A 56033-nucleotide genomic window follows, 5' to 3' on the forward strand; every position below is an offset into this window, starting at 1 on the left:
ACTGCGGACTGGCCGGGCACCCGCGCCCTCGGTGTGTGGGGAGGCGACGGCACGGTGGGCGCAGCGGCCGCGGCCGCCGTCGAACGTTCCATCCCCCTCCTGGTCCTCCCGGGCGGGACGCTCAACCATTTTGCCCGCGACGCAGGAACAGGAAGCCTCGAGGAAGCCGTTGCGGCCGCCTCCAGGGGCGAGGCCGCGTTGGCGGACATCGGCATTGTCGCCGTGGAGCGCGGGCTCGCGGGACAGCCTGAAGTCGCGGAGCTGATCATGTTGAACACGTCCAGCATCGGCCTCTACCCGGACCTGGTGCGGCGGCGCGAGCAGTTGCAGTCAGCGCTCGGGAAACCACTCGCCGGCGTTGTGGCGATGATCAGGACCTTCGCCGCGGGGACGCCCGTCACTCTCACGGTGGACGGTGTCCTGCACAAGGTGTGGATCGCCTACCTGGGGCGGGGCCGCTACTATCCCCGGGACCACGCGCCGCTGCTCCGCCCGGTCCTGGACGACGGGGTCCTGGACGTCAGGCTGATCACGGCCGATGAATCGTTTGCGCGGCTGCGGCTCCTGTGGTCGGTGCTGACCGGAACGGTGGCAGGTTCGCGGATCACCCACCTGAGGGAGGCAACTGAGGTCCGCATCGACGCCGGCGGGGCACCCATGGCGTTGGCGGTGGACGGCGAGGCCTTGGCCGGTGTGCGCAGCGTGAAGTACAGCGTGGTTCCCCGGGCCCTCGCCTACTACACGCCCCACTCCTAGGAGAGCGGGCCGCCTGTTGGGCTGACGGTCATCCACGGGGACTACCCTGAGTTGCCCCTGAATCATCCCTGAGACAGGCGAAATGGGGCATCGGCATCGGTAGCGTAAGGGGTACACCGCGTACCTGAACCCATCCGCAGCCCTGCGCTGCCGTCCGAAGGAACATATCCATGATTGAGGCAAAAGACCTGGCCAAGGTCTATGGCGCGAAAACCGCCGTGGCCGGAGTCAGTTTCACTGTCAGGGCAGGGCAAGTCACCGGCTTCCTGGGCCCCAACGGCGCCGGTAAATCCACCACCATGCGCATGATCATGGGACTGGACCGGCCGACGTCGGGATCCGTCACGGTGAATGGGTTGCCCTACGCGCACCACAAGGCGCCGCTCCACGAGGTGGGTGCCCTGCTGGACGCCAAGGCCGTGCACACGGGCCGCAGCGCATACAACCACCTCCTGGCCATGGCTGCCACGCACGGCATCCCCAAGGCGAGGGTCCATGAGGTTATTGAGATGACCGGCCTGGATGCCGTGGCAAAGAAGAAAGCCGGCGGCTTTTCGCTGGGCATGGGCCAGCGGCTGGGCATCGCCGCCGCCCTCCTTGGCGACCCGCAAACGCTCATCCTGGATGAGCCGGTCAACGGCCTGGATCCCGAAGGCGTCCTCTGGGTGCGGAACCTGGTCCGCTACCTGGCGAACCAGGGCAAAACCGTCTTCCTCTCCTCGCACCTCATGAGCGAAATGGCCCAGACCGCAGACCACCTGATCGTCATCGGCCGCGGCCGCATCATCGCCGACGCCCCTGTCCAGGAAATCATCGCCGGCACCCGCCAGTCCAGGACGCTGGTCCGCACGGATTCCGCCCCGCAGCTTTCTTCACTGCTGGCAGGAGACGGCGTCACCGTGGACCAGAGCGAACCGGAAACCCTGACGGTGACCGGCATCGGGCCGCGCGAAATCGCGGAGGTGGCGCTCCGCAACGGTGTCCTGGTGTACGAACTCACGCCGCAGGTTTCGAGCCTGGAAGACGCCTACTTCGACCTCACCAAGGACGAAGTTGAATACCACTCGCACCTGACCGGAGGACCTGCCCTGGCCTCCCCGGCGACGGCAGGAAAGTAAGGACCATGAGCACCCAAACATCAACCGCTGCCGCCCCCGCCCGTTCCTCGGTAGGGTCCCACGGCGTCACTTTCAGCGGCGTACTCCGCTCCGAATGGATCAAACTCTGGTCCCTGATGTCCACCCGCATCCTGCTGCTGCTCACACTGGTGGCCATCGTGGGCGTGGGAGCCCTGGCCGTCCTGATCCGCTACACATTCCTGGACGAGATGATCCGCAATGCCAGGGACCAGGGCCAGACCCTGACCCCTGAAATGATGGAACAGACGTTCCCGCCGGGATCCGGATTCGACCTTTACAACCTGCCCAACGCCGGCCTGCAGATCGGCATCCTGGTCCTCGGATCCCTGGCGGTGCTGTTCATGTCCTCCGAATACGCCACCGGCATGATCCGTTCCACCATGAATGCCGTTCCGCGCCGCACACCGGCCTTCGTTGCCAAGGCCATCATTCTTGCCGTGATCTCGTACGTCATCACCACCATCGCGGGCGTGGCCACGTTCCTGATCGCCATGCCGGTGTTCCAGGGCATCGGCTTCGACCTGGACTGGTCCACCGACGGTGTGCTGTACAGCATCTTCACCGGCGGCCTCTATGTGGCGGGCGTTGCCCTGATCGGACTCTCGCTGGGAACCCTGCTGCGGAACTCGGCCGGCGGCATCACCGTCCTGGTGGGCATCTTCTTCGTCCTGTCCATTGCCGCGAGTTTCCTCACGCTCATCCCCGGCGACTTCTGGAAGTACGTCCCGCAGTACATCCCCAGCGACGCCGGCGGACGGTTCCTGTCCATTGGCCACACGGACGGCGTGATCGATCCATGGCAGGGCGGCCTGATCTTCCTGGGTTACGTGCTGCTGTTCCTCATTCCGGCCATGATCGTGCTGAAGAAACGCGACGTCTGACCCGTATGAACCAGGGGGGACCAGCAATGGACGCGGCAGCCGGGCAGGCTGACGCGTCCTTTGCCGAGCTCACGGCCCGCCGCCGGGGACTTGTCCGGCGGTATCTCTACCAGCACCCGCGCGTCATGGATGCGGTGGTGGCGCTGGGCTATGCACTGCTGGTGACGCCGACAGTGGTTGATGCCGTCATCTCCGGCAACTGGCCCGCGGCAGCCCTGCTGGCGGCGGTGGCGGCGGCGATGTTCCTTCGCCGGGCCCACCCGGTAGGCCTGGTGGCCTTCGTGGCGGTGGTGGAGGTGGCCGTTACGCTGCTGCATCCCTGGGGCTCCAACGTCTCCGCCGGGCTGTGGTTCTCGCTTTATGCCGTGGCCGTGGTCCACACCCGCCGGTTCGCGCTGATCACCATGGCGGTGGCCACCGCGCCGCTGGCTCTCCTCTACCTGCTGGCCGCCGTGGGTACCCACACCCACCCCATGGAAAGCTCCTTCGTCCACGACGTGGGGGCCAACCCGGGCGACTTCAACCTCCTGACCAGCATTGCCACCGGTGCCAGCATCGCGCTGTCCAACGTCATCGCCACCGGCATCGGCATCGGCGTGAAGCAGCGGCGGGAACATGAGCAGGAGGTGGCGGCCTGGGCGGCACGGACAGCCCGCCTGGCTTCGGTCAACGAACGGAACCGGATCGCCCGGGAAATGCACGACGTCGTTGCCCACTCGCTGACGGTGATGATCAGCCTGTCGGACGGCGCCGCCGTCGTGGTCCGGAAAGACCCGGGACGCGCCGGTGACGTGCTGGGCGAGCTGTCCCGAACGGGCCGCACCGCCCTTGCCGATATGCGGCGTGTACTGGGCGTCCTCCGGGATGATGCCGGCGCAACCGCCCCCAGGCTGCCGATCGCCGCCGGGAACAGCCTGGCCAAGCTGCTGGAAGGGTTCCGCACGGCCGGGCTGCCGCTGCACTACTCCCACAGCGGCCCGGCGTTGCCCGATGACGCCGCCTTCCAGCTCACCGTCTACCGGATCGTCCAGGAGTCGCTCACCAACGTGCTCCGCTACGCCAGGTCACTGGGCCGGGTGGACGTCAGCATCGTCCGGTCCGGTTCCACGGTCACCATTGAAGTGCTCGACGACGGCGCGGGGGTTCCGGGGCAGCAGCCCAGTGAGGGAGGCGTCCAGGGCGGCTCCTACGGAACCGGCCAGGGGCTGGCGGGGATGGCGGAGCGTGCGCGCATATACGCCGGCACGGTGGAGGCCGGTCCAACCGGCCGCGGCTGGCGCCTCCACGCCGTGCTGTGCTGGCCGGGCGATGACCAGCCGGAACTCAGTCCCTATCCGCACGAACTGCAAGGCAAGATATGACCGAAAACGCCCCGATCACCGTCCTGCTGGTTGATGACCAGCCCCTGCTGCGGATGGGTTTCCGCCTGATCCTGGAAGGCGAGGAGGACCTGCGGATTGTGGGTGAGGCGTCCGACGGCGCCGAGGCCATCCGGCTGGTGGGCGAGCTGAACCCGGATGTGCTGCTGATGGACGTCCGGATGCCTGTCCTGGACGGTATCGAGGCAACCCGGGCCATTACCGCCACCGGCTCCTGCGCCCGGATCATCATCCTGACCACGTTCGATGTGGACGAGTATGCCTTCGCCGGTCTCCAGGCAGGTGCGTCGGCCTTCCTCCTGAAGGATGCGGCGCCGTCGGACCTGATCAATGCCGTCCGCGTGGTGGCCAGCGGCGACGCCGTGGTGGCGCCCCGGATCACCCAGCGCCTGCTCGAAACGTACGTCCGCGGCTCGGCCCGGCCGGCACCTGCCGCGCCCGCACCGGACCCCCTGCTGGCAGACCTCACGCCGCGGGAGACGGAGATGCTGGAGGCGATGGCTGAAGGTCTTTCCAATGCTGAAATTGCCCACCGCTACTTCCTGTCCGAGGCCACCGTCAAGACGCATGTCCGCCGGATCCTCACAAAGCTGCACCTCCGCGACCGCGTTCAGGCAGTGGTCTACGCGTATGAGACCGGCCTGGTGGTCCCCAGCAACCCGGACTACTGATACGGATTAGTGCACGGCTGATACGGACCTATGCAAGGCACGCGTGGTGGCCTTTGATGGAGTCATGACCACTTTCCGCACGCCCGAAGATCCCGGCGCGGACGCCAGGCAGCCGCATCCGAACCATGACCGGGGACTCGACTTCGACCTGTCAACGATGATGAGCCGCCGTTTCCTTGGGAGGTTCCTTGGCGCGGGCGGCGCCGTGGCAGCCCTGGCTGCCTGCACGCCCGGGCAAGGCACACCAGCCGGCCCGTCGCCGTCGTCCGTTTCCCTCTCCCCGGCACCTGGCGGGATATCTTCCGCCCCGGCCAGCCCCACGGTGACCCGCGCAATCACCGAGTGCGGCGTTGACATCCCAAAGGAAACGGCAGGGCCCTTCCCGGCAGATGGCTCCAACGGGCCGGATGCCCTGACAGCCTCCGGAGTTGTCCGCCGCGACATCACGTCAAGTTTCGGTGCCTTTTCCGGCAAGGCGGAGGGCGTCCCGCTGACCTTCACCCTGACACTCCTGGACAACGCGAACGGATGCCGGCCGCTGGCCGGGGCGGCCGTTTATGCCTGGCACTGCGACCGGGACGGGAAGTACTCCATGTACGACTCCGGCCTGGCCAATGAAAACTACCTCCGCGGTGTCCAGGAAGCGGACGCCAACGGTCAGGTGACCTTCACATCGATCTTCCCCGGCGCCTATCCGGGCCGCTGGCCGCACATCCACTTTGAGGTGTTCGAGTCCATGAGCAATGCCACCACGGCGGGGCAGGTGCTGGCCGTTTCCCAGATTGCCCTCACGCAGGCGGCCTGTGACGACGTTTACGCCACGTCGGGGTACGAGGACAGCGTGGCCGCAATGCGCCGCACCACCCTGCAGTCGGACAGCGTCTTCCGGAACGACGGCGGCATCTACCAGCTCGCCACGATGACCGGATCGGCGGCGCAGGGGTACACGGCGGGGCTTAACGTGACCATCTAGACTCGGGAGCATGCCTTTCGATTCCTCCGCCGCAGACCACATCCGGGACCTTGGCGCCTATGTCAGCGCATCGCCGTCGAGCTTTCACGCCGTCCACGAGGCGGGCCGGCGGCTGGAGGACGCGGGGTTTACGCGGCTTGATGAGCTGGAGCCGTGGGAGGGCGGGCCCGGCTCGTTCTTCATCATCCGCGACGGCGCCCTGATCGCGTGGGTGGTTCCCGGGGGCGCAGGACCCACCACCGGATTCAACATCCTGGGTGCCCACACCGATTCGCCGTCCTTCAAGCTCAAACCCAAGCCGACCACCGGCGCCCACGGCTGGCTCCAGGCCGGTGTGGAGGTGTACGGCGGGCCGCTCCTCAACTCCTGGCTTGACCGGGAACTGCAGCTTGCGGGCCGGCTGGTGATGCTGGACGGCACCGAGCACCTGACGGAAACCGGTCCCCTGCTCCGGTTTCCGCAGCTGGCCATCCACCTGGACCGGGCCGTCAACGAGGGGCTCACCCTTGATAAGCAGCGGCACATGCACCCGGTGTGGGGGCTGGGCAACCCGGCTGATTTTGACCTGCTGGACGTTTTGGCTTCTTCTGTGCCTGATGCTTCCGTGGATCCTGCACGCATTGGCGGGTACGACGTCGTTGTTGCGGACACGCAGGCCCCTGCGGTTTTCGGGGGCTCAGGTGAGTTCTTCGCATCCGGGCGGCTGGACAACCTTTCGTCCACCCATGCGGGGCTTGCTGCGTTGATTTCGCACGCCTCCGGTGGGGTTGCTTCCGGGCCCATCGCCGTCCTTGCCGCCTTTGACCACGAGGAGATCGGCTCCAACTCCCGCTCCGGCGCCTGCGGGCCCATTCTGGAGGATGTTCTGGTACGCATCTCCGACGGCCTGGGGGCCTCGGTGAGCCAGCGGCGGCAGGCGATGTCGGCGTCGTTCTGCGTCTCGGCAGACGCCGGGCATGCGGTACACCCGAATTATGCGGAACGGCACGACCCCGCCAACCACCCGGTGCTCAATGGCGGGCCGCTGCTGAAGATCAATGCGAACCAGCGGTATGCGACGGACGCGCCTGGCGCCGCGTTCTGGGCCCGGCTCTGTGGTGAGGCCGGCGTGCCGTTCCAGGAATTCGTCTCCAACAACGCGATTCCCTGCGGTTCCACCATCGGTCCGTTGACGGCCACACGGCTGGGAATCCGTACGGTGGACGTTGGGGTTCCGCTGTTGTCCATGCACTCCGCCCGGGAGCTGTGCGGCGTGGAGGATCCGCGGCGGCTGGCGGCCGTGACGGAGCTGTTTTTCCGGACGGCAGCCTAGGGCTCGGCCTGCGGCTCCCCGAAAGCGGGCGTGACACGCCAGAGCTGTCACATGAATGCCGGACGCGGCCTGGACGGACAGCCCGGCCGCCCGTTCTGGAATTTGCGGGTCAGGCCCGATCCCTCTCTGCTGAGCACGAGCCGATTCACAAGTTCCCCGGCCCCGGTGAGCAGCTTGGCGTCCTTTTATTGCAGACACCACCCGGTTGAGTGCGGATAGCCACATAAAGCACCATCCAATCAAATGCGGCTGCGTGCCAGTTGACCGCACCCCTCGTTCTGCCGCGCCCGCATCTGCGGGCTGTCGTACCCGCGATGTTGGCAGAAGATTCTGCAGCCGGCAGGACGAGGCCATGCCAGCTATCTACGGCCCATCAGCCGTGTTCTTGTAATGCCCGATACCGCAGTTTCCGCAGGTTCCACATCGAACCAGCCATATGCCCGCACCGGTGTCCACTCGCGAGGCCAAATAGCGTCCCACCCTGCCTAGCTTGAAGGCAGTACGACGCCTCGGCAGCATTTTCGAGCTCAGGACAACGGTGAATATGACTACTCCTTCCCTTCAGGACACGCACTTTGCCCCCGCCGCGTCGCCGGTGGGGTTCGGCCGACGCTCGGGAAAAATAACCGTCAGTCCAATGGTCGGCCGGATGTCCAGGTTCGCAGCCGTGGGGGCATTCGGCACAGTGCTCAACCTCGGGATCATGTCAGTCATGCTCGGCTTGGGAACGCACTACCTTGCAGCGGCGTTCGTGGCCACGGAGCTGACCATCCTGAGCAACTTCCTCATGCAGGAGCGGCTGGTGTTCCACGATATGCGTGAGCGCAGGCCCTTCTGGCAGCGCTTCGCAGCCAACTTCGGCTTCAACAACATCGAGACAGTCGTCCGCATGCCAGTGCTTGTGCTCCTGGTGCACCTGCTGCTCATCCCCGGCCTTGTCGCCCAGGCCGTGACCCTGGCGGCCGCGTTCCTGGTCCGCTTCGCCTTCACGTCCCGCGTCATCTACCGGGTGCGCCCCTCGGCCAGCGTTCCCGCGCTGGTCCCTGCCACCGCCATCACTCCGGTCGGAGTGGAATCGGCATGAACCGTCGCGCCCGCCCCCGCTTCGCAACCCTCATGGCTGCGGTCAGCCTGGCTGCGACAGGGCTTATTGCCCTGTCCCCTCCCGCTCAGGCAGCCTTGCCTACGGGCATTCTGGTGGCCCCGGCCAACAACAGCACCCACGTTGCCGGTGCCACCATGCAGCTGAGCGCCACCGTTGAGGACACCTCAGGTCCCACCGGCCCCACAGCCGGTGTCCGCCAAGTCGAGTGGTGGCTGTATGCCGACAAGAACCATGGCGCCCCAACAGATTTCTCCGACCAATACCCCAATAACGTCGAGGACAAGATCAACCTCGGTGTGGCTGCGGCGCCCGCCTCGGGCACTGCAGCGAATGGCACCTTCGAGGCCAGCTTCACGGTGCCCTCGGGCGGGACCATCGCTGTGGGCTGGGACGGCGACCACACCACCCCGATCCCAGGCGGGCAGACCCGTCAGTACACGCTGCCTTCGGGCACGTACCGTGTACAAGCCCACCTGCAGGACGACGAGTGGCTGGCCAACCCAGGAACACCCGGCCTGACGCAGGTCCACACGATTACCCTCGACACCGGTACCGCGCCCCCTCCTCCTCCGCCGCCGGGGGATGCCACCAATCTGGTGTCCAATGCTAACTACGCCACGGGCACGGGCATCCCGACCTGCTGGATGGAGGGGTCCTGGGGTACGCACAGCCGCTCCGGCGTGCTGTCGGCCACGGATGTCCCGGCCGGGTTCCCGGCTGGCACGCGCAGCTTTGCCTACACGGTGAGTGGCTACCAGAGCGGTGACGCAAAGATCATGGCATCGGACGCGGCAGGTTGCGCCCCGACTGTCAGCCCTGGCACGAGCTACACCCTTGGCGTGCAGTACAAGTCGACGGCGGCAACCAATGCCATCCCGCTCTTCACTGCCACTTCCACTGGTGGCTGGCAGTACTGGACAACTCTGCGCACCCTGCCCGCAGCTGGTGGTTGGACGCAGGTCACAGCACCAGTGCCTGCCATCCCGGCAGGCACCACGCGGTTATCGTTCGGTGTGTCGGCGGTCGGCAATGGCACCATCACGTCGACGGGCTGGACCTTGACGGCGGCGGGGAGCACCACCACGCCACCGCCGCCCACCCCTCCACCAGGCACGGACGCGCGGGCCACCATCGGCGAGTGGGAGATCGCCTCCGTCACCCTGCCCAATCGGGGCATTCACCAGACGCTGCTGCGCGACGGGCGGGTACTGGTGATCGCCGGATCGGGCAACGACGAGGGCAACTTCCGGGCGGGTCGATTCACGTCACATGTCTGGAACCCCACTACCGGCGCGATGACGCAGATCTCCACACCGGAGGACATGTTCTGTGCCGGACACGTCACACTGTCTGACGGCCGCGTCCTGATTCAGGGCGGGACCAAAGAATGGTGGACGCCGGCCAGCGGCTTCAAAGGGCTGCGATCGTCGTACATCTTCGACCCATCCACGAACCAATTCATTCGGACCAATGATGCCAACGAGGGTCGCTGGTACCCGACGCTGACCAAGCTGGAGAACGGCAACATCTGGATGGGCGGCGGACTCACCGACCGGGCAAACCAGCATGGTGCGCACACCACGGAGATGTTTAATACAACCACCAACTCCTGGCTGCCCATCGCGCAGGTGCCGCAGACCTGGAGCTACTGGGGCGAGTACCCGCACATGTTCCTGCTGGGCGATGGACGAATGTTTTACACCGGAGCACACACCTTCGGTGACCAGCGGCCGGGAAGCGGGTCTTCGCTCTACAACTGGCGCACAGCCCAGGTGGCCGACGTACCGGGTCTGCGGGACAAGGACCTGCGTGACCACGCAGGTTCAGTGCTGCTGCCGCCGGCGCAGAACCAGCGCTTCATGATCGCTGGCGGTGGCTACATCGACCGGGGTGCGGCTCCCACCAACACGGTGGATCTCATCAACATGAACGAGACCAATCCCACCTGGCGCCCGGGCCCGGCCATGCCCGGCCCCGGCCGTCAGTACGTCAACCTCACCAATATGTTCGACCGGACGGTTCTGGCCTCCAACGGGGCAACCGGCAACCGCACGGGCGACATCAGCGCGGCTTCAATTTTCAACCCGGCGACCAACGCCTGGACTACCGTCCCGGCTGATCCGGTGGGTCGTAACTACCACTCGATGAACCTGCTCCTGCCTGACGGGAGGGTCATGATTCTTGGCTCCAACCCGGTCGATGGATCGGTCGAAACACGAGTTTCAATATACAACCCGCCGTACTTGTTCCGGGGAACTCGGCCTACGGTGACCGCCCCGGCGAATGCGACGTACGGCCAGGCAATCAGCCTTGAGGTCACCGGGAACGTCTCCAGCGCCTCGCTGACCAGCCCGATGTCCTCCACTCACCAAATGGACGCCAACTCCCGCCTGGTGGACCTGCCGATTACTGGCACAGGCACCACCAAGAACGCAGTTGTCCCCAGCAACGCAGCTTTGCTGCCGCCCGGGCCATACATGCTCACCGTCATGGACGACAAGGGAGCCGTTTCAGTGGCCCGCTGGATCACAATCGGAAGTCGAGGATGAAGACGATGATGCCTAAGAAGCGCAGCATGCTTATTGCCCCGGTGGTGGCGCTGGCGGCGAGTCTCGGGGTCAGCGGAGTGATAGGTGCGAGCGTAGCGGCCCCCGGGAATCTCTCGGTGGCAGGTTACTCGCAGCACGCGGCCCACGCGAAAACAGGAAGTCAAAGCGTTGCTTCGTCCGGCCGAGAACTCCGTGTCGCGCCACTGCCCGACGTAGCCCCGATCAGCACTCGGCCAGGCAACCGCAAGCCGCAGAGCTTGAGTGAGGCCTTGGCCCAACCACACGGCGTGGCCGCAGCCGACGCTCCGCCGGGCATCGGTAAGCCGCAGAGCCTGAGCGAGGCCTTGGCCCAGCCTCACGGCGTGGCCGCAGCAGGCGTGACTCCCGAGGGTGCGGGGGTCAATGACGGCACCACGAAACAGGCCCCCGGCCACACGCTGCGCACCCTTACCCGCGGGGAACAGGACGCCGGAGTTAACGACGCCGCACGCACGGGCGGTTGTGCTCCCGGCTACGGCGACGGCCGCTCATGCCTGCCGGTTGCCCCGCCCAGCGCCGCCCAACACGCCGGTCACACCGTCAAGGTGGCCTGGACCTGCACGGAGCTGCTGACGCTCTTCCCGCAGGGCATCCCCCTCCAAGTCCGAGGCACCGACCCCCTGGGCCTGGACGAGGACGGCAACGGCATCGCCTGCGCCTGAGGACCATTTCCGAGCCATGCCGGGTCACTGAACCAAAGTGACCCAGCCTGGTGCCCACGCCTTCCCCGTCTGGAGTGACATGACATCGCTCGCCATCCGCACCGTACCGCCAGAGCCCACGGTTGTGGCACCGCCGAATGACCAGGAGAAGTACGCCTACATCAAAGGATCCCAGCACCGCTGGTTCTTCTGGGCGCACGCTTTGGCGTTCCTGGGCATCGCCATCAGCTTCTACGGTTTCTCCCGCATGGAACACTGGACGCTGGTCTTCCTCATCCCGCTTGTGTTCTACGCCGCGGAGACGCTGCTGGGCCTGCGCACATCGACCTACAGGCGCAACGTGACTCTGCCGGACCACCTGTTCATGGTCGAGACGTGGGCCCCCGTGAAGTACCCCTCGGTCGATGTCTTTTTGCCCACCGCTGGTGAGCCGCTGGATATTCTCAAGAACACCTACTCTTACGTGTCCAAGCTCGACTACCAGGGAACGGTCAAAATCTACGTCCTGGATGACATGGGCCGTGAGGAGGTCCGGGCTGCCGCCACGGCGCACGGCTTCGAGTATGTCGCGCGTCCCGGCAGCGAGTTCAAGAAGGCCGGCAACTTGCGCTACGCCTTCGATCGCAGTTCCGGCGACGTAATCGCGATCTTCGACGCCGACTTTGTGCCGCGCACGGACTTCCTTTCCGAGCTTTTGCCCTACATGGACGACACCTCTATCGGCATCGTACAGAGCCCACAGTTATTCTCTACCCCCAAATCGATGCACTGGCTGGAGCGGGCCGCTGGTGCAACACAGGAGATCTTCTACCGCCTCATCCAGGTCAGCCGCGACTCAGTCAATGCGGCGATCTGCTGCGGCACATCGGCTCTGTATCGCCGGGTCGCGCTGGAGAAGATCGGGGGGTTCCCCCCGATTGCGCACTCTGAGGACGTGTTCACCGGCATTGAGATGGGCAAGGCCGGCTACCGGCTCCAATACGTCCCGGTGAACCTGTCCCAGGGGATCTGCCCGGACACCATCGAATCGTTCATCAGCCAGCAGTACCGGTGGTGCGAGGGCTCGATGGAGCTCGTCAGAAGTGAAGAGTTCCATACCAGCTCGGGTCTGGACGCGCGCCAGCGACTCTCATATTGGTCTGGCTTTTTGTACTACGCCACCACGGCGATGAACGCGTTCTTCGCCCCGCTGCCCATCCTCATCATGATCCTGGTCTTTCCCCAGTACATGGCAGCCGCGAACTTCCTTCCCCTCTTGCCGCTGCTGGCGCTGTGGCTCGTGGTTTACCCCCTGCTGCTTTCGTCGCGCTGGCGGCTCGATGTGCTGCGGGCTCAGCTCATCTACTCCTTCGCCCACGCTGTGGCAATCTTTGACGTCTTCTTCGGGCGGCCGTCGGAATGGGTTCCCAGCCACGGCAGTACCAAGCCGGCCCCGTTGGCGGTCCAGGTCAAACGCGTCATCGTCGGGTACGTCGGTATCACGTTCGGCGCTGTGATTGCAGGGCTCGCCTGGCGGCTGTCCCAGCCGGAGTACGCTATGGCCGACTGGTGGGCGGCCGTGGTTTTCGTGGGGGTAAATGCGTACGTCTTCGTGCCGGTGTTCCTGCTGGCGCTGGGTATCGACCTGCCACGGGTCAAGCTGCCCTCCCGCAAGCTGCGCAAGGAGGCTGGCGTCAACGGACAGCTGCGCAACCCTATTGATATCTTCCGGGGCATCAGCGGGGACAAGAAGGGTACGCGCGCATGACCACCATCGCTCCCAGCCGCCCCGAGGCGAGGGTCCCCGTGTGGGGGCTGGCGATCGCCTCTTTCCTGCCCGCGAAAGTACGACCCGCCGCCCGCTCCTGGATGAGGCACCTGCCACTGAGCCTGATCCTGCTTGTCCAGGCAATTGCGAGCCTGCGGCTGAGCAATACCATCCATCGGGATGAGGGCCTGTACATCTGGACCGGCTACCGGATCGTCGAGAACTGGCTTCATGGTACGCCGCTGTTTGACGAGCCCGCCCACTACTTCTCTGGAGCCCCGGTGCTCTACCCGGTCATCGCCTCGGTCCTGGACCGGGTTGGCGGCCTCGAGCTGGTGCGTATCTTCAGTCTGTTGTGGATGCTCGTCGCGACAGCCGCGCTCTACGCTGTGGCCAAGCGCCTCTTCCACGCCAAGGCGGCGTTTTGGACGGCCGCCGCGTTTGGCGTGGCGAGTCCGACCTCGTTTCTCGGGCACTTCGCAACCTTCGATGCCATGGCCCTGTCGCTGCTTGCCTTGGCCATGGCTGCCGGGGTCCGTGGGGTCCAAACCCGCCGGTTCGCCTGGGCGCCGGCGGTGGGCCTGCTGCTCACGGTCGCCGTTGTTTCCAAGTACGCGGCCCTTATGTTCGTTCCGGTGGTGCTGGCGGTGATTTTGCTGTCCTCGCACCAACGCTGGCGCAGCATCCGGTTCACCGCCGGGGCTGGCATGGTCACCGCCGCGACCCTCGCCGCACTGGCGTTCACCGTCGGCAGCCCCGCCATGGAGGGGCTGATGACCACAACGACTGACCGGAACGTGATCAACAGCACGCCCTGGCAGGATATAGCGATGATGACCGCGAAGAGCATCTGGCCGTACTTGGTGGTCGGCCCGGTAGCGGCCGGGTATGTCGCAGTGAAGCTGCGCAGGCCGCTCCTGGCCGTGACGTTGCTCGGGGCCATGCTCGCGCCGGCCATTTATCAGGGATACATCGGCGAGAGCGTTTCGCTGGAGAAGCATTTGGGTTTCGGGCTGATGTTCGTCTCCCTGGCAATCGGCGCCCTGCTATCCGCCCGCATCATCCACCCGGCCCGCAGACTGGTGTCGGTGGCCCTCGTGGGGGTCTTGGCCATCGCCGGTCTGGCCGAAAGCCACCGCCTGTACGGCGGGTGGTCCAACACAGAGAAGCTCTCCGACATCATGGCTTACTCCTGGGAGGCGACGCCCTATATGCGGACCCTGGGCGACGTCGTGGAGCCCATGCGTTACCGGTTCATGCACGATACGGAGGTCTGGCAGTTCACCACGACGGACTGGATCTACTATGACGGTCAGCATGGCATGCAGGCAGCCGAAAACGGACTTCGTGACCGCTACTGGCAGTACGTCTACTTCAACGGAGCCACACCGGCGAGCCGCGATCTCATGCCAAGGATGGAGTCATTCGGCTATGAGCTCGCGAATACGATCGCCCTCCACAACGATTACGGCACGGACACCTACTACGTCTGGGAAAACTACGAGCCTCCCCGGGGGGCAGCAGCAACCGAGCGATGACGGCGAGCCAACACGCCGCCAGCCAGAGTTGTGCGCGGCCGGCGACGCTGCATTCTGGCTGCTTTGATGCGATGCTCACAAGGCAAAATGCCCTGATCCCGCCACCCAGCCGAACCCGTCAATCCTGTGTCCTAGAGAACCGGCAAGACGTACTGTTGCCGGGACGGGGTCTCCTTGCTGGCCGCCAAGGCGGTCAACTGTGCCCGCGATTCCACTCCCAGCTTTCGGTAGATGGCAGTAAGGCGCACCTCCACGGTCCGGACGGAGACGAACAGCTTGGCGGCGATTTCCTTATTGCGCATGCCGCGGGCCACCATGTGTGCAAGGGCACGTTCATGGTCTGCGAGCATCAGCAACGCCGGGTTGCCGGCACTGCGGGACGGCTCCACCCGTTCGTCCAGAAGGAGGGCGTCAATAAGGTGGGTCCAGGCATGCGCTCCGGCTTCGTCAAACAGCACCTTTGCGCACAACAGCCGGTCCCTGGCCTCCCGCAGCTGGCCCAAGGCGCCCAGCCGCTCGGCGTAGCACAGCAAAGTCCGGGCCCGTTCCAGGAGCGAATCGTGGCCGGTTCTGCTCTCCAGGGCCTGGTTGAACAGCTGAAGGGACTGCTCCCCGTCGGCCAGCATGGCGCGACTGCGGGCAACAGTAGTGAACAGCCAGGGTGACCGCAGTCCAACGGAACGGCTTTCCAGGCGCTGCAGGGCCTGCGTTGCCTCACGGTGCCGGCCCAGCCGGATGAGGACCTCCACGAGGTCCGGCTCACACCGCAGCAGCGTTGGATTGCCAAAACCCATGCCGATCTCCGTCGCGCGGGACAACTGGGCAAAGGATTCCGCGAGGTCTCCCCGCAGGAGGGCAAAGTGGCCCTGGCAGGCAGCCAGCTGGGCGCTGATGGCCGGGTGGCTTTCCGCGCCCGAGTAGCGCTGCGCCTCAAGGGCGTACCCCTGCGCCAGCGCCTCGTCGCCCAGGGCATGGGCACGCCAGAGCCGGAAGACATGACGCATGCCACGGTGGTACTTCATTTCAGGTTCATGGCGTTCGAGGTCATCAATGAGTTTGACTGCCGCACGCACGTTTCCCGCCCGGATCTCATTGTCCACCGCCAGGAACAGTGCGGTTTCCCGCCAGATGGTGTTGCTTGCCCCCACATCGCTCCGCACCATGGCGAGTGCTTCCTGCGCATGATCGTAGCGCTCTGCGTAGCTGAGGGAACGCCCCTGAACGAGGAGGCTGGGCATGCGGGCGCTTCCCGCCGGCTCGTGCCTCCTGCTGACGTTGCCGGTGTCTCCGCCCACGGCAGCTGTCAGCAGTTTGGCCCGGTCAGCAATGGCCAGGCTCTCAGCCGATGCTGAGCCGTGGAAATCCGCCCCTAAGCGGAGAAGTTCTGCGGCGTCCTTCGGCTCCCAGCGTTCGGCGTAGTAGAGGGCTGCGCCGGCCAGCAGGCTGGCCGCATAAGCCGGGTCATGCTGGCCACATTCCTTCACCAGGCGCTGCACCATGCTCGAACGGACCGTCCCGCCCTGGACGAACTCGATCTCGAATGACAGGCCGGTCAGCCGGAGGATCAAGGCGGGGTTGTGCGTAACCCGCTGTGCCCAGTCCAGGTAACGCCGGGCGTAGACGAACTCGCCCCGGTGGAACAGAAGCTCCGCCAGGGTGGTGAGGCGGGCCGCGGTTTCGGCTTCCCACGGATTGATGGTGAGGGCCCGTTCGATGTACTCCACCGCGAACGGCACTTCCCCTCCCCGGATCAGGCCCACCGCGCTGCGGAGCAGCCCAAAGGGGGTCTGCCGTTCGAGGGTGGTGAAGCTCAGGTGCCAGCGGCGCGCGTAGGGGTCGGTGGCTTCGGAGGCCTGCGCCAGGGCCCGGTGGCCGGCTGTGCGGACGGCCGGCGTCATGCCGGCGAAGACATAACCGCGGAGCAGTTGGTCCCGGATCGACAGGTGTGGCCCGGACCTGCTGACCATACCGGTGGCCAGCAGTTCGTCCACCCCGGCCCAGGCATCCGGGCTGACTTTCTCCAGGGTGGCGATGTCGCTGCGGCAGGACAGCGAGAGCAGGTCCAGGACGTGGCGCGCGCCCGGCGTCAGCGTGCCCACGGCGGACGCGTACTCGGCTTCAAAGCTGCCCTTGCAGGGCAAGGGGACGGGCAGGGCATATTTGCCCTCCGCCTGCCGTTCCAGCAGCCGGTGGTAAAGCTCGACGGCGGCGAGCGGGTTTCCCAGGGTGGCTGCGGCAACCGCGTGGGCCGCCGCCGTCGTGGTGTGCCGCCCGGGCATTGCCTCCAGCATCCGCACACTGTCGCAATAGCTCAGGGCAGCAAGCTGCAGGGTCGGCAGCCCGCTGAAGGGGCTGTCCTGGATGTCTTCGCGGACACTGAGAAACAGTGCGATGTCCGTTCCGGCAAGCCGCCGGGCCAGGAAACCGATGACGGCCTGGCTGCCGGGATCCAGCTGGTCTGCATCATCGATCACGATGACGGTCCGGGACGATGAGCGCTGGCACAGGGCGTTGAGGAGCATGCTCGACACCACTGGCACGGTCATGGTTCCGGCGGCGTCGCGCAGGAGCTCATCGCTGATCCGGTTCAGGACGGGCTCGTCCATGCCGTTGAGGAGGGCCGTGAGCCCCGAGAGCGGCCAGTCCGACTCTGCAGCACTGGCGCCCAGGAAGACCGTTCGGTAATCGCCCAGGGTGGGAATCTCGGACAGCAGGGCCGACTTTCCCGCCCCGCGTCCACCCACCACCGTGAGGGCGGACTCCTTGGGGCCCCGGATGACCGAAAGGATCCGGTCCAGTTCGTTGCTTCGGCCAATTAAGGACATGCGGTCTCCCCATCAGAAGGAGACCGTTATCCAGCGCTACCAGTTCCAATACGAAGCCGCGCCGTCCGGTCACTTCCGTGACCGGGGGTTCGGCAAGCTGTCGACTCATCGCCTCCAGCACGGTACCCAGCCGTTAGAAGTGAATATAGCGCCGCGCAAGGACGGGCTGGCAGTTGAATAACTGCTGGATTCCATCAAGATTCGCGCATTCGTTTCCTCGACGTTTTGCAGTTGCCTCCCGGTAATCTTTTGGTTCACGGAACTGCCTGCGCCTGTGGGAAGATCTGATTTGGCCTCCCGCCGTCTGTGCCGATGCACATGAGCTCCCCGCCTCCCCCGCGTCTAGGGTGGGAGAAACATGTGACCCGCAGCACTGGACGCCGCCTTGCCCGGAGGCCCCCCAGCCTGCTGCCCCCGGCGCAGGTTCCCATCCATTCGCAATGACCCAAAGGACGGCGCACCCATGCCCGCTGACCAACAGTTAGCAAAGTCGCTCAAGCCGCGGCACCTTTCCATGATCGCGATAGCCGGAGTCATCGGAGCCGGCCTCTTCGTGGGCTCCGGCGCGGCCATCCAGCAGGCTGGTCCCGGAATCCTGGTGGCTTACATGGCCGCCGGCATCGTGGTGATCCTGGTGATGCGCATGCTGGGCGAAATGGCCGCAGCGAACCCCGAAACCGGCTCGTTTTCCACCTACGCGGACAAGGCGCTGGGCCGTTGGGCGGGATTCAGCATCGGCTGGCTCTACGCGTGGTTCTGGATCATCGTGCTGGGCATCGAGGCTACGGCCGGCGCAGCGATCATGCACCGGTGGGTGCCCGGCATTGACCAGTGGATCTGGGCCCTGATCCTGATGGTCCTGCTCACGCTGACCAACCTCGGCTCGGTGAAGTCCTACGGCGAGTTCGAGTTCTGGTTTGCCTCCATCAAAGTTGCGGCCATCGTGCTGTTCCTGCTGTTCGGTGCCGCGGCCATCCTTGGCCTGGTGCCCGGCGTCCCGGCGCCCGGCCTGACCAACCTGCTCGATAACGGCGGGTTCATGCCGAACGGTCCCGGCGCGGTCCTGGCCGGCATCCTGGTTGTGGTCTTCTCCTTCTTCGGCGCGGAAATCGCCACCATCGCAGCCGGCGAATCCGAGAACCCGGTGGACGCCGTCAAGAAGGCCGTGAAGTCCACGGTCTGGCGCATCCTGGTCTTCTACATCGGTTCCATTGCCATCGTTGTCACCCTGCTGCCGTGGAACGATGCGAGTGTCGCCAAGAGCCCCTACGTTGCCGTCATCGAACTCTTCGGCATCCCCGGTGCCGGCACCATCATGGACGTCGTGGTCCTCACCTCCGTCCTGTCCTGCCTGAACTCGGGCCTTTACACGGCCAGCCGGATGCTCTTCTCGCTGTCCAAGCGCGGAGATGCGCCGGCCTCCTGGACCAAAATCTCCCGGCGGGGCGTGCCGGCTTCGGCAGTCCTGGCCTCCACGGTGGTCGGTTTCGTGACAGTCGGCCTGAACTACATTGCACCGGACACTGTCTTCCTGTTCCTGGTGAACACCTCAGGTGCCATCGCCCTGTTCGTCTGGCTGGTCATCGCCTCATCCCAGCTGGTCCTCCGCAAGCGCATGGGCAGTGCCGCCAAGGACCTCGCACTGAAAATGTGGCTGTTCCCCTACCTGACGTGGCTGGCGATCGGCAGCATCGTGGCTCTGCTCATCGGTATGGTCATCCTGGAGTCCACCCGGGAATCGCTGCTGCTGTCCGTCGCCCTGGCCGCGGTTGTGGTGGCCATCGGGGTATGGCGCTACCGCAGGTCCGGTCCGGCCGCTGCCGCCGGCGACGCCGGCGAACCGCAGGACGTGCCCGTGAAGGCGGGCCCGGCGTCGTAATTCCCGCCCACCTTGCCTGACCCTGACTGAAAACCGCCCGCCCGGAGCCGCCCTCGGCCCCGGGCGGACGGTTTTCCACATACGGGCTGCCCCTGCTGCCGTTCGGCAAGCGTCCGCCCTAGGCTCGTGTCAAGCGCGAATCGCCTATCCGGTCCAAATGCACTAAGATATTGAAGTCTGTGCTGCGTCCTGCCTCCGTTCCGGCGGCGGGGCATCGCACGGCATCGCAAATGAACCTCCTGTTACGGAAATGCCGTAACCGCTTAGCCCAAAGGAGGTGGGTTCACATATGCGTCCTTACGAATTGATGGTAATCATCGACCCCGAGGTCGAAGAGCGTACCGTTGAGCCGTCGCTTCAGAAGTTCCTGAACGTCATCACCAACGATGGTGGAACCATCGAAAAGGTTGACATCTGGGGCCGTCGCCGGCTGGCTTACGACATCAAGAAGAAGTCCGAAGGTATCTACGCCGTGGTGAACTTCACCGCCAAGCCGGAAACCGCCAAGGAACTTGACCGCCAGCTGTCTCTTAACGAGACCATCATGCGCACCAAGATCACCCGCCCCGAAGAGCAGAAGGTTGTTGCTGAGTAATTTCAGCACCGATTTTCATTCTTTACCCCGCAGGAAACGCACTCTTCACCCAGGATCGAACAAGGAGGCAGTAGATGGCAGGCGAGACCACCATTACGGTCATCGGTAATCTCACCAATGACCCGGAATTGCGGTTCACACCGTCCGGTTCGGCAGTAGCGAACTTCACCATCGCTTCCACCCCGCGTACCTTTGACCGCCAGTCCAACGAGTGGAAGGACGGGGAAACCCTGTTCCTCCGCGCCGCCGTCTGGCGTGAAGCAGCCGAGAACGTCGCCGAGTCCCTCACCAAGGGCATGCGCGTGATTGTTACCGGCCGCCTGAAGAGCCGTTCCTACGAAACAAAAGAAGGCGAAAAGCGCACCGTTATCGAGCTTGAGGTCGACGAAATCGGCCCCAGCCTGCGCTACGCCAATGCCAAGGTCAACCGCACCCAGCGCTCCGGCGGCCAGGGTGGACAGGGCGGCTTCGGCGGCGGCAACAGCGGCGGTGGCTTCGGAGGCGGCAACTCTGGTGGAAACCAGGGCGGCAACTCCGGTGGCGGCTGGGGCGGCGGCAACCAGCAGGCTGCACAGGACGATCCCTGGGCGACGCCCGGTGTCTCCAACGCAGGCGGCTGGGGCAACGGCCCCGACTCCGAACCTCCCTTCTAAACAAACCAATAAAGGCCCGACGCCGGGACCGCACCAAGTGCCTCACGGCACCTGAGCGGCTGCCGCCGTCGGACCACCACCATCCCGTGGATCAACATCCACGGGCTCCCTAGATTAGGAGCTCCACGATGGCTAAGGCTGAACTCCGTAAGCCCAAACCAAAGTCCAACCCCTTGAAGGCCGCTGACATCACTGTCATCGACTACAAGGACGTAGCATTGCTGCGCAAGTTCATCTCCGACCGCGGAAAGATCCGCGCCCGTCGCGTCACCGGCGTTACGGTCCAGGAACAGCGCAAGATCGCACAGGCAATCAAGAACGCCCGCGAAGTTGCTCTGCTGCCTTACTCCGGCGCTGGCCGCGGCTAAGGAAGGGATTAACTAACATGGCAAAGCTCATTCTGACCCACGAAGTAACCGGTCTCGGTGCTGCTGGCGACGTTGTCGAGGTCAAGGACGGTTACGCACGTAACTACCTGCTGCCCCGCAACTTCGCCCTGACCTGGTCGAAGGGTGGCGAAAAGCAGGTTGAGTCCATCAAGGCTGCCCGCGCCGCCCGCGAGCACGCTTCCCTGGAAGACGCTCAGAAGCAGGCCGCTGCACTCTCCGCCAAGCCGGTCAAGCTGGTCGTCAAGGCCGGCGAGACCGGACGCCTGTTCGGTACGGTCAAGCAGGCCGACGTTGCCGACGCTGTTGAGGCCGCAGGCCTTGGCCGCATCGACAAGCGCAAGGTTGAACTGCCCGCACACATCAAGTCGGTAGGTTCCTACCAGGCCAACGTCCGTCTGCACGACGACGTTGCTGCTGTGATCGACCTTGAGGTCGTAGCTGGCAAGTAGTCTCTGACTGCAGGAAAGACCCCCGTCGCCGTAACCCGGCGGCGGGGGTTTTCTCTTGCTGTTTCACGGGGTATGAAGTTCAGCCATCACATGCTGGTACCCGCTCCGGATCAGCCCGGCGAGGACGTCACGGTCAACGTCGTCCAGCCTGTTGACGTAGAGGCACGCCGCCCCCGTCTTATGCTTGCCGAGCACCGGGAGCAGCCTGTCCGCGTCCGGGCCGTAGGTGAGGCCGTAGAGGGCGAGGTTCGCCTTGCGCGGTGAAAATCCGACCGCGGCGGAATCGCCCTCCCGTCCGCTGCCGTACCGGTAGTGGTACCTGCCGAAGCCGACGATGCTGGGACCCCACATGACGGGGTCCTGCCCGGTAACGGACTTCATCAACTCCAGCAGTTCAAACCCGTCAGCGCGCCGGACCGGGTGTTCCACGGACGCCAGGAACTCCTCCACGGGCACTTCTGTGGGCCCGGTCTTGTTCTCATTCATCCAGGTAGTCTGGCAGACGCGCGGCAGCACAGGGAACGTTCCCCGCGGGAATACTTGCGGGGCAGCATCAGTTCACCGTATAAATGCAAATGCATGTATGGTGAAGTGAACGAGCAACAGGAGAATGCCATGGAAACCCGCCGCATCACAGTTCTTTCCGCAGGACTTGGCGTACCGTCGTCGAGCCGCCTGCTGGCTGACCAGCTGGCCGCGTCGGCTGAGCGGCAACTGGCCGCGGCCGGATACGACGTGACAGTGGACGTCGTGGAGCTCCGGGACCTGGCCGTGGACATCGCCAACAACTTCGTGACCGGCTACGCGGCTCCCCGCCTCGCCGACGTGATAGCCGGCGTGGAGGCGTCAGACGGAATTATCGCCGTGACCCCCGTATTCAGCGCATCCTTCAGCGGATTGTTCAAGTCATTCATCGACGTCCTGGACCCCAAATCCCTGGACGGCAAGGCGGTCCTGCTGGGCGCGACCGGCGGTACGGACCGCCACCAGATGGTCCTGGACTACGCCATGCGCCCGCTGTTCAGCTACCTCCGCGCGCGAATGGTGGCAACCGGTGTCTTTGCCGGTCCCCAGGACTGGGGCAGCGTGGACGGCGGCGGATCGTCCCTCGGGGAGCGGATCAACCGTGCGGCCGGCGAGTTCACCCGGCTATTGGAAGGACCTCAGCCAGGCCGTAAGGCGGCTCCGATGGAGTCCCTGCCCTTCGAGCAGCTATTGGCCGGCATTTCCGGAAATCGCTAACGCTTGGCGGTGGCGAACTTTCGGGAGGCGCCGGTCGTTGTGCGGGACATGAAATGCCCAGTGGATTCCGTAGACCTTCTGATGACCGAGCGCAGCGGGGTGGAGATCGATTACTGCCCGCAGTGCCGCGGCGTCTGGTTGGACCGTGGCGAGCTCGACAAGATCCTTGACCGGGCCGCGGGCATGCCTGCTGCATCTCCGGCAATGCCGGCGCGTCCGGCACCCGGGCCCACGCCGCCACCGCTCTACCCCAACTTCGAGCCCCGGCGGGAGCAGCCCCGCTACGACGACCGCAAGTACGGGAAACAGGGGCACGACCGTGACTATGACCGCCGGCACCAGCAAAAGAAGAAGGAAGGCTGGCTGGGCGAGCTGTTCGACTTCTAGGCACGGCGTCCCGGCCCCTCCGGGCGCCGGCCTTAGTCGTCCAGCAGTTCGATGAACTCCCGGGCCTGCTTCATGGAAATGTCCGAGTGCCGGGTGAGTGCCGTGGCCGCGGCCTCCGTGTCGCCGTTGCGTGCCAGGGTGCGGATCCTGCCGTAGATCTCGTCATTGAGCATGTTGCTGCTCACCTCGCGGGTCACGTCGCCTTTGCTGGCGATGGCCCGGTACCGGTACGGGAACCTTTGGGGCTCATCGTCCTCGTCATCGTCCTGCTCCGGGCCGGCCACCTCGGGGCTTCGGTAAGGCTGCGGGTGGGCTGCCAGTGCGCCCACCGCATCGCGGGAAGCCCGCAGGCCATCGCCGGTGGCTTCGTAGTACAGCTTGATGGCGGCCATGGCCTGCCCCTGCGCTATCAGCGCATAGAGCCGCCGGTGTTCGTCCTCTGACAGCTTTGCGGCGGCAGTGCGCGCCAACTCTGCGGACGTCGCCGCCGGCTGTGCCGGTTCGGCCGTGCGTGTTGCCTTCCGCCTGCCCATGGCGCGGACTGCCAGTGCAACTCCGGCGATAACAGCCAGGAGGATGAGGACAGGGACCACAAGCGATTCCATTGTTCTAGAGCCGTTCTATGTATTTTTTGGCGGTGGCCAGATCTGATTGCGTTGCTTGGCGGAGCAGTTTGATGGCCTGCACCTTTTGGCCGCTCCGGACCATGGCCTGCAGTTGCATGGCCAGCTGATGGTTCAGCTGGGCACCCCCGGCAGGCATTACTCCGTTATGGCCCGAACCCGCGGTGGCACCCTGGTTCAGCATGTCCATCCGGGCATGGTCCTGCTGCTGGGTGTGCTGCTGCGTGTTCTGGCTGGGGCGGGTCTTGGCCTCCAGCCTTGCACGCGCTGCAGTGGCGGCCTCGACCTGGGCTGCATAGTGCCGGGCTGAGCGCTCCGCGAGGTCGCGCTGGTATTTTTCCGCGTCCGACATGCCGGTGTCGCGGGGGCTCAGCGCCGTGAAGAGCCCCCAAATGAGCGCCACCAACACAATCGCAGGCAACAGCACCAGCAGTAGTTCGCCCATACATAGAGCTTATGCCAGATCCACTTTATCCACAGCAATATTCACCGGTGCGCATACAGGAGGAAGGGCTGCAGGGCAAACGCTTGACGGGGAATATGAGGACGGCCACTTCCTCGGCATGAACTTGGTCACGGGTATGGATCGGCTGGGAACAGGGCACCCGGCGCGTCGTGGCCTGTGGATGAAATTCCACAGAAGAAATATTTACTCCACATCCCCCGATGGGCGTTTTCGCAGGTCAGTGCCCTGACGGGAGGCAAACTTTTTTATTATCCACAGCCTTTCGCACAGGCTGTGCACAAGCTATGCCGGTTACTGCACAGCTTATCCACAGCCCTTCGGGGCTTCCGGCTTTGCTGCCGGGTCCCGGGGGGCTAGCGTAGCGGGGTACCTGTTCTTAGGGCAGTCAGCGGCTCCGGGATCCCTGGGAAACTGTAGTCCCTGGCCCTGTGTGGGCCCACGGAACAGGCCTCTGTGGAAAACCTGTGGACAGTGGGGATAACTCCATATTTCCGGTTCCAGGGACTGGCGGCAGCATTGTCAGACCCTGCCGATACACCTGTACGGGTGGCGGAGCACGGACTTTTCCGGATGAGGCCTCAACAGGACAGCAATAACCGGGCAACCCAGGCCCCGGTACAAATGGAGGACGGCAGCTTTGTCAATCGCGCATCTGGACCAGGTCGAGACCACCCGCGGATCAGACACCAGCCGGAAGCCTCCCCAGGACATCGCCGCCGAGCAATCGGTGCTGGGCGGCATGATGCTCTCCAAGGATGCCATCGCCGATGTTGTGGAAATCCTCCGCGGCCAGGACTTTTACCGGCCTGCCCACGAGACCATCTACGAAGCGATCATTGACCTGTACGGCCGGGGCGAACCAGCCGATGCCGTAACGGTTTCCGATGAGCTCACCAAGCGCGCAGAAATCAACAGGATCGGCGGCCCTGCCTACCTGCACGAGCTGATCCAGACCGTTCCCACCGCTGCCAATGCCGGGTACTACGCCGAGATCGTGGCCGAACGGGCTGTCCTCCGGCGCCTCGTGAACGCCGGCACCAAGATCGTCCAGCTGGGCTACGGCTCGGACGGCGAGGTGGAGGACCTGGTCAACCAGGCCCAGGCCGAGGTCTACGCTGTGGCGGAACGCCGGACGGCTGAGGACTACGTGGTCCTCAAGGACGTCATGGAGTCCACCGTGGACGAGATCGAAGCGTCCGGCCACCGTGGTGAAGGCATGACCGGTGTGCCCACCGGCTTTTTTGAACTCGACGAGCTCACGCACGGGCTCCACCCGGGCCAGATGATCGTTATCGCCGCCCGTCCGGCCGTGGGTAAATCCACCTTCGCCCTGGACTTTGCCCGCTCCGCCGCGATTAAGAACAACCTGTCCACGGTCATGTTCTCGCTCGAAATGGGCCGGAACGAGATCGCCATGCGCCTCCTCTCGGCCGAGGCCACCATCGGTTTGCAGGACCTCCGCAAGGGCACCATCAAGGACGAGCAATGGTCCAAGATCGCCACCACCATGGGGCGCATGAATGATGCCCCGCTGTTCATCGACGACAGTCCCAACATGTCCCTGATGGAAATCCGCGCCAAGTGCCGCCGCCTGAAGCAGCAGCACGATCTCAAGCTCGTCATCCTCGACTACCTGCAGCTGATGAGTTCCGGCAAGAAGGTGGAGTCGCGGCAGCAGGAAGTCTCCGAGTTTTCCCGTGCCTTGAAGCTGCTGGCCAAAGAGCTCCAGGTCCCCGTCATCGCGCTGTCCCAGCTGAACCGTGGGTCCGAGCAGCGCTCGGACAAGCGGCCCATGGTGTCGGACCTCCGTGAATCGGGCTCCATCGAGCAGGACGCCGACATGGTGATCCTGCTCCACCGCGAGGATGTCTACGACAAGGAATCCCCGCGCGCCGGCGAAGCGGACATCCTGGTGGCCAAGCACCGTAACGGCCCCACCAAGGACATCGTGGTGGCTTTCCAGGGCCACTACTCCCGGTTCGCCAACATGGCGGCTGACGCCGGCGGTGGCGGCTTCTAGGGAACCGGGTCAGCCCTGGGTCAGCAAGTGGTTGGGGAGCCGGTTGCCCGGCGCCGTACCCCTGATCTCGAGAAGTTCCCGCGCGTGGGCGTGCAGCCTCTTATCCTCGTCGCTGACAGGCACCCAGGCGGGAATCGGCACTGAGTTGCCTTCGTCGTCGCGCGCCACCATCACGGTGAGGCAGTACGTCGTGAGGTTGAGCCCGCCGCCCTGGGGGTCGCCGGAGCGGACGTGTACCGCAATGTGCATACCCTTGGTTCCGGTGTACACGAGGCGGGCCTCCACCTCCACCACGTGCCCGATCAGCAGGGGCCGGTAGAAACGGACTCCGCCCGAGAACACCGCCACGGTGTCCCGGCCGCAGTAGCGGGTGGCACAAACGTAGGCGGCTTCATCGATCCACTTCATGACGATTCCGCCGTGGACCTTGCCTCCCCAGTTCACGTCAGTGGGCGCGGCCATGAATCGGAGCGTCACGCGCTCTGCCGTACCGGCATCGGTATATTCCTGCCGGTTCATCGCTTCGACGATCTGCTCGCGGACCTTGATCCGGGCCAGGGCGTGGTCCCGCTGCTCAATCTCTTTGGGCGTGACGGGCTCGAACTGCTGCACGGGGATCGGTTTGCCATCCTCTCCGACAGCCACGAAGATGACTATGCACTGGCTGCGCATGGTGGCCGCGCCGCCCTTGGGATCTCCCGAGGACACAACAGTCCGGATGTGCATGGAAGACCGCCCGGTGTACACGATGGTCGCCTCCACCTCCACCATGTCGCCGCTGTTCACTGGATCCGCAAAGTGGATGTTCCCCACATAGGCCGTGACGCAATAGGACTTCGCCCAGCCCACGGCCGCCGCATAAGCCGCCTTGTCCACCCACTCCAGGACCGTGCCGGCGTCCACCGACCCGCTGTGGCCCACGTCCATCGGCGCGGCCAGGAAGCGGAGGGTTACGGAATTCGGGGTGCCGGTGGACGTCATGCTGTGATCATACTGACGCCCCCGGTTACCCGCCGGTCGCCCCGGCAAAGTGACAAACAGAACTGCCCCGCCCGCCGAATCGGCGGACGGGGCAGGTCGGTGTTAATCGGGACTAGCCGGCGCGGGTGTAGACAATGTCCGGCTGGGCAGGAAGCTCCATGCCTTCCCCGATGAAGAAGCCCGGGTGCGGCGGCTGGTTGTAGGAGATGTTCTCCCGTGCCACGGAGAGGCGGTACACCGGATCGTGCATCAGCGTCCGCAGGCGGACGTCAGTACCGGAAGAGGTGGTGTAAATCCGCAGTTCGGTGCTGTCTGCTGACGGCCAGGCGATCTCTTCCCGCCAGTCACCCAGCAAGTCGGCCTGGATGGCCGGGTTGCCCTTGGTGCTGTTGTTGGTCTTGGCACCGGTTGCTGTCAGCAGCCGGTCGCTGGACTCCGTCCCCCAGTTCCACTTGGCGATGCTGGGGGTACCTGTGTTGGTGGTGGCATCCCAGTCGTGGTCGACGATTTCGCGCAGCAGGTCGCCGTCCCACCAGGCCAGGAAGTTCGCGGCGGGAATCTTTTCCGCGATCAGCTCACCCTTGGCGGACCGGAGCTGACCGACGGGGGAGTTCCAGGCGGCGTCTCCGCCGATGGCCCAGCCTTCGGCACCCGGGTGGCGGGGGTCGATGTCTCCGGCAGCAGCGCGTCCCGTGTCCTTGGTGGCCGGGATGCTCCAGAGCACTTCACCTGTCCGTGAATCCCGGAACGTAGCGCCCTTGTTGCCGCTTGAGCCCATATCCTCGTGGGCGGCGAAGGTCTCCAGTCCCGGCCGGGACGGATCGAGATCGCTGGTGTGGATCGCGTCGCCGTGGCCCAGGCCCGTGCTGTAGAGCGCTTTGCCGTTGTCGTCGATGGTCATGGATCCGAAGACGAACTCGTCCTTGCCGTCGGCGTCCACATCCGCGACGGACAGGTTGTGGTTGCCCTGGCCCCGGTACTGCGATCCGCTGATGTCCGAGTCGAACGTCCAGCGCTTGACCAGCTTGCCGCCGGAGAGGTCGTACGTGACCAGGACGGCGCGGGTGTAGTAGCCGCGGCTGAACATCATGGACGGACGCTCGCCGTCGAGGTAGGCCACGGCTCCCAGGAACCGGTCCACACGGTTGCCGTAGGTGTCACCCCAGGCCCCCACGTCTCCCCGCGGCGGCTCATACGCCACGGTGTCCATGACGGTGCCGGTGGCGCCGTGGAAGACGGTGATGAACTCGGGCCCGGTCAGCACGTAGCCGCTGCTGTTCCGGTAATCGGCCCCGGCGTTCCCGATGACGGAGCCGGCACCGTCCCGCGTTCCGTCCGCCGTCTTCATGGCAACCTCGGCCTTGCCGTCGCCGTCGAAGTCGTAGGCCAGCAGCTGGGTGTAGTGGGCGCCCGCACGGATGTTCGGGCCCATGTTGATCCGCCAGAGTTTGGTGCCGTCCATCCGGTAGGCGTCCACGTAGACAAGGCCGGTGTAGCCCGCCTGGGAGTTGTCCTTGGCGTTGGACGGGGACCACATCTGGAGGATTTCGTAGGTGCCGTCGCCGTCAAGGTCGGCGACGCTCGCGTCACCCGCCGAGTAGCTGTAGGGCTGCCCGTCCTTGGTGTAGTCGTCCGCCGGCTTGTCCAGCTTCACGGACAGGTAGCCCTGGGCCAGCGGCGTGAACTCGCCCGTGAGCTGTTCCCCGCCGTTACCCACGCTCTTGATGACGTAGCGGGAGGCAGCTGTGCCCGAGGGGTCCAGGAAGGTGGTGCTGTTGCGGATGGGCTCGTCGGTGAGCTGCACGCCGTCGCGGATCACGTGGAAGCCCACCTGCTCCGGGTCCAGGCCCAGCATGCGCCAGCCAACGCGCACTCCGCCGTCCGTCAGAAGTGCCACGGGTGCCCGGTCAAGCTGCTCCATCTGCCGGTTGACCACGGTGACTTTTTCCGTTCCCACAACGTGTGAAGGCGCGGATTCACCGCCCTTGTTCACGGTGGTGACGCGGTAGTAGTACTTGATGGTGGTCAGGACCGTGTAGTCGGTGTAGTTCACCTCGGTGGCCCGGCCAACGTATTCGAACGGGCCGTCAGGTGAGGTGGAACGGTAGACCTGGTAGGCGGCGGCGTTGGCCACCTTCTGCCATTTCAAGGTCACGCTGGTCTTCTCCACTGCCTTGATGTCCACTTTGGTTGTGGGCGCGGGGACGGGCGTGCCGGGGTCCACAAGGGCGGTCTCCAGCGTGTTGGAGGGGACCGATTCGAGGCCGGTGCTGTCCACGGCGGTGACGAAGTACTTGTAGGCCAGTCCGGCGAAGGCAGTGGTGTCCTGGAACGCAGGGGCGGCCACGTTTTCCGCGATGACCTGGGGTTCGGACTCGAAGGACGCCTGGCGGAAGACCTTGTAGCTGGCGGCATCGGCCACGGCATCCCAGGCCAGGTCGACGGCAGGGGGTTCGGCCGCCGCGTTGACCGCTGTGGTGTGCAGGTTCGTCGGGCCCACCAGCAGCGGGGTGACCTCCAGGCCGTTAAGCCGCTGGCCCGAGCCGCTGATGGCCAGGTTCAGCTGCCCGTCCGAGACCAGGACCTGGTTGATGATCTTGGTGGCGGAGGAGGCGCGGCTGGAGGAGACCTGGCCGAAGGGAATGCCTTCGGCGGCCACATCGGTCCGCGTGGAGCCGATCCAGTCGCTGTGGTACGTCTTCAGGGCATAGGTGCCGTTGGGCACGTCCAGCTGGAATTCAAAGCTCGAGCCGCTCAGGACGAAGTCGCGCAGCAGGTTGGTGGTGACGGCGCCGCGGTCCCGGTCGCTGAGGACCGAGATGTCCTTGAAGCCGAAGGCGCGTTCCGGGGTGTAGCCCATGGTCCGGTTCACCTCGGTGTAGCCGGGCTCGACGGGCGCGCCCACGGGGCCAAAGTCGAACTTGTACTTTGCCTGTTTCGTGGTCACGGACAGTGCGTCGCTGGGTTCGGAAAGACCCTTGCCGTTCATGGCCGCAACGCGGATACTGTACGCGGTGCCTTCGGCCAGTCCCGCCAGGTTGGCGGTGGGCACAGTTGCGGTGGTGGTGAGCTTGTAGGCGCTGTCCGGCTCGGATGCCAGCTTGCGGTACACCTTGTAGATGTCCGCACCCTCAACGGGCTGCCATTTCAGCAGTGCCCCCGCGTTGGAAACGCTGCCGGCCACGAGTCCCTGCGGCGTGGCGGGAACGGACGACGGCGGTGCGATTTCCTTGACGCGGGAGGCCAGCGGAACGCTGAGCTGCTTCACTCCGCCGGCCACCAGGCGGGCGATCTGGATGGCGCCGTATTCCTGGAAGTGCGTGTTGTCCACTGTTCCGGTGGGGCGGTTGGGGTAGACGCCGGCGTCGACGTGGAGGAACACGGACTTGGTGTCCTCCGGACCGATCGCGTCGTAGTAGGCGCGGCTCGAGGCGGAGAGGTCCACCAGGGCCACATTCTCCTCGGTGGCCAGTTCCTGCATCTTGGCTACGTACTCGGGGAAGCTCACCCGGAACTTGCCGGTGGCCTCGTCAAAGTCGCGGCGGCCCACGGGGGTGACCAGGATGGGGGTGGCACCGCGCTGCCGGGCACCATGGACGTAGGTCCGCAGGTACTCCTTGTAGTCCTCGGGGGAGGCGTAGCGGTCGTCCACGCCGATGGTGGCATCGTTGTGCCCGAACTGGACCATGAGGTAATCGCCGGGGTTGATGACCCGCAGGATCTCATCGAGCCGTCCCTGGCTAATGAAGTTCTTGGAGCTCCGGCCGCCGATGGCGTGGTTGCGGAAGGTCACCGCACCGTCGAAGTACCGGTCGATCATCTGGCCCCAGCCGGCCTGCGGTACGAAGCCGGGGTCGTAGGTTTGCACGGTTGAATCACCGGCCAGGTAGACGCCGGGATCGGTGGTGGCGGTACGGGGAGCCCGGGCGGAGATGACCAGTGAATTGATCTTGGCCGCTGTGCCGCTGAAATCGAGGTTCAGCTGGCCGTCCACCAGCGAGAGGGGGAATTCCATCTCCAGGTACTGGCCTGCCGGCTTGTCCGTGAGCTGGACTTTGGCCATCTTCTCGGCGGTGATGGCGATGTTGGTTGCTTCCGCAGCGTCGCCTGCTGTCAGCTTGACGGTGTAGTCGCCATTGGGCAGGTCAACCAGGAAGGTGCTGCCCTGGGCCTGGACGAAGTCCGAGCGGAGGGGGTCACCTGTGCCGCGGTCTGCTCCCGAGGTGACGGCGGTGTCGGTGAAGCCAAACTTCCCGGCTGCGGAGTATTGGCTGGCGGCGTCCACGTGCGTGTAGCCCTCAGCCGTCGAACCGGGGCCAAAATCAAACTTGAACCCGCTGCCCACGGGCGGCAGTGCGGTGGTGTCCGCGTGGACCGGCGGGAGGCCGGTCAAAGCGATCGCGGCAGAGGCAACAGCCGCGGTGGCAGCCTTGGTGCCCGAGGTAAGGATCCTGCGGCGCTGCGGCGGCCCTGCCTCGGGGCCTGGTTTTGCTTGCGGGGGTTTCTTCACGGACATCTCCTTCGATGAGCGGTGGTGAAGCGGCCCCGGCCTTACTTTGGAACGATTCAAAAGAAAAGCGCAGCAGTGCAGATGCGCGCGACGCAGGAGAAGGTTCCCGGAAGTGACCAGTTGAAGAAAGGCTGAGACCTGGGGTGCGGTGATGCAGCTCTCACTGCAACAGTCACAGGTTTACCAGCAGCAACAGCAGACAGGCAAGCGTTTTCCCAATCTTTCCTGCGCCTTTATGGTCCGGGCTGTTCCTCAATGTTCGATAGCTCGCCGCCTAAACGCCGACGGCGGCCAGGCACCCTAGGTGCCCAGCCGCCGTCGAGCGGGGTTTTCGTGGCCGTGGTTAGGCCAGGACTGCCAGCTTGGAGTTGCTGCGGCCAAACAGGGCGCGGTCCACGGAGACGCGGCCCGCGCCGGTGAGTGCCAGCGCGAATGCGGCAGCGGCCAGGAGCAGGACCAGTTCGTAGCCGCCGTTGGCGGCGAAGACGCCGGCTGAGGCGTGCACCAGGAACAGGGCGCCGAGCATATCCAGGGCCAGGAGGGCGGCAACCACCCGGGTGAGGATGCCCAGGATCAGGGCGATTCCGCCGGCCAGTTCCAGGACGGCGACGGCCGGGGCTGCAATCTCGGCGGCCGGCACGCCCATCTTGGCGAACGAGGCCTGGGTGCCTGCAATGGTCCACTCGTTAAACTTCTGCCAGCCGTGGGCGGCAAAGAGGAAGCCCAGGACGATGCGGAGGGCCGTGATGGCGGTAGTGGTAAGTCGGGACTGGTTCATGGAAGATCCACCGTTTCGGATTTTGGTCGGAGCTGGACAGGTGTGCAAGCAGGGACGGATCACAGCGGCTTGAGGTATCCAGTCTTCCGCACGAAAGGTTGAAGAGTCAACTAATCAGGCGGAACTGTGGGCTTTGTCATGTCCGGCCGCACGACCGGCGGGTGAATGTCACGGAAGGTTAAGCTGGCACGGTGCCGCAACAATCGCCCTCCCTTCCCGTGGAGTCCCGCAAGGGCCATGCCCGGGAAATACTCCGTCTCGCCGTCCCTGCTTTCGGGGCACTCGTGGCCGAGCCGCTGTTCCTGCTGGCGGATTCCGCCATCGTGGGGCATCTTGGCGTGGCACAACTGGCCGGCGTCGGACTGGCGTCCGCGGTGCTGCACACCGCCGTCGGGCTGATGGTCTTCCTCGCGTATTCCACCACCCCGGCCGTCGCCCGTGCCATTGGCGACGGGCAACTGGGCAAGGCCCTGGCGGCCGGGCGCGACGGCGTGTGGCTGGCACTGCTGCTCGGCGTGGGCCTTGCGGTTGCCGGCTTCGTGGCTGCCGAACCTTTGATTGGCCTGATGGGCGCGGAAGGCGAGGTGCGGGCCTTCGCCGTGGACTACCTGCGCTGGTCCATGCCCGGCCTGGTGGCCATGCTGCTCATCTTCGCCGGCACGGGCGTTCTCCGCGGACTGCAGGATACGCGGACCCCGCTGGTGGTGGCCACCGCCGGGTTCGGCCTGAACATCGTCCTGAACCTGTGGCTGGTCTACGGACTGGGCTGGTCTGTCACGGGCTCGGCGGTGGGAACCAGCGTGGCCCAGTGGGCAATGGCGGCGGTCTACCTCGTAATGGTGCGCCGCAACGCGGTCCGCCACGGCGTCAGCCTCCTGCCCAGCTGGCGGGGCATCCGCAGCATGACCCGCGTGGGGTCCTGGCTGATGCTGCGCACGCTCAACCTGCGCGCAGCCATCCTCGTGACCGTGCTGGTGGTTACCGCGCAGGGCGCAGTCAACCTCGCTGCCCACCAGCTCGCAATGACCATCTTTTCGTTCCTGGCCTTCGCACTGGATGCCCTGGCCATCGCCGCGCAGGCACTGATCGGCAAGGAACTGGGCGCCTCCAACGCGGGCAAGGCGCGCCTGCTCACCGGCACGATGATCCGCTGGGGAACCGGCTTTGGCGTGGTGACGGGCCTGCTGCTCGCCGCGGTGGCCCCCTGGGCAGGAGCCCTGTTCACGTCCGACCAGCAGGTCCAGTCCGTGTTGGCCGTCGCTTTATGGATCCTTGCGGCCGGGCAGCCAATCGCCGGCTACGTCTTTGTGCTGGACGGCGTGCTGATCGGCGCAGGTGATGCCAAGTACCTGGCCCTGGCGGGGCTGGTCAACCTTGCCGTGTATGCGCCGCTGCTCGCCGCTGTTGCCGTGTCCGGTGCCGCGGGCGCAGCGGGCCTGGGCTGGCTGTGGGCCGCTTTCGCGGTGGGCTATATGGCGGCCCGAGCCGTCACCCTCGGGGTGCGCGCGAGGTCAGACCGGTGGATGGTCCTGGGTTCGGCCTAGCGGTCCGCCCCACTAAACTGGACCGGTGACGCAACCAATAACACCCGCAGGCGCAGCAGCGGGAACTGCACCCCGGCCCGACCTGTGGAAGCCGGTGCTGCTCCGCTCGGCGGCGGCCCTCGTGTTTGGTGCAGTGACCATTTTCTGGCCATCGCCCTCCGTCGAGGTCATGGGCTGGGCCGGAGGACTGTACCTGCTGGCCACCGGCGTTGTTTCCCTTTGGGGCGCTCCCGCCACCGGGTTCGCCCGGGAATCCACGCCGGGCAAGCTGCTCTCCGCTGCGGGTTCAGTGCTCACGGGTGCAGGGTTCGCCCTGGTGCTGATGCACAGCGACCTGCTTTTTGGTGTCATAGCAGCCCTCGGCCTGGGCGTGGCCGGAGCCCTGGAGCTGTGGTGCGGCCTGCGGTTCCGCGGCCGGCACGTCCTGGCACGGGACTGGATTGCATCCGGCATCATTGGCTTGGGAACCGCCGCCGTCCTGCCCTTCTTCATCGACTTGGGTGCGCATGCCCTGCTCGGAGTGGCCGGTGGCGGGGCAATCATTTCGGGCGTCCTGTGGGTACTCTCCGGCCTGACGCTCAAGCACGATGCCCGGGGCGGGGCCGGGAAGCCGTAAACTAGGAAGGCGCGGTTCTACTCGCTGTAGAAAAATAGGGCCGGGCGAACCACCGCACTACGTAAACCAGGACGGCAGCGTGCCGCCTGCAGGGAGGATTCACTGTGGCAGACCAGCATCCAGGAAAACCGCGCAAGCTGCGGACCTCGGTGAAGGGGCCGCTGATGTTCTCCGCGTTCTGGGCCGTCGTCACCTTCGTGGCAGTCCTGATCTTTGCCTCCGGTGGCAGCGCCAAGACCCCGCGCTTCGACCTTGCCTTCACCGGCGCCGGCATTGCGTTCATCGTCACCCTGGTGATAGCGGCTATGCTGTCCATGAGCTACAAGGAAAATGCCGAGCACCTGGGCAAAGGCTCGGGCGTCAACCTCAGCTCGAAAAAGCCATCCCACGGCTTCGGCGCCCCTGGCGCACAGAATCCGCCCGCTTCCGAGGCCGGACCCGAGGGGCCCTCGGACCGCTGACCCGCCACCCTGAATGGCAGTACTGCTAGCCTGCTGCTGCCTGCCGCGCCCGGTAGGCAGCCACGTGCATCCGGTTGGCGCAATTACCGGTGTCGCAGTAACGCTTTGACCGGTTCCGGCTGAGGTCCAGAACGGCGGCGTCGCAGTCTTCGGCCTCGCATGTGCGCAGCCGGTCCATCTCCTTGCCGCGGATGACGTCCGCCAGCGCCATGGCCGCTTCCGTGCTCATCCGGTCTGCCAGCGGCGCCTCCGGCGTAGTGGCGTGCAGGTGCCAATCCCAGCGATCGTGCTTGACCAACTGGGGCAATGCGTTCGCCTCGCGCAGCAGCCGGTTCACCGTTTCCACCGCAGCATCTTCACTGGCGGTCCACACTGCCGCCAACTGGCGCCGAAGCTCCCGGACACTCGCGAGCTCCGCCTCGTCCCGGGTCCTGGAACCCGAAAAGCCTTCGGCGGCCAAAAAACTGTCCAGGTCCGCCTGTGCCGCAAGCTCTTCCCTGCCGTTCGCCGCGGAGTTGATCAGATTTACCACGGTGCGAAGTGCCACCTCAGTGTCAGGGGCAAAAACCATCTTGACTCCTTACAGTGCGGAAGCGTAATGTCATGACCATTACCCCACTTTACTCCTGACAGGAGGCGACGGTGCCTGCCGCCAACAACCACGCCCAGAACCGCCAAACGCCCACTGCCCGGCGGGGGTTCCTGGCATCCGGGCTGGGGGTGGCGCTGTTCTCCTCCGCCGTCTTCGGGCTTTCCGGCTCGTTCGCCAAGGCGCTGCTGGAAACCGGATGGACGCCGGGAGCCGCCGTGACGGCCCGGCTAACGGGCGCCGCGTTGATCCTCGCCATTCCGGCCATTCCCGCACTGCGGGGGCGCTGGCACCAGCTGCGGGACAACTGGGTGACCATCCTCCTGTTCGGACTGATCGGCGTGGCCGCATGCCAGTTGTTCTATTTCAATGCCGTGGCCCGTTTGTCCGTGGGCGTTGCCCTCCTCCTCGAGTACCTGGCACCCGTCATCATCGTGTTGTGGCTCTGGGCCGCCAGCCGGAAGCGTCCCCGGGCCCTCACCTTCGGGGGAACCCTGCTCTCCTTGGCCGGCCTGGTACTGGTCCTGGACCTTACCGGTGCGGTCAAGGTGGATCCGGTGGGCGTGCTCTGGGGCATTGCAGCGGCGGTCTGCCTGGCCATCTACTTCTTCATCACCGCGAAGGAAAACGACACCCTGCCGCCCATCGTGCTGGCCTCGGGGGGCCTGATGGCGGGTGCGGCCGTGATGTGGCTTGCCGCAGCCACCGGCCTGCTCCCCATGGCCTTCAGCGCCGCAGACACGAAACTCGGTCCCTGGACCACCCCGTGGTGGGCCCCGCTGGCCGGCCTGGTGGTGCTGGCGACGGTTTTGGCCTACGTCTCGGGCATCATGGCCGCGCGGGCGCTGGGTTCCAAGGTGGCGTCCTTCGTGTCGCTGACCGAAGTCCTCTTTGCCGTGATCTGGGCCTGGCTGCTGCTGGGGGAACTGCCGGGGGCTGTCCAGCTCCTGGGCGGCGTCCTCATTGTGGGCGGTGTCATCCTGGTCCGGCTTGACGAACTGCGGGCGCCGGTGCCGCCCCTGCGCGGTGCAGTCACAACCACGGCGAACAAGGAAGCCAGGACACAGGCGACGTCACCGCTGGAGCACGCCAACGACGTCGAACCCGTCCCCTAAGTGCCGCGCCGCGAGGGCCGGCCGGAGGGTTAAACCAGCAGGGCCGGACACCACACGGTGTCCGGCCCTGCCAAGTGTTTCCAACGCGAAGGCTAGCCCTGGGAGGCCTGGAACTGCTGGTCGGCGTTCTGCTTTGCCCGGTTGCTGGCTTCCTTGAGTGCTTCAGCAACCTGGTTCAGCCTGGTGGTGTGCTCGCCCCTCCACTGCTCCTTGAACTTGTCAGCATCCGGTCCCAGCCACTGTGTGTTGTCCAGAAGAGCGGTGAGATTGCTGCGCTGCGATTCGATGACGTCCGCGCCCTGCTGTAGCCTGCTGCCGAGCGTACGAAGCTGCTCAACGTCTGCACCCCAAATAGCCATCAGTTTCTCCTTGTGTGGTGAGTGGATCCGAACCAGGTCGGCATCCCCAGCGGCCCCCGGCTTGTCCGGAAGATCCATTGCCTAAAACCTACCCCGGCCGTCAAAACAGTGTCGATGGGCACCCCTGCCCATGCCGTGCTCCCCATGGCCAGGTGCCCGCATCCTGCGCAGGAGGGGTCGATCCCAGGCGCTCCAGAGCCTAGCATGGCCTTATGTGCCGGAATATCCGAACCCTCCATAACTTCGAGCCGCACGCCACTTCCGAGGAAGTGCACGCCGCAGCGCTGCAGTATGTGCGGAAAGTCAGCGGCAGCACCAAGCCTTCCAAGGCCAACCAGGAAGCCTTCGAGGAGGCGGTGCACGAGATCGCCCACATCACCCAGCACCTCCTGGAGTCCCTGGTCTCCCAGGCGCCTCCCAAGGACCGGGAAGCCGAGGCGGCCAAGGCCAAGGCCCGCGCCGCAGTGCGGTACGGCGCGGCCTGACTAGTTTTTCGCCGCCCGCTGCGGCTGTTTTCCGAAGCTGCGCAGCCTCAGTGAGTTGGCCACCACCAGGACGGAACTGGCTGCCATCGCGCCCCCGGCGATCATGGGGTTGAGCAGCCCCAGTGCGGCCACCGGGATGCCCACGGCGTTGTAGAAAAACGCCCAGAAAAGGTTGGTCTTGATGGTGGCCAGGGTCCTCCTGGACAGCTCGATGGCCTGGGCCACCTGCGCGAGGTCGTTGCCCATCACCGTCAGGTCCGCGGCCTCGATGGCCACGTCCGTTCCCGAACCCATGGCAATGCCGAGGTCCGCCTGGGCCAGGGCGGCAGCGTCATTCACGCCGTCACCGGCCATGGCCACGGTGGCGCCTTGGGCCTGCAGTGTGCGGACCGCCGCGACTTTCCCTTCGGGCAGGACACCGGCATGGATGTCCTTTGCATCGATGCCGACGGCGGCCGCCACCTGCGCGGCCACTGCGGCGTTGTCACCCGTCAGCAGGATGGGGCGCAGCCCCAGTTGCTTCAGCCTGGCCACCGCTGCGGCCGAGCCTTCCTTGATGGTGTCCCGCAGGCTGATGATGCCGGCAGGAGTCCCATCCACGGCAACCCAGATGGCGGTGGCGCCGGCGGATTCCGCTGCCGCCAGTACCGCCTGGTGACCACTGGCGGGCGTTATGCCGTTGTGCTGCAGCCACCCGGTCCTGCCGGCGGTCACCAGCTTCCCGCCCACGATTCCCGACACTCCGCCGCCCGGGGCGGAACGGAAGTCCTCCACGGGAGGCAGGAAACCGCCGTCGTTCGCTGCCTGTGCGGCCCTGGCTGCTGCCGCAATGGCGTGGGCCACGGGGTGCTCCGACGCCGATTCCACGGCTCCGGCCAGCCGGAGGACCTCATCTTCCCGGAAGCCCTCGAATGCCACCGTGGCATCAACGGCGAGGATGCCCGTGGTCACGGTCCCGGTCTTGTCCAGCAGGATGGTGTCCACGGACCGGGTGTCCTCGAGGACCTGCGGTCCCTTGATGAGGATGCCCAGCTGCGCACCCCGTCCCGTGCCCGTCAGCAGGCCCACGGGAGTGGCGAGCCCCAGGGCGCAGGGGCAGGCGATGACCAGGACGGCGACGGCGGCGGTGAACGCCGGGCGCAGCCCGTCCGCAAGGTCCGGGCCGGCCAGCAGGAGCCACAGCAGGAAGGTGGCCGCGGCGATGGCCAGGACCACCGGAACGAAGACGGCGCTGATGCGGTCGGCGAGGCGTGCGATGGGTGCCTTGCCGGTCTGCGCCTGGGACACGAGGCGTGCCATCTGCGCCAGGGTGGTTTCTGAGCCGACCCGTGTTGCCTTGACCAGCAGCCTGCCGGAGGTGTTGATGGTTGCGCCGGTCACGGGGCTGTCCGGTCCCACTTCCACCGGTACTGACTCACCTGTCACCAGGGACGCGTCCACCGCCGAATGCCCCTCGACCACCAGGCCGTCGGTTGCAATTTTTTCGCCGGGCCGCACCACCAGGACGTCACCCACCTGGAGCTGGTCCGCCGGGATTCGGTGTTCCATGCCGCCGCGCAGCACGGTGGCATCCTTGGCGCCCAGGTTGAGGAGGGCCTGCAGGGCGTCGCCTGCCTTCTGCTTGGCGGTGGCCTCCAGGTACCGGCCCAGCAGCAGGAAGGTGGTGACCACCGCCGCTACCTCGAAGTACAGGCCACCGGTCTCCATCCCCTCCATGCCCGGGTGTTCGGTCATGCGGGGATCCAGGAACAGCTGCCAGGCGGAGAATAGGTAAGCCGCGGCAACACCGATGGATACCAGCGTGTCCATGGTGGAGGCCAGGTGCCGCGCGTTGATGGCCGCTGCCCGGTGGAAGGGCCAGGCCGCCCACGTCACCACCGGCAGCGCCAGGGCAGCCGCCACCCAGCCCCAGTGCGGAAACTGGAATGCCGGGAACATGGAGACCAGGAACACGGGCACCGTCAGGACGGCAGCCAAAATCAGGCGGGGCCGGAGCCGTGCTGCAGCGGCGTGGGCCATGTGGTCCTCGGCGCCGCGATCGTGGTCACCGGCCGCGGTGCCACCGGCGACTTGCTCGGCATGCTCGCTCGTTCCTCGCTTAGACGCATGCTGCCGCAAGTCCCCGGTGTCCCCGCTCGTGGGCGGCGCGACGAGTGCATTGGCGTCGGGGCTGGTATTCCGGTCCGGATAGCTAGGCAGGTCACCGGAACTCCGGTTGGGGTACCGCGGGGGGCTGACTCTTGCCTTGTAGCCTGCCGCGTTGACCGTGTTAATCAGTTGCTCGTCCGTGATTCCTGGGGGCACGGTTACGTGGGCGGATTCCAGCGGGAGGTTGACTGAGGCCTGCACGCCGTCGAGTTTGCCGAGCTTCTTTTCCACGCGGTTGACGCAGGAGGCGCAGGTCATGCCCTCGATATCCAGCTCCACCACCCGGTTGCCCGGCGGGTGGAGCAGTTCCTGGGAACTCATGTCCGTTGTCCCGGGACCTTTCTAGGCTTCGTTGGCGACGACCAGGTAGCCGGCCTCTGCCACCGCCTCGCCGATTTCGGAGGGCGAAAGCTCTTGCGCGGACGTGATGGTGACGGTGGAGATACCGCCCGCATTGAGTTCGACGTCCACGGCTTCCACCCCCGCGAGGGCTTCGAGTTCTTCACTGACCGCCGAGATGCAGTGGCCGCAGGTCATTCCGGAGACGCTGACGGTTGTGGTGGTGGGGGAGGTGGTGCTCATGGCTGGCTCCTTTGGGTCTGGCCGGCGGTAGCCGGCGATGGCGTTGGGGGGGTAGCTGTCAGCGAAGCAGCCGGCCGATGGCGTCGGCAGCTTCCTTGACTTTGGCATCAATGGCTTCGGCGCGGGCGGCCGGGTCCGGTTCGGAGGCGGCACCCACCACGCAATGGCCGATGTGCTCTTCCACCAGGCCCAGGCTGACGGCGTGCAGGGCCTTGGTGACGGCGGAGACCTGGGTGAGGATGTCGATGCAGTATTTGTCCTCATCCACCATCCGGGCGATTCCCCGCACCTGGCCTTCAATGCGCTTCAGGCGCCGGAGGTAGGCCTCCTTGTTGCCGGTGTACCCGTGGTCCGGTGCGGAGTCCGCCTCGGGCGCGGCAACTGCTTCTTCCGTAGAGTTCATGTGTCCACGTTATACCCCTCGGGGGTATAACGGCAAGTACCCCTAGGGGGTATGCCGGGGGTCGCCGGTTGTGGGCACAAAAAAGCTCCGGAGTGCGTTATTGGGGGATACGCACTCCGGAGCAGCTTTTGGGCAAACGCGGGATCCACCTCAGGTGGATTTGGCCTGCTTGAATCAGCTTACTGGCTGGTAGCGCCCTCCGCCAGCACTGCGAATAACTACTTTCGCTTTATTATTCGAGGGCCTGAAAAGCGGTCCCGGCAGTGCTTAAGCCCGGTCCTCGTGGGCGGGCATTTTGTAGGGGACCACCAGTACCGGCCTGCTTTGGTGATGGCTCAGCCAGGCCCCCACCGATCCGTTCAGCGCTTCCGAGAGGCGATGGGAGAAGCCGCGTTCTGAAGTACCGACAATAATCATCGGCGCGTTGGTTTCCGCTGCCAACCGGCCCAATGCCCGGGCCGGATCGCCGGAAAGCGTGCGGAGCGTCCACTCCACGGTGCCGCTCCCGGACGGCACCTTTTCCACCGCGGCCTGTATGTCCGCCTTCAGTCCGGTTGTCAGGGCGCGGATGTCATCATCGTCAGCATCCGGGTGCAGGGAAAGCCGGTGTGCTGAGCGCGCCGGGTCCCATTCCACCAGATAGCTGGCTTCATCCACGTAGGCGCACACCAGCGGCGTGCCCAACCGGGCGGCGAGGACAGCCGCGGTCTGCAGGACCTCCGGGTGCTGCTTGGGCATGATCCCCACCAGTAGCGGGGCCGTGCCGCTGAATCGTTCGGATGTCATAGCCCATTGTCCGCCCGGTGACAGGCCCCTGAACAGGTACGGGACCTTGATTCCTTATGAAACCGCAGGTGAGGCCGTCACCACCATGTTCTTTCCCCACGGGTCCTTGGTGTAGCAGCTGATGAGGACCAGGCGGTTGGGCACGATGTCCCAGACAGGACTGTCCTTCAGGCTGGACTTCAGGTACGTCGTGACGTTCTCCACCTGGTAGGTCATGGTTCCGGCCGTGGTGTCGACGTCGAAGCGGTGGCCCACCGCGGCGGCGGAACTCAGGTGGTTAAAAGGCGCCTCGGCGCCATCCCAACTATGGCCGATCACATAGGTTGTGTTGGCCGACCCGGCTCCGGGCATCCCGAACGGTGTAAGCCAGTAACCGTCCTTCGTCTCGGGCGGCACAATCGTTTGGCTCGCCTGTGCGGCACTGTCAGGTTGCAAAGGGTGCACCGGCACATCGAAGCCCGCAGACGGATAGCGGATGCGTACCGGGGCTGCCGCCGCTGGAAGGGCCGGCTCCTGCACAGGCGGTACCGCCGTCGTGCCTTCCGCCGGCGTCGCGGGAGCAACCGGGGCAGCAACCGTTCCTTCCGGCGGGTCGGTTACCGCGATGGGCGCCGGCTCCAAAGACTGAACGTCGGCGGCAGTGGGTGCTGAGGTGCCGACGGCGGCCGGTTGGGTCAGCTGGAGCAGCGGCCCGCCGAACGTGATGGACAGGAAGGCAAGGACGCCGCACAGCAGGATGGCGAGGTCGCCTCGGTTCCAGCGGCGCCAGCGGGGCCGGACCTGGGCGGAGTGCCGGCTGCGTTCCCGGGACATTGGGCTCCTCATCGCTGTTCTCGGAATGAAAAGGAAGGAAGGCGTCCCGCCGGGCACTGGCGGAACGCCTTCCTTGTCAGGTGGCCGCTGGTTGCGGCACGGGCGGCGTCAGTTCGCCATGGAGGAGCCGGAACGGCGGCGCAATGCCACAGCCGCTCCCGCCGCCATCAGCGCACCGAGCCCGCCAAGCCAGGCAGGGGAGCTTTCAGCGCCGCCGACCGCAGTCTGGGCGTTGTACCCCTGGTTGGTTCCGAGGCTGTTGGTTGCGGTTGCCGCAGCACCAGCCCGCGGGGCTGCCTGCGGCGCGGCGGCGGCCGGCTGCGCGGGAACCACCACGGCACCGGACGCAGGCGCGGCAGCAGCCGGAGGATTTACAATCGGAGCGGCTGCGGGCGGTTCAACGACGACGGCCGGCACCTCAACAGGCGGATCCACCACCGGCGCGGCTGCGGGCGGTTCAACGACGACGGGCGGCTGCTCGACGACGATCGGCGGCACCACCACAGGAGGCACAACGGGCGGCACGACGACCGGAGGCACTACGACGGCGGCGGCAACGCAACCGCCGGCATGGATTGCGATCCCGGCAGCGTCCCAGTTCTGTCCGCCCCGCAGGTGCTCGTTAGGCGGGATGATGTCATCGCCGTGGCGATCGTGGCCATGGAGTCCGGAATCGTCAATGCTGTTGGAGGTGTAACCGCCCCCTGCTTTCGCGTGACAAAGGCTGACGTTGTCGGATGCTGCCATGGCAGGGGCGGTCAGGCCGACCAGCCCCAGCCCCAACACCCCCGCAGTGATGATGGTGCGTTTCATAATTCTTCTCCCCAGTGTGATGTGAAACGGACCATGTTGAGGAGGGCCAGCGGTGACGCCGATGCCCCAGCACACGGTCAGCTTGCTTGAGGTTTCAGGCTAGAAGCGACGGCGGGGGCCGGTCGCCAGTAGGTGGTACTCGTCTTTTGCGTGCGTCCGGAGGCCCGGTTACTTGTGAATACCCGAACATTGGCCCGGGCTACTTGCCGGACAGGATGAGCCTTGTCCACGAAAAGCGCCGCGCCTAACGTTGAAGCAAACGAAAGGGTGCGTGGACGTCGTGGAAATCTACATGTGGTGGCTGGACCTGGATCTTGAGACCAAGGAATGGCTGCGGGAGAACCTTCGTGCGGAGGAACTGCCGCTGCCGGTGCTGCAGGGTATCGCCGAAGCGGGCGGGCCCCACCCGGACAATCCGGCAGCGGTGCTGACGGAGGATGACTGGGACTTCATCGAGACGCAGTCGGAGTTCGTGGACTAGCAAAAGTCGTTGCGGGCAGCCCACCGCGGTGGTTGCATGGGGGCATGGCAACCGCAGAGAGTTTTGTCTTAGCGATCGGCACCAAAAAAGGGCTGTGGCTGGCCACCAGCCAGGACAGGCGCGACTGGTCGTTTACCGGCCCGCATTTCCTCATGAGCGAGGTTCCCAGCATCGGGATTGACACCAGGGACGGCCGAACCCGGATCATGGTGGGCGTCCGGAACGAGCATTGGGGTCCCACCGTTGCACACTCCGATGATCTCGGTGCCACCTGGTCCGAGCCGGAACAGGGCGCCATCAAATTTCCGGAGGACACCGGCGCCGCGCTGGAGCGCATCTGGCAGATTTATCCCGATGCCGATTCCCGTCCGGGAGTGGTGTGGGCAGGAGCGGAACCCATCTCCGTGTGGAAATCCACGGACGGCGGCGAACACTTCGAACTGAACCGGGGCCTGTGGGACCATCCGCACCGCAGCGAATGGGGTGCAGGCTACGGCGGTGCGGCCGCCCACTCCATCGTGGTCCACCCGGCCGGGGAAACGGTCCACGTGGCCATGAGCACCGGCGGCGTGTACCGCTCGCTCGACGGCGGCACCTCCTGGGAGGCACGCAACAAGGGGATCTCCGCCTACTTCATGCCGGACCCCAATCCCGAGTTCGGCCAATGCGTCCACAAGATCGCGGCGGACCATGCGGTGGACGGACGCCTGTACGCGCAGAACCACCACGGCGTGTACCGCACGGACGACAATGCGGACACCTGGACCTCGATAGCCGACGGGCTGCCGGCTGACTTCGGCTTTGTGATGCTGACCCATCCCCGCCGCGAGGGAACGGCCTGGGTTGTGCCGCTGAAAGCAGACGGGGAACGCATTCCCCCCGACGGCGAACTCGCCGTCCACCGCACGGATGACGCCGGATCCACCTGGACTCGGCTGTCCTCCGGGCTGCCCGCGGCGGAGTACAACAGCGTGTTGCGCGACGCTGCCTCCGTAGACACGGCGGAGCCTGCCGGCGTGTACTTCGGCACGCGCGGCGGCAGCGTCTACGCAAGTGCTGACGAGGGCGAAACGTTCAGGGAAGTGGCAGCCCACCTGCCGGACGTTCTCTGCGTGCGGGCCGCAGCGGTGGCCGGTGACTGACATCACGGTGGTGCTTCCCGGCGTCCTGCAGCCACTGGCCGGCGGGCAGTCCGTACTGACTGCGCCCGCCGACGGGCCGATGACGGTGGAAAAGCTGCTGGATTCCGTGACCTCCGGCTACGCGGTGCTTGCCAGGCGGCTGCGCGACGAAACCGGCGCACTGCGCCGCTTCGTCAATGTTTACGTGGACGGCGATGAGGTGCGGCGGCTGCGGGGGCTGGACACCGAGGTAGTGCCGGGCCAGGAGGTGCTGATCATCCAGTCGGTGGCCGGCGGCTGAGCGTCACTCCGCCGCGGTTGCGGGCAGTCCTTACTGACTGCGCCCGCCTCCGCGGTGTGTAGTGCCCCGGAAAGGTTTAAAGGCGGCCGGCCTCAGGCGACCCGCCACACGCTGCATTCGTCCGTATTGATCGCTTTCCGCAGGCCCGTGACCCGGTCCATGATCCAGACGACGCCGATGCCCGGCGCCGTTTCCTGGACGCTGCCGCGGCGGATCACCACATCGTCGTAGGAAGGCCCAACGGAAAGGCGGGCTTCGATTTCATCACCGCGGTGGAGCTGGTCCAACGCGCGGACTCTGGTTACATGCGTGGTCGCTTTCTTCATCATGGCGGGCCTCCTGGCTGGGGCTGGTGCCGGCTCTTGCCTGCACTACCAGTGTGGCCGGGCAATGTTGCGTGCTGGTTTCCCCGCGGTTAGGTACCGGTTAGTTCTTCGAACCGGCGGTGTTTCTCCGGCACGGCAGTTGTCCGCGGGGCCGGCGGGGGCGGCCCCTAAGGTAGTCCCATGGAGATCGTGCAGGGGATCTGGACGTCGGTGCTGGCTGCGGCGGCGCTGGCGCCGCTGGCAACGTTCGGTGTGGTGCTGGTCGCCTTCCTGGCGTACCGGCAGCGGGACCGGGCAGACCGGCGGGACCAGTGGTGGAAACGCGCGCAATGGGCCATTGATTCAGCCCTTAGTGACGCTGATCCGCAGCGTCGGCTGGCCGGGCTGAAGGTGCTGGTCCAGCTCATCGGCAGTGACCTGGCCACTGCAGAGGATGCGGACCTGATGAGCGCCATCGCCGTCGGCATCCGGAACCAGGAGCAGGACAGCAGGCGCAGCGTCACCGTTTCCGCCTCCACCCAGGACCTGATCGTGGCGGAAGCCGGGACCCTGCTTCGGCTGGCCGACGCCCTGAGGCCACGCTCCGGCTAGGCCGCCGCGCGGTTGCGGTAGCCGGACAGGAACGTGGAGATCCGGCCCACTGCCTCCTCGATGTCCAGCACGGACGGCAGGATCACGAACCGGAAGTGGTCCGGCGCCGGCCAGTTGAACGCCGAGCCGTGGGAGACCAGGATCTTCTGTTCCTGCAGGAGGTCCAGGACGAACTGTTCGTCGCTGGCGATCGGGTAAAGTTCCGGGTCCAGGCGGGGGAAGAGGTACATGGCCCCCGACGCCGGTACGCAGGTAACGCCGGGAATGGCCGTCAGGAGCTTGAACGCCAGGTCCCGCTGTTCCCGCAGCCGCCCGCCCGGCTGGACCAGCGCCTCGATGCTTTGGTAACCGCCAAGGCACGTCTGGATGGCGTGCTGGGCGGGAACGTTCGGGCACAGCCGCAGGGACGCCAGCAACTCCAGGCCCTCCCGGTAGGCGGCGGTGGCGGCCAGCGGCCCGGTAACGGCCACCCAGCCCGCCCGGTAGCCGGGCATGCGGTAGGCCTTGGACAGGCCGCTGAACGTCAGGCAGCACACATCCTCTGCCACGGATGCGGTGTGGATGTGCTGGGCGTCTTCGTACAGCACCTTTTCGTAGATCTCGTCCGAGAACAGGACCAGGTTGTGCTTACGGGCCAGCGCCGCGAACTGCTCCAGCACGTGCCGGGGGTAGACGGCCCCGGTTGGGTTGTTGGGGTTGATGATCGCGATCCCCTTGGTGCGGCTGGTGATCTTGGCCTCGACGTCGGCCATATCAGGCCACCAGTTCTCGGCCTCGTCGCAGAGATAGTGCACGGGCACGCCCCCTGTCAGGGTGACGGCGGCCGTCCACAGGGGATAGTCCGGTGCGGGGACCAGGATTTCGTCCCCGTTCTCCATGAACGCCTGCAGGCACATGGAGATGAGCTCGCTGACGCCGTTGCCGATGAAGATGTCCTCCACGCCGATCTGCATCAGGCCCCGGGTCTGGTAGTACTGCGAGATGGCGGTCCGGGCCGAGAAGATGCCCTTGGAATCGCTGTAGCCCTGCGCGCCCCGCAGGTGGTGGATCATGTCCACCACCACGGACTCCGGCGTCTCCAGTCCGAACGGGGCGGTGTCCCCGAGGTTCATCTTGAGGATCCGGTGCCCCTCGGCCTCCATGTTCTTGGCAGCCTGGAGGATGGGCCCGCGGAGTTCGTACCGGACGTTCTGGAGTTTGCTGGAGTGTTGCATGGCGCGCATGGTTGATCTTTTCATAAAGGCCGACGCCGGGCGTCCCCGTTAAGTGCCGGAGCGTTAGGGAGCCAGTCGGTCGCCTTTCCGGTGCAGGCGGTACCAGCGGTAGCCGTAGCGTTCCAGCTTGACGCTGAAGCTGCCGTCGGGCTCCAGGGGAATATTGTCGCCGTCGAACAGGTCCAGCAGGACAGCGTCCCTGTACCCCCGCCCGGAGCCGTCCGGCGGGCTGAGGCAGGCCTGGATGTTTGCCGCGCCTTCGCCCAGGTTGTGCAGCAGGACCAGCGTGCCGCCGTCGGAACTGCACGTGTGCGCAAACACGGCGGGTTCGGGCTGGTCGAGGACGGCGAACTCCCCCCACCCCAGTTCCGGGGATTCGCGGTACCGGTGGATCAGGGTGGACATGAAGTTGAACAGCGAGTTCGGATCCCGCTTCGCGGCTGCGGCGTTGACGTGCTCCGGCCCGTACTCGTCCCTGGCCAGGGGTGCCACCAGGTCGGAGGCCTTTGCGGTGGAGAATCCGCCGTTCTTTTCGCTGGTCCATTGCATGGGCGTACGTACCGCAGCGCGGCTTTTCTGCCGAAGGTCCTCGCCCATGCCGATCTCTTCGCCGTAAAACAGCACGGGGGTGCCGGGCAGGGAGAACATCAGGGAATACACCATCCGGAGGCGCTCCTGGTCGCCGCCGAGCATCGGGGGGAGCCGCCGCCGCAGGCCACGGCCGTAGATCTGCATGTTCTTCTCCGGCCCGAAGGCGGCAAAAACCTCTTCCCGCTCGCCGTCGCTGAGCTTGTCCAGCGTCAGTTCATCGTGGTTGCGCACGAACATGGCCCACTGGTTGTCCGGGTGGAGCGGCGGGCGGCTCTTGAGCGTTTCCGCGAGCGGACGGGCGTCCTGCCGGGCCAGCGACAGGTAGATGTGCTGCATGGACATAAAGTCGAACTGCATGTTCAGCTCATTGCCCTCCGGCCCGCCGAAGTACTCCACTTGTTCCTTGTACGGCAGGTTCACTTCGCCCAGGAGCACCGCGCTGCCGTTGCGGCGGCTGACGAAGCTGCGCAGCGCCGCGAGGTATTCGTGCGGATCCAGGTTGGCCGCCTCGTCCTTGGGCTGGCCCCGGGTCTCCAGGAAGAAGGGCACGGCGTCCAGCCGGAAACCGTCCAGCCCCAGTTCCAGCCAGAGCCCCATGGCCTTGGCGATTTGGTCGCGGACTCCGGGGTGCGTGACGTTGAGGTCCGGCTGGTGCTTGGCGAACATGTGCAGGTACCACTCTCCGGTGGCCTCGTCCTGCGTCCAGAGGGAGTCCTCCTCCCCGGGGAACACCACCTCGGAGGACGTGTCCGGGGGAGTGTCCTTCCGCCACACATAGAAGTCCCGGTACGGGTTGTCGGTTGATTTCCGTGCCTCGACAAACCATGGGTGCTGGTCCGAGGTGTGGTTGACCACGAAGTCGGCAATCACGCGCATGCCGCGGTCCTTGGCGGCTCGGATGAACTCCACCACGTCTCCCAGCGTGCCAAGCCGGGGATCCACGCCAAAGAAGTCGGTCACGTCGTAGCCGTCGTCCCGGTCGGGGGAAGGGTAGAACGGCATGAGCCAGATGCACGTCACGCCCAGGGCGGCCAGGTAGTCCACGCGCTGGGTGAGGCCCGCGAAGTCACCCAGGCCGTCGCCGTCGTCGTCAAAGAATGTCTCCACGTCCAGGCAGTAGATGACAGCGTTTTTCCACCAGAGGTCGGAAGTCTCGGCGATCCTCATGCGGACGCCCCGGCGGCCGGTTCGCTGGAGGCACCGGCAAGCTGCGGGACACCGGTTGCGCGCAGCTGGGGCAGGACCTCCGCCGCAAACGCGTCGATGAAGGGAGCCTGCTCCTGCCCCACGAAGTGCAGGTACAGCTCGTCGAAGCCCAGCCCGGCGTACTCCGCCAGCCACTCAACGTGCTGGTCCAGGCTCGATGACACGTTTACAGTCTTGCGGACCTGGTCCTCTGTCACGTGTTCGCCCACCAGGTCGAAGTGCCCGGCCGTGGGCAGATCCCAGGGGATGGGCGGATCGTAGGTGTTGGTCCGCCACTGGTCCAGGGCGATGGCGGCGGCGTCAGCTTCACGCGGAGCCCACGACAGGTGGACCTGCAGCGCCGCTTTTCCCCGCCCGCCGTTGTCCCGGTACGCGGCCAGCACCTCCCGTAGTTTCGCGGCCGGCTGGTTGACGGTGACCAGGCCGTCGGCCCAGGCGGCGGCACGGCGGGCGGTGTCCACGCTGACAGCGGGAGCAATCAGCGGCGGCGGATTTTCCGGAACGTCCCAGATCCGTGCCTGCTCCACGGTCACCAGCCCGCGGTGCGTGACCTCCTCGCCGCGGTGGAGGCGGCGGATCACGTCCACGCACTCCTCCAGGCGCCGCTGGCGGATATCCTTCGCGGGCCATCCGTCACCGGTGATGTGCTCGTTCATGTTCTCCCCGCTGCCGGGTGCGAACCAGAACCGGTCCGGGAACATGCTGGACAACGTGGCGGAGGCGTGGGCGATGATGGCCGGGTGGTAGCGCTGGCCAGGTGCCGTCACCACCCCGAACCTCAAATTGGTGGTGGCCAGGGCGGCGCCCAGCCAGGACCAGGCGAAGCCCGAGTGCCCCTGGCGTGCGGACCAGGGCTCAATGTGGTCCGAACACATGGCGGCATCGAAGCCGGCGCGCTCCGCGTGCTGGACGTCCTTGAGCAGCTGGCCGGGACTGATCTGTTCATGCGATGCGTGAAAACCGAGGGTAACCATCGTTAACCTCTACCGTCCGTAGTGGTGCCGTGTCGAGGGCCCGGGTCCAGCGGTGCCGGCGCGAGCCTGCTTGTCGGATAAGTTTGTAACTTGTAGTACTGCCTTCCCGCCTCACCGGCGGGAGGCGGAAAGACGGGAAGGAAGTGCCTCGGATGGGCGGCGTGCTGATCGGGCTGGCGGTGATCGGCGTCGTCATTGCCGTGGGATATCTTGCCGCGCGCTGCGGGTTGGGCGGCGAGGCGACGGTGTCGGCGCTGACGCGGACCGCCTTCTTCATCACCAATCCCGTCCTGCTCTTCACGGTGGTGCTGGAATCGGACATCTCGGTGGTCTTTTCCGCCTATGTGCCGCTCGCGCTGATCACGGCGGCGGCCACGGCCCTGCTGTACGTCATCGTCAGCCGCCTGTGGTTCCGCCGTCCGTTGGCGGAAACGGCCATTGGTGCCATGGCGAGTTCCTATGTCAACGCCAACAACATCGGCATTCCCATCACGCTTTACGCCCTGGGCGACGCAACCCCGGTGGCGCCGGTGCTGCTGGTCCAGCTGCTCCTGCTGGCCCCGCTGGTCCTGACGCTGCTGGATCTTTCGGCCGCGGGCCGCTTCTCGCCGCGGCTGTTGCTCACCCAGCCGTTCCGGAACCCCATGATCATCGCCTCCCTCCTGGGCGTGGTCCTCGCTGCGTTCAACGTGGAGCTTCCCGAGCCGGTGATGGCACCGCTGACCCTCCTGGGCGGAGCCGCCGTGCCGGTGGTGCTGCTGGCATTCGGAATGTCGCTGCGCGGCACGCGCATGCTGAAAAGCGGCGGGCATACGGCGGAGATCCTTACAGCCACGGCACTCAAGTCCTTGGTGATGCCGGCGGTGGCGTTCGTCGTCGGGCGCTTCCTGTTCAACCTGGACCAGCAGATGCTCCTGGGAGTGGTGCTCATGGCCGCGCTGCCCACCGCCCAGAACGCGTTCCTCTTCGCCAGCAAGTACGGCCGGGGAGTGGCGGTGGCACGGGAGACCATCCTCCTCTCGACGGCGGCCGCCGCGCCGGCGCTGGTCCTGATCGTCTGGCTGCTGGCCGGCTGAGCCGCTGACACGGCCACCTGCGGGGTTCCGCGAAGGGCAGTCGCCGGGCAAGAATGGGCAGCATGGAACTTCCCGTGATGCCGCCCGTCCCGCCCATGCTCGCCAAGTCCGTCAGCGGCATCCCGGAGGGCGACCTCAGCTACGAGCCCAAATGGGACGGCTTCCGGTCCATCATTTTCCGTGACGGTGACGACCTGGAGATCGGCAGCCGCAACGAAAAGCCCATGACCCGCTACTTTCCCGAGCTGGTGGCGGCGCTGAAGGAGAACCTTCCGGCACGGTGCGTGGTGGACGGTGAGATCGTGCTGGTGGGCGCGTCCGGGGACCGGCTGGATTTCGACGCCCTGCAGCAGCGCATCCATCCCGCGGCCAGCCGGGTCAAGCTCCTGGCCGGGCAGACGCCGGCCTCCTTCGTGGCGTTCGACCTCCTGGCGCTGGGGGACGACGACTACACGGGCAGGCCTTTCGCTGAACGGCGGGCGGCGCTGGAGAAGGCGCTCGCGGGCAGCAAGGCCCCGGTCCACCTCACCGCCGCGACGACTGACAAGGACATTGCGGGGCAATGGTTCAGCCAGTTTGAGGGGGCAGGCCTGGACGGCATTGTGGCCAAGCCCCTGGGCGGCACCTACCAGCCGGACAAGCGCGTGATGTTCAAGATCAAGCACGAGCGCACCGCGGACTGCGTGGTGGCCGGCTACCGGGTGCACAAGAGCGGCCCGGACAGCATCGGTTCGCTGCTGCTGGGCCTGTACAAGGACGACGGCGGCCTGGCCAGTGTGGGCGTCATCGGCGCCTTCCCCATGAAGCGGCGCAAGGAACTGTACGAACAGCTCCAGCCGCTGGTCACGGATTTCGAGGGCCACCCCTGGGCGTGGGGCAAGCAGGAAGAGGGTGAGCGGACGCCGCGCAACGCCGAGGGCAGCCGTTGGAGCGCCGGCAAGGACCTGTCCTTTGTGCCGCTGCGGCCCGAGCTCGTGGTGGAGGTCCGGTACGACCACATGGAGGGTGACCGGTTCCGCCACACGGCGCAGTTCAACCGCTGGCGGCCGGACCGGGACCCGGAATCCTGCACCTATGCGCAGCTGGAGGAGCCCGTCAACTTTGACCTGGCGTCGGTGCTGGCGACCGGCCGGTCCTAGCCTTCCGCGGCCTGCCGTTCCAGCCCCGCCCGTGCGGCATGGTTCCGGGCGTCCAGCATGGACCACAGGCCGTCCGCGCGGCAGGGGATGGAGGCTGCCACCAGGGACCGGCTGTGCGGGTGCCGGGGTGCAGCGAAGAAGTCACGGGTCTCCGCCACCTCCACCACCCGGCCTTCGAGCAGCACGGCAACCCTGTCGCACATGTACCGCACCACATCCATGTCGTGGGAGATCACGATCAGGGACAGGTTGCGCTCCCGCTGCAGCCGCAGCAGCAGGTTCAGGATGGTCCGCTGCGTGAGTGCGTCCAGTGCCGAGGTGGCTTCGTCGCAGATCAGGACCTGCGGCTCCAGCAGCAGGGCGCGGGCAATGGTGGCCCGTTGAAGCTGTCCGCCGGAACATTGGCCGGGGCGTTTGTCCAGCAGCCCGGCGTCCAGCTCCACCTCGGCCAGGGCGGCGGCGATCCGCTCCTCCCGCTGGGCGGGTGTCAGCCCGCGGCGCGGCAGCAGCGGCGCCCGCAGGCTGGCCCGCAGCGTCATCCGGGGGTCAAAGGCACTGTGCGGTTCCTGGAACACCAGCTGGACGGCCGTGGGCCGCTGGGCTTCGGCGCCGTCCAGCTGCCGGGTGATGGTCCCGGTGCTGGCAGCTTCGAGGCCGACAATTGCTTTCGCCAGCGTGCTTTTTCCCGAACCTGACTGGCCCAGCACGCCCAGGATCTCGCCGCGGCGGAGGGACAGGGAGACGTCGTCCAGCGCGGCGCTGCCTGGCTTCCGCCGCGGACCAAAGCGCTTGCCCACGCCGTCCAGGACCAGGACGTCACGCTCCGCTGAGGACGGTCGGCGCCGGGACTCCGGGGCAAGCTGCGCTGCCGCCAGGAGGTCCCGGGCGTACGCGGTTTTTGGCCGGGTGAGCAGTTCGTGGGCGGGGCCTGCCTCCACAATGCTGCCCGCATTCATGACCAGGACCCTGTCCGCGTAGGCGGCCACGGAGGCGAGGTTGTGGGTGATGTACAGGATTCCCAGGCCGCGTTCGCGGCGTTCGCGGTCCAGCAGCTGCAGGACCTGGCGTTCCAGCACCTTGTCCAGGGCGGACGTCGGCTCATCGGCGAGCAGCATCTCCGGCTGCCCGGCCAGTGCCAGGGCCGTCATGGCGCGCTGTGCCATGCCGCCGGAGAGCTGGTGGGGGTAGGCGCGGAACCCCTTGACGGGATCGGAAAAGCCCACCTCCTCGAGCAGCTCCACTGCCTTGGCCCTTGCCTTCGGCCCGCGTAGCCCGCCATGAAGGCGCAGGGGCTCCCGAAGGTGGTGGCCGATGGTCCGGTTCGGGTTGAACATCCGCTTGGGCTGCTGGAACAGCATTCCCAGCCGGCCCCCGCGGACCGTATTGAGCTCCGGTTCCGTGGCCCGTACCAGGTCAAGGCCGTCAAGCCGGATGGAACCGGCCGTGATCTCCAGCTGCGGCGGGAGCAGGCGGAGGCAGGACATGGCGGTCAGGGTCTTGCCCGATCCTGAACTGCCCACCAGCGCCACGAACTCGCCCGGATCCACGGACAGCGAGACGCTGGACAGCAGCGGCCTTCCCTGCCGCCCGCCGTCGTCCCTTGTCAGGCTGACTTCCAGGTCCTCGAGGACCAGCGGCGTGCTCATGCGTCTGCCGCCGCCGGAATCAGCAGGGGAGCGGCTGCCATGCGCGCCGCGCGCTGGCCCAGCAGCGTGACGCAGAGGGCCACGGTGAAGATGACAAGGCCCGGGGCAAGGATGCCGAGCGGCGCGCGGTCGGCGAAGGGCTGGGCGGCGGCCAGCATGGAGCCCCAGTCGGACTGCGGCGGCTGGACACCGAGCCCGAGGTAGGAGAGGGCGCCCACGCTGATCAGCAGGTGCCCGAACCGCAGCGTCGCCTGGCCCAGGACGGGGGCGGTGAGGTGGGGCAGGACATGGCGGAAAATGATGAACGACGGCGTGCAGCCCACCACGCGTGCGGCGTCCACGAAGCCGCGGGCGGAGATGTCATACGCCAGGGTCCTGGCCAGCCGGGCGAAGGGCGTCCAGCCGGTGACCGTGAGCGCCAGCAGCAGGGGACCGAACCCGGTGCCGAGCGCAGCCACGATGAACAGCGCCACCACCATTTCCGGCAGTGCGAGCAGGACGTCATTGGTGCGGGTCAGGAATTCATCCACCCAGCCGCGCCGCCGCGCACTGACGATTCCGACCGCCACCCCCAGCAGGCAGGTCAGCACGGTGGCCAGTGCGGCCACCGACATGGAGAACCGGCCGCCCTCCAGGATCCGGCTCAGGGTGTCCCGTCCCAGGTTGTCCGTGCCCAGCCAGTGCGCGGCCGAGGGCGCAGCCAGGCGCTGCGCCAGGTTCTGCTCCGCCGGCGGGTAGGGCGAGATCCACGGCGCCAGCAGCACCGCCAGGACGATCAGGGCAAGGACTGCCGCGGCGAGGGTGGTGACTATGCTCCGGCTACGCAAGGGAGTCTCCCACTGTGGGGCTGAGGAAGCGGTGGACGAAGTCCGCCAGGGTGGTCACGCCGACGGCGAGGGCCACAACCACTACCACCCCGCCCTGGGCGAGTGGGATATCGCTGTTGATCACGGAGTCAAAGAGCAGCCTTCCCATGCCCGGCACGGCGAAGATCACCTCCACGATCACCGAACCGCCCAACAGCCCGGCGAACCACACGGCGAAGAGGGTGGACAGGGGCACCAGTCCGTTCGGAATGACGTGCCGCAGGATGGATTGTGCATGGCTCAGGCCGCGCGCCCGGGCCGCCGCGACGTGGTCGGCACCGGCGGCGTCGATGATTCCGGCACGGACCGCGGAGGTGAAGAAGCTGATGGGCCGCAGGGCCAGGGTCAGGGCCGGAAGCACAGCCGATGAGAGGTCGTTCCAGCCGGCGGTGGGCAGCACGGACAGCTTGAGGGCGAACACCAGGACCAGGACGGGCGCCACCCAGTATTCCGGCATCGCAATGAAGGCCTGCGTGACGGCGGTAATTGCCTTGTCCGCCATGCTGCCCGGCCGGAGCCCGGAGATGATGCCGAGCGGAAGGGCCACCGCCGCGGCCAGCGCCAGCGACATGGCCACCAGGCTCAACGTGACGGTCAGTGCCGGCAGCACCTGCTCCGCCACGGGAGTCCGGCTGGCAAAGGACAGCCCCATGTCGCCGGTGAAGAAATCGCCCAGCCAGCGGAGGTACTGCGCGGCCAGGGGGTCGTTCAGGCCCAGGCTCTCGGCGAGCCCCCGGACAGCCGATTCATCCACCGCATCCCCCGCCACCCGCGAGCGGATGATCTTCCGGACAGGATCGCCCGGGGTGACGTAGGGGATCAGGAACACCGCAAAGGAGGACACGGCAACGGCGGCCAGCAAGGTGGCGGTCCGTTTGGTGATGAACTGCAGCATGCGGTGTATCCCGGAGGACTAGGAGGCGGACTTTGCCGTGTTCGCCGTCAGGACGTAGCGGGACAGCGGGTCCTGGACGTAGGAGAGGACGTTGGTGCGGACCGCGTCGGTGGCCTGTTCGTTCACGAGCCAGGCGTTGACCGCCTTGTCCTTGAGGATCCGGCCTGCTTCCGCGTACAGCTTGTAGCGTTCGTTGGCATCAATGGTTGTGGCAGCTTCGGCGATGATCCTGTCGTACTCCCCATCGCAGAAGTGGCTCAGGTTGTAGGTGCCCTTGCAGGTGTAGTCCGCGGTGAGGAAACCGATGGGGTCCGCGATGTCGATCAGCCGGTTCCGCTGGCTGA

At 66.0% G+C, this 56033-nt stretch carries 54 protein-coding genes (1 of these 54 running past the window's edge); 31 read left to right on the forward strand and 23 right to left on the reverse strand.

Translation table 11 applies throughout. From position 1 onward, the window contains the following. From P2Q66_RS01980 to P2Q66_RS02035, 12 genes are all read left to right on the forward strand, one after another. The coding region (locus P2Q66_RS01980) for a diacylglycerol kinase family protein (protein ID WP_275725145.1) at positions 1-756 on the forward strand (756 nt) is incomplete at its 5' end. Positions 757-926: 170 nt separating this feature from the next. Continuing rightward, positions 927-1874: an ABC transporter ATP-binding protein gene (locus P2Q66_RS01985; protein WP_079597920.1), complete on the forward strand. Its 948-nt coding sequence runs from the start codon at positions 927-929 to the stop codon at positions 1872-1874. 5 nt (positions 1875-1879) lie between these two features. Further along, positions 1880-2776 (forward strand): ABC transporter permease, encoded by an 897-nt coding sequence (locus P2Q66_RS01990; RefSeq protein WP_275725150.1) that lies wholly within the window; start codon positions 1880-1882, stop codon positions 2774-2776. 26 nt (positions 2777-2802) lie between these two features. After that, positions 2803-4137 carry a histidine kinase gene (locus tag P2Q66_RS01995; RefSeq protein WP_275725152.1) on the forward strand — a complete coding sequence of 445 codons (1335 nt, stop codon included), beginning with the start codon at positions 2803-2805 and terminating at the stop codon, positions 4135-4137. Next, positions 4134-4826, forward strand: coding sequence for a response regulator transcription factor (locus P2Q66_RS02000; RefSeq protein ID WP_275725153.1), 693 nt, complete (start codon positions 4134-4136; stop codon positions 4824-4826). Before P2Q66_RS01995 ends, P2Q66_RS02000 begins: the two co-directional genes overlap by 4 nt. Before the next feature lie 64 nt (positions 4827-4890). Beyond that, the gene (locus P2Q66_RS02005) at positions 4891-5799 is read left to right on the forward strand and encodes an intradiol ring-cleavage dioxygenase (RefSeq protein ID WP_275725155.1); all 909 of its coding nucleotides are present in this window, start codon (positions 4891-4893) and stop codon (positions 5797-5799) included. A 10-nt stretch (positions 5800-5809) separates the two neighbouring features. Further along, positions 5810-7111 (forward strand): M18 family aminopeptidase, encoded by a 1302-nt coding sequence (locus tag P2Q66_RS02010; RefSeq protein WP_275725157.1) that lies wholly within the window; start codon positions 5810-5812, stop codon positions 7109-7111. A 544-nt stretch (positions 7112-7655) separates the two neighbouring features. Then, positions 7656-8195: a GtrA family protein gene (locus P2Q66_RS02015; protein WP_275725158.1), complete on the forward strand. Its 540-nt coding sequence runs from the start codon at positions 7656-7658 to the stop codon at positions 8193-8195. Further along, complete coding sequence (locus tag P2Q66_RS02020) at positions 8192-10765, forward strand: galactose oxidase early set domain-containing protein (RefSeq protein ID WP_275725159.1); 2574 nt, start codon at positions 8192-8194, stop codon at positions 10763-10765. Before P2Q66_RS02015 ends, P2Q66_RS02020 begins: the two co-directional genes overlap by 4 nt. A 269-nt stretch (positions 10766-11034) precedes the next feature. Next, positions 11035-11466, forward strand: a complete 432-nt coding sequence (locus P2Q66_RS02025; protein WP_275725161.1) for a hypothetical protein — start codon at positions 11035-11037, stop codon at positions 11464-11466. Between the two features lie 79 nt (positions 11467-11545). After that, positions 11546-13213, forward strand: coding sequence for a cellulose synthase catalytic subunit (locus P2Q66_RS02030; RefSeq protein WP_275725162.1), 1668 nt, complete (start codon positions 11546-11548; stop codon positions 13211-13213). Next, a complete protein-coding gene (locus tag P2Q66_RS02035; protein ID WP_275725164.1) occupies positions 13210-14751 on the forward strand; it encodes a glycosyltransferase family 39 protein in 1542 nt (513 codons plus the stop codon). Before P2Q66_RS02030 ends, P2Q66_RS02035 begins: the two co-directional genes overlap by 4 nt. A gap of 131 nt (positions 14752-14882) precedes the next feature. Here the strand turns inward: P2Q66_RS02035 and P2Q66_RS02040 are convergent, their stop codons facing one another. Further along, a complete protein-coding gene (locus tag P2Q66_RS02040) occupies positions 14883-17576 on the reverse strand; it encodes a LuxR family transcriptional regulator (protein WP_275725166.1) in 2694 nt (897 codons plus the stop codon). A 463-nt stretch (positions 17577-18039) separates the two neighbouring features. Here P2Q66_RS02040 and P2Q66_RS02045 point away from each other — a divergent pair, with 463 nt between their 5' ends. From P2Q66_RS02045 to rplI, 5 genes are all read left to right on the forward strand, one after another. After that, positions 18040-19455 (forward strand): amino acid permease, encoded by a 1416-nt coding sequence (locus P2Q66_RS02045; protein ID WP_275725167.1) that lies wholly within the window; start codon positions 18040-18042, stop codon positions 19453-19455. A gap of 289 nt (positions 19456-19744) precedes the next feature. Continuing rightward, complete coding sequence (gene rpsF / locus P2Q66_RS02050) at positions 19745-20050, forward strand: 30S ribosomal protein S6 (RefSeq protein ID WP_015939036.1); 306 nt, start codon at positions 19745-19747, stop codon at positions 20048-20050. A gap of 74 nt (positions 20051-20124) precedes the next feature. After that, a complete protein-coding gene (locus P2Q66_RS02055; RefSeq protein ID WP_079597906.1) occupies positions 20125-20703 on the forward strand; it encodes a single-stranded DNA-binding protein in 579 nt (192 codons plus the stop codon). Between the two features lie 128 nt (positions 20704-20831). Next, positions 20832-21071, forward strand: a complete 240-nt coding sequence (gene rpsR / locus P2Q66_RS02060) for a 30S ribosomal protein S18 (protein ID WP_003800144.1) — start codon at positions 20832-20834, stop codon at positions 21069-21071. A 17-nt stretch (positions 21072-21088) separates the two neighbouring features. After that, entirely contained in the window at positions 21089-21541 is a 453-nt protein-coding gene (gene rplI, locus P2Q66_RS02065) for a 50S ribosomal protein L9 (RefSeq protein ID WP_079597905.1), read from the forward strand. A 63-nt stretch (positions 21542-21604) separates the two neighbouring features. Here the strand turns inward: rplI and P2Q66_RS02070 are convergent, their stop codons facing one another. Beyond that, positions 21605-22027, reverse strand: a complete 423-nt coding sequence (locus P2Q66_RS02070) for a DUF1801 domain-containing protein (RefSeq protein WP_275725216.1) — start codon at positions 22025-22027, stop codon at positions 21605-21607. Positions 22028-22156: 129 nt separating this feature from the next. On the opposite strand from P2Q66_RS02070, the gene P2Q66_RS02075 reads away from it, so the two are divergent. Then, complete coding sequence (locus P2Q66_RS02075) at positions 22157-22783, forward strand: FMN reductase (RefSeq protein ID WP_275725218.1); 627 nt, start codon at positions 22157-22159, stop codon at positions 22781-22783. A 60-nt stretch (positions 22784-22843) separates the two neighbouring features. Further along, positions 22844-23170: a zf-TFIIB domain-containing protein gene (locus P2Q66_RS02080; protein WP_275725219.1), complete on the forward strand. Its 327-nt coding sequence runs from the start codon at positions 22844-22846 to the stop codon at positions 23168-23170. Positions 23171-23202: 32 nt separating this feature from the next. Here the strand turns inward: P2Q66_RS02080 and P2Q66_RS02085 are convergent, their stop codons facing one another. Both P2Q66_RS02085 and P2Q66_RS02090 read right to left on the reverse strand, forming a co-directional pair. Then, positions 23203-23775 carry a hypothetical protein gene (locus tag P2Q66_RS02085; protein WP_079597902.1) on the reverse strand — a complete coding sequence of 191 codons (573 nt, stop codon included), beginning with the start codon at positions 23773-23775 and terminating at the stop codon, positions 23203-23205. 4 nt (positions 23776-23779) lie between these two features. Beyond that, positions 23780-24238, reverse strand: a complete 459-nt coding sequence (locus P2Q66_RS02090; protein ID WP_275725220.1) for a hypothetical protein — start codon at positions 24236-24238, stop codon at positions 23780-23782. A gap of 658 nt (positions 24239-24896) precedes the next feature. Between P2Q66_RS02090 and dnaB the strand changes: the two genes are divergently transcribed. Further along, positions 24897-26279: a replicative DNA helicase gene (gene dnaB, locus P2Q66_RS02095; protein ID WP_079597900.1), complete on the forward strand. Its 1383-nt coding sequence runs from the start codon at positions 24897-24899 to the stop codon at positions 26277-26279. 9 nt (positions 26280-26288) lie between these two features. Here the strand turns inward: dnaB and P2Q66_RS02100 are convergent, their stop codons facing one another. The 3 genes from P2Q66_RS02100 to P2Q66_RS02110 all read right to left on the reverse strand — a co-directional run bounded on the left by P2Q66_RS02100 (position 26289) and on the right by P2Q66_RS02110 (position 32548). After that, on the reverse strand, positions 26289-27260 hold the full coding sequence (locus P2Q66_RS02100; protein ID WP_275725222.1) for an acyl-CoA thioesterase: 972 nt from the start codon (positions 27258-27260) through the stop codon (positions 26289-26291). Positions 27261-27372: 112 nt separating this feature from the next. Continuing rightward, positions 27373-31770, reverse strand: coding sequence for an SGNH/GDSL hydrolase family protein (locus tag P2Q66_RS02105; protein ID WP_275725224.1), 4398 nt, complete (start codon positions 31768-31770; stop codon positions 27373-27375). Positions 31771-32113: 343 nt separating this feature from the next. Then, positions 32114-32548 carry a DoxX family protein gene (locus P2Q66_RS02110; RefSeq protein ID WP_275725226.1) on the reverse strand — a complete coding sequence of 145 codons (435 nt, stop codon included), beginning with the start codon at positions 32546-32548 and terminating at the stop codon, positions 32114-32116. A 191-nt stretch (positions 32549-32739) separates the two neighbouring features. Here P2Q66_RS02110 and P2Q66_RS02115 point away from each other — a divergent pair, with 191 nt between their 5' ends. From P2Q66_RS02115 to P2Q66_RS02125, 3 genes are all read left to right on the forward strand, one after another. Further along, positions 32740-34092: an MATE family efflux transporter gene (locus tag P2Q66_RS02115; protein ID WP_275725227.1), complete on the forward strand. Its 1353-nt coding sequence runs from the start codon at positions 32740-32742 to the stop codon at positions 34090-34092. 25 nt (positions 34093-34117) lie between these two features. Next, complete coding sequence (locus P2Q66_RS02120; RefSeq protein ID WP_275725229.1) at positions 34118-34708, forward strand: DUF308 domain-containing protein; 591 nt, start codon at positions 34118-34120, stop codon at positions 34706-34708. A 104-nt stretch (positions 34709-34812) separates the two neighbouring features. Next, the gene (locus tag P2Q66_RS02125) at positions 34813-35169 is read left to right on the forward strand and encodes a hypothetical protein (RefSeq protein WP_079597895.1); all 357 of its coding nucleotides are present in this window, start codon (positions 34813-34815) and stop codon (positions 35167-35169) included. A 25-nt stretch (positions 35170-35194) separates the two neighbouring features. Here the strand turns inward: P2Q66_RS02125 and P2Q66_RS02130 are convergent, their stop codons facing one another. Then, complete coding sequence (locus tag P2Q66_RS02130) at positions 35195-35740, reverse strand: CGNR zinc finger domain-containing protein (protein ID WP_079597894.1); 546 nt, start codon at positions 35738-35740, stop codon at positions 35195-35197. A 71-nt stretch (positions 35741-35811) separates the two neighbouring features. Here P2Q66_RS02130 and P2Q66_RS02135 point away from each other — a divergent pair, with 71 nt between their 5' ends. Then, on the forward strand, positions 35812-36873 hold the full coding sequence (locus P2Q66_RS02135) for an EamA family transporter (protein WP_275725232.1): 1062 nt from the start codon (positions 35812-35814) through the stop codon (positions 36871-36873). Positions 36874-36965: 92 nt separating this feature from the next. Here the strand turns inward: P2Q66_RS02135 and P2Q66_RS02140 are convergent, their stop codons facing one another. Continuing rightward, positions 36966-37232, reverse strand: a complete 267-nt coding sequence (locus tag P2Q66_RS02140; protein ID WP_079597892.1) for a WXG100 family type VII secretion target — start codon at positions 37230-37232, stop codon at positions 36966-36968. A gap of 212 nt (positions 37233-37444) precedes the next feature. Between P2Q66_RS02140 and P2Q66_RS02145 the strand changes: the two genes are divergently transcribed. Beyond that, a complete protein-coding gene (locus P2Q66_RS02145; RefSeq protein ID WP_275725233.1) occupies positions 37445-37717 on the forward strand; it encodes a DUF2277 domain-containing protein in 273 nt (90 codons plus the stop codon). Here P2Q66_RS02145 and P2Q66_RS02150 read toward each other — a convergent pair whose 3' ends face one another. The 6 genes from P2Q66_RS02150 to P2Q66_RS02175 form a co-directional block, all read right to left on the reverse strand. Further along, positions 37718-40186 carry a heavy metal translocating P-type ATPase gene (locus P2Q66_RS02150; protein WP_275725234.1) on the reverse strand — a complete coding sequence of 823 codons (2469 nt, stop codon included), beginning with the start codon at positions 40184-40186 and terminating at the stop codon, positions 37718-37720. Positions 40187-40207: 21 nt separating this feature from the next. After that, on the reverse strand, positions 40208-40447 hold the full coding sequence (locus tag P2Q66_RS02155) for a cation transporter (RefSeq protein ID WP_115526069.1): 240 nt from the start codon (positions 40445-40447) through the stop codon (positions 40208-40210). 58 nt (positions 40448-40505) lie between these two features. Then, positions 40506-40850 carry a metal-sensitive transcriptional regulator gene (locus P2Q66_RS02160; RefSeq protein ID WP_275725235.1) on the reverse strand — a complete coding sequence of 115 codons (345 nt, stop codon included), beginning with the start codon at positions 40848-40850 and terminating at the stop codon, positions 40506-40508. 267 nt (positions 40851-41117) lie between these two features. Next, on the reverse strand, positions 41118-41636 hold the full coding sequence (locus P2Q66_RS02165; protein WP_275725236.1) for a universal stress protein: 519 nt from the start codon (positions 41634-41636) through the stop codon (positions 41118-41120). Between the two features lie 54 nt (positions 41637-41690). Next, on the reverse strand, positions 41691-42449 hold the full coding sequence (locus tag P2Q66_RS02170; RefSeq protein ID WP_275725237.1) for a class F sortase: 759 nt from the start codon (positions 42447-42449) through the stop codon (positions 41691-41693). Between the two features lie 108 nt (positions 42450-42557). Beyond that, on the reverse strand, positions 42558-43262 hold the full coding sequence (locus tag P2Q66_RS02175; protein WP_275725238.1) for a hypothetical protein: 705 nt from the start codon (positions 43260-43262) through the stop codon (positions 42558-42560). Between the two features lie 280 nt (positions 43263-43542). Here P2Q66_RS02175 and P2Q66_RS02180 point away from each other — a divergent pair, with 280 nt between their 5' ends. From P2Q66_RS02180 to P2Q66_RS02190, 3 genes are read left to right on the forward strand one after another with little or no spacing between them, the layout of a single operon-like run. After that, complete coding sequence (locus P2Q66_RS02180; RefSeq protein ID WP_079598089.1) at positions 43543-43743, forward strand: hypothetical protein; 201 nt, start codon at positions 43543-43545, stop codon at positions 43741-43743. 44 nt (positions 43744-43787) lie between these two features. Further along, positions 43788-44885 (forward strand): exo-alpha-sialidase, encoded by a 1098-nt coding sequence (locus tag P2Q66_RS02185; RefSeq protein WP_275725239.1) that lies wholly within the window; start codon positions 43788-43790, stop codon positions 44883-44885. Further along, positions 44878-45165: a MoaD/ThiS family protein gene (locus P2Q66_RS02190; protein ID WP_275725240.1), complete on the forward strand. Its 288-nt coding sequence runs from the start codon at positions 44878-44880 to the stop codon at positions 45163-45165. The genes P2Q66_RS02185 and P2Q66_RS02190 overlap by 8 nt, the downstream gene beginning before the upstream one ends. Before the next feature lie 92 nt (positions 45166-45257). Here the strand turns inward: P2Q66_RS02190 and P2Q66_RS02195 are convergent, their stop codons facing one another. Beyond that, positions 45258-45494: a hypothetical protein gene (locus P2Q66_RS02195; RefSeq protein ID WP_079598073.1), complete on the reverse strand. Its 237-nt coding sequence runs from the start codon at positions 45492-45494 to the stop codon at positions 45258-45260. A 177-nt stretch (positions 45495-45671) separates the two neighbouring features. Between P2Q66_RS02195 and P2Q66_RS02200 the strand changes: the two genes are divergently transcribed. Next, complete coding sequence (locus P2Q66_RS02200; protein WP_275725241.1) at positions 45672-46082, forward strand: hypothetical protein; 411 nt, start codon at positions 45672-45674, stop codon at positions 46080-46082. Here the strand turns inward: P2Q66_RS02200 and P2Q66_RS02205 are convergent. From P2Q66_RS02205 to P2Q66_RS02215, 3 genes are read right to left on the reverse strand one after another with little or no spacing between them, the layout of a single operon-like run. After that, a complete protein-coding gene (locus tag P2Q66_RS02205; RefSeq protein WP_275725242.1) occupies positions 46079-47305 on the reverse strand; it encodes a pyridoxal phosphate-dependent aminotransferase in 1227 nt (408 codons plus the stop codon). The two genes, P2Q66_RS02200 and P2Q66_RS02205, sit on opposite strands and share 4 nt — an antisense overlap. A gap of 54 nt (positions 47306-47359) precedes the next feature. Then, the gene (locus P2Q66_RS02210; protein ID WP_275725243.1) at positions 47360-49054 is read right to left on the reverse strand and encodes an alpha-amylase family protein; all 1695 of its coding nucleotides are present in this window, start codon (positions 49052-49054) and stop codon (positions 47360-47362) included. Beyond that, a complete protein-coding gene (locus P2Q66_RS02215) occupies positions 49051-50067 on the reverse strand; it encodes a TIGR03885 family FMN-dependent LLM class oxidoreductase (protein ID WP_275725244.1) in 1017 nt (338 codons plus the stop codon). The genes P2Q66_RS02210 and P2Q66_RS02215 overlap by 4 nt, the downstream gene beginning before the upstream one ends. Before the next feature lie 152 nt (positions 50068-50219). Here P2Q66_RS02215 and P2Q66_RS02220 point away from each other — a divergent pair, with 152 nt between their 5' ends. Together P2Q66_RS02220 and P2Q66_RS02225 are read left to right on the forward strand one after the other, a co-directional pair. Continuing rightward, positions 50220-51143 (forward strand): AEC family transporter, encoded by a 924-nt coding sequence (locus P2Q66_RS02220; RefSeq protein WP_275725245.1) that lies wholly within the window; start codon positions 50220-50222, stop codon positions 51141-51143. A gap of 62 nt (positions 51144-51205) precedes the next feature. After that, positions 51206-52282 (forward strand): ATP-dependent DNA ligase, encoded by a 1077-nt coding sequence (locus tag P2Q66_RS02225; RefSeq protein ID WP_275725246.1) that lies wholly within the window; start codon positions 51206-51208, stop codon positions 52280-52282. Here the strand turns inward: P2Q66_RS02225 and P2Q66_RS02230 are convergent. The 4 genes in view from P2Q66_RS02230 to P2Q66_RS02245 are tightly spaced (at most 18 nt apart) and all read right to left on the reverse strand, a layout consistent with a single transcriptional unit that may run on beyond the window. Then, a complete protein-coding gene (locus tag P2Q66_RS02230; protein WP_275725247.1) occupies positions 52279-53928 on the reverse strand; it encodes an ABC transporter ATP-binding protein in 1650 nt (549 codons plus the stop codon). The two genes, P2Q66_RS02225 and P2Q66_RS02230, sit on opposite strands and share 4 nt — an antisense overlap. Then, a complete protein-coding gene (locus tag P2Q66_RS02235; protein ID WP_275725248.1) occupies positions 53925-54755 on the reverse strand; it encodes an ABC transporter permease in 831 nt (276 codons plus the stop codon). The genes P2Q66_RS02230 and P2Q66_RS02235 overlap by 4 nt, the downstream gene beginning before the upstream one ends. After that, positions 54748-55689, reverse strand: coding sequence for an ABC transporter permease (locus P2Q66_RS02240; protein WP_275725249.1), 942 nt, complete (start codon positions 55687-55689; stop codon positions 54748-54750). The genes P2Q66_RS02235 and P2Q66_RS02240 overlap by 8 nt, the downstream gene beginning before the upstream one ends. A gap of 18 nt (positions 55690-55707) precedes the next feature. Further along, on the reverse strand, positions 55708-56033 hold the final stretch of the coding sequence (locus P2Q66_RS02245; protein WP_275725250.1) for an ABC transporter substrate-binding protein. Its footprint extends 1231 nt past the window's final position; only the last 326 of its 1557 coding nucleotides appear in the window; the start codon falls outside the window, past its right edge; it ends in the stop codon at positions 55708-55710.

This window comes from Arthrobacter sp. Cr_A7, assembly GCF_029222765.1.
Taxonomy (GTDB): Bacteria; Actinomycetota; Actinomycetes; order Actinomycetales; family Micrococcaceae; genus Arthrobacter.

What these genes read in the sequence shown, in the direction of transcription:
- P2Q66_RS02075 (WP_275725218.1), top strand. Translation starts at nt 22,157, where the DNA reads ATGGAAACCCGCCGCATCACAGTTCTTTCCGCAGGACTTGGCGTACCG.
- P2Q66_RS02045 (WP_275725167.1), top strand. Translation starts at nt 18,040, where the DNA reads ATGCCCGCTGACCAACAGTTAGCAAAGTCGCTCAAGCCGCGGCACCTT.
- rplI (WP_079597905.1), top strand. Translation starts at nt 21,089, where the DNA reads ATGGCAAAGCTCATTCTGACCCACGAAGTAACCGGTCTCGGTGCTGCT.
- P2Q66_RS02220 (WP_275725245.1), top strand. Translation starts at nt 50,220, where the DNA reads ATGGGCGGCGTGCTGATCGGGCTGGCGGTGATCGGCGTCGTCATTGCC.
- P2Q66_RS02215 (WP_275725244.1), bottom strand. Translation starts at nt 50,067, where the DNA reads ATGGTTACCCTCGGTTTTCACGCATCGCATGAACAGATCAGTCCCGGC.
- P2Q66_RS02015 (WP_275725158.1), top strand. Translation starts at nt 7,656, where the DNA reads ATGACTACTCCTTCCCTTCAGGACACGCACTTTGCCCCCGCCGCGTCG.
- P2Q66_RS02230 (WP_275725247.1), bottom strand. Translation starts at nt 53,928, where the DNA reads ATGAGCACGCCGCTGGTCCTCGAGGACCTGGAAGTCAGCCTGACAAGG.
- P2Q66_RS02030 (WP_275725162.1), top strand. Translation starts at nt 11,546, where the DNA reads ATGACATCGCTCGCCATCCGCACCGTACCGCCAGAGCCCACGGTTGTG.
- P2Q66_RS02140 (WP_079597892.1), bottom strand. Translation starts at nt 37,232, where the DNA reads ATGGCTATTTGGGGTGCAGACGTTGAGCAGCTTCGTACGCTCGGCAGC.
- P2Q66_RS02020 (WP_275725159.1), top strand. Translation starts at nt 8,192, where the DNA reads ATGAACCGTCGCGCCCGCCCCCGCTTCGCAACCCTCATGGCTGCGGTC.
- P2Q66_RS02200 (WP_275725241.1), top strand. Translation starts at nt 45,672, where the DNA reads ATGGAGATCGTGCAGGGGATCTGGACGTCGGTGCTGGCTGCGGCGGCG.
- P2Q66_RS02170 (WP_275725237.1), bottom strand. Translation starts at nt 42,449, where the DNA reads ATGTCCCGGGAACGCAGCCGGCACTCCGCCCAGGTCCGGCCCCGCTGG.
- P2Q66_RS02000 (WP_275725153.1), top strand. Translation starts at nt 4,134, where the DNA reads ATGACCGAAAACGCCCCGATCACCGTCCTGCTGGTTGATGACCAGCCC.
- P2Q66_RS02145 (WP_275725233.1), top strand. Translation starts at nt 37,445, where the DNA reads ATGTGCCGGAATATCCGAACCCTCCATAACTTCGAGCCGCACGCCACT.
- P2Q66_RS01985 (WP_079597920.1), top strand. Translation starts at nt 927, where the DNA reads ATGATTGAGGCAAAAGACCTGGCCAAGGTCTATGGCGCGAAAACCGCC.
- P2Q66_RS02165 (WP_275725236.1), bottom strand. Translation starts at nt 41,636, where the DNA reads ATGACATCCGAACGATTCAGCGGCACGGCCCCGCTACTGGTGGGGATC.
- P2Q66_RS02195 (WP_079598073.1), bottom strand. Translation starts at nt 45,494, where the DNA reads ATGATGAAGAAAGCGACCACGCATGTAACCAGAGTCCGCGCGTTGGAC.
- P2Q66_RS02225 (WP_275725246.1), top strand. Translation starts at nt 51,206, where the DNA reads ATGGAACTTCCCGTGATGCCGCCCGTCCCGCCCATGCTCGCCAAGTCC.
- rpsR (WP_003800144.1), top strand. Translation starts at nt 20,832, where the DNA reads ATGGCTAAGGCTGAACTCCGTAAGCCCAAACCAAAGTCCAACCCCTTG.
- P2Q66_RS02010 (WP_275725157.1), top strand. Translation starts at nt 5,810, where the DNA reads ATGCCTTTCGATTCCTCCGCCGCAGACCACATCCGGGACCTTGGCGCC.
- P2Q66_RS02160 (WP_275725235.1), bottom strand. Translation starts at nt 40,850, where the DNA reads ATGAACTCTACGGAAGAAGCAGTTGCCGCGCCCGAGGCGGACTCCGCA.
- P2Q66_RS02040 (WP_275725166.1), bottom strand. Translation starts at nt 17,576, where the DNA reads ATGTCCTTAATTGGCCGAAGCAACGAACTGGACCGGATCCTTTCGGTC.
- P2Q66_RS02055 (WP_079597906.1), top strand. Translation starts at nt 20,125, where the DNA reads ATGGCAGGCGAGACCACCATTACGGTCATCGGTAATCTCACCAATGAC.
- P2Q66_RS01990 (WP_275725150.1), top strand. Translation starts at nt 1,880, where the DNA reads ATGAGCACCCAAACATCAACCGCTGCCGCCCCCGCCCGTTCCTCGGTA.
- P2Q66_RS02185 (WP_275725239.1), top strand. Translation starts at nt 43,788, where the DNA reads ATGGCAACCGCAGAGAGTTTTGTCTTAGCGATCGGCACCAAAAAAGGG.
- P2Q66_RS02085 (WP_079597902.1), bottom strand. Translation starts at nt 23,775, where the DNA reads ATGGAATCGCTTGTGGTCCCTGTCCTCATCCTCCTGGCTGTTATCGCC.
- P2Q66_RS02175 (WP_275725238.1), bottom strand. Translation starts at nt 43,262, where the DNA reads ATGAAACGCACCATCATCACTGCGGGGGTGTTGGGGCTGGGGCTGGTC.
- P2Q66_RS02210 (WP_275725243.1), bottom strand. Translation starts at nt 49,054, where the DNA reads ATGAGGATCGCCGAGACTTCCGACCTCTGGTGGAAAAACGCTGTCATC.
- P2Q66_RS02100 (WP_275725222.1), bottom strand. Translation starts at nt 27,260, where the DNA reads ATGACGTCCACCGGCACCCCGAATTCCGTAACCCTCCGCTTCCTGGCC.
- P2Q66_RS02110 (WP_275725226.1), bottom strand. Translation starts at nt 32,548, where the DNA reads ATGAACCAGTCCCGACTTACCACTACCGCCATCACGGCCCTCCGCATC.
- P2Q66_RS02240 (WP_275725249.1), bottom strand. Translation starts at nt 55,689, where the DNA reads ATGCTGCAGTTCATCACCAAACGGACCGCCACCTTGCTGGCCGCCGTT.
- P2Q66_RS02130 (WP_079597894.1), bottom strand. Translation starts at nt 35,740, where the DNA reads ATGGTTTTTGCCCCTGACACTGAGGTGGCACTTCGCACCGTGGTAAAT.
- P2Q66_RS01995 (WP_275725152.1), top strand. Translation starts at nt 2,803, where the DNA reads ATGGACGCGGCAGCCGGGCAGGCTGACGCGTCCTTTGCCGAGCTCACG.
- P2Q66_RS02035 (WP_275725164.1), top strand. Translation starts at nt 13,210, where the DNA reads ATGACCACCATCGCTCCCAGCCGCCCCGAGGCGAGGGTCCCCGTGTGG.
- P2Q66_RS02005 (WP_275725155.1), top strand. Translation starts at nt 4,891, where the DNA reads ATGACCACTTTCCGCACGCCCGAAGATCCCGGCGCGGACGCCAGGCAG.
- P2Q66_RS02070 (WP_275725216.1), bottom strand. Translation starts at nt 22,027, where the DNA reads ATGAATGAGAACAAGACCGGGCCCACAGAAGTGCCCGTGGAGGAGTTC.
- rpsF (WP_015939036.1), top strand. Translation starts at nt 19,745, where the DNA reads ATGCGTCCTTACGAATTGATGGTAATCATCGACCCCGAGGTCGAAGAG.
- P2Q66_RS02155 (WP_115526069.1), bottom strand. Translation starts at nt 40,447, where the DNA reads ATGAGCACCACCTCCCCCACCACCACAACCGTCAGCGTCTCCGGAATG.
- P2Q66_RS02205 (WP_275725242.1), bottom strand. Translation starts at nt 47,305, where the DNA reads ATGCGCGCCATGCAACACTCCAGCAAACTCCAGAACGTCCGGTACGAA.
- P2Q66_RS02090 (WP_275725220.1), bottom strand. Translation starts at nt 24,238, where the DNA reads ATGGGCGAACTACTGCTGGTGCTGTTGCCTGCGATTGTGTTGGTGGCG.
- P2Q66_RS02150 (WP_275725234.1), bottom strand. Translation starts at nt 40,186, where the DNA reads ATGAGTTCCCAGGAACTGCTCCACCCGCCGGGCAACCGGGTGGTGGAG.